Source organism: Thioalkalivibrio sp. ALE9 (assembly GCF_000377445.1).
In the GTDB taxonomy this organism is placed as follows: Bacteria; Pseudomonadota; Gammaproteobacteria; order Ectothiorhodospirales; family Ectothiorhodospiraceae; genus Thioalkalivibrio.
This window is the reverse complement of sequence record NZ_KB898136.1, coordinates 1-46,660: the sequence shown is the minus strand read 5'-3', so window position 1 is coordinate 46,660 and position 46,660 is coordinate 1. Positions and strand designations below refer to the sequence as shown.

The window sequence follows — 46,660 nt, the reverse complement described above, 5'->3', positions numbered from 1 at the left end:
CGTACCAGACAATGCCCAACCTCGGAGAGGTGGCAGAGCGGTTGATTGCACCGGTCTTGAAAACCGGCAGGGGTGAAAGCCCCTCGAGGGTTCGAATCCCTCCCTCTCCGCCAGATTCCAGCAAGAAATCCAAATGCTATCCAACGCATGGGCCAACCCCGCCAATCCGGGATTCGAACCCTCGAGATCCAACGCTCGGGTTCGACCGGCGACGCACAGCGACGCCGGAACGCCGCCGCGAGGTGGCGGCCCGGAGGGCGGCGCCCGCGGCACCGTAATCCCTCCCTCTCCGCCATTCCCCCACCCCACTCGCCGCACCCTCCCCGCACCCCACACATAGCCCATCTAACATGTTTCACATAGAACAAGTTAGATAGAAGAAAATGACTGAAGGCACTATAATCGGCGCCGTTTTCCCGCTTGCGCCCGCGAACCTCCAGCGGGCCCAGCTCCGGCTGCCAGTTCTGTGACGACGGCCCTGGCACGCCCTGGCCCGGAATGCCTTCCGGCGCCCCAGCCCTGGTTTCGGCCGTCGTCGTTTCTCACGAACTGGCCAAGCGAGTGACCCGATGAATCCGATCCTGCTGCGAGTGTTTCCCTTTCTCGGCTGGCGCCCGACCAAGCAAACCCTCAACGCGGATCTCATCGCCGGGATCTCGGTCGCCCTGGTCCTGATCCCGCAATCCATGGCCTATGCCCAACTGGCGGGGCTCCCGCCGGTCTACGGGCTGTACGCTTCTCTGCTTCCTGTCATGGTGGCGGCCCTGTGGGGCTCTTCGAATCAGCTGGCGACCGGCCCGGTGGCGGTAGTTTCCCTGCTGACAGCCTCGGCACTGATACCGCTGGCGGCCGAAGGCTCTTCCGAATTCATCATGCTCGCCATCGCCCTGGCGTTCATCGTTGGCGTGATCCAGTTGATGCTGGGGCTGTTCAAGCTGGGTGCGCTGGTCAGCTTCATCTCGCACCCGGTGATCGTCGGATTCACGAATGCGGCCGCGATCATCATCGCCCTGTCCCAGGTAAACAAGATTCTGGGCGTGCCGATCGATACCAGCGGCCATTTCATGCTCGGTCTCTGGGGCGTGCTCATGGAACTGGGCAGCGTGCACTGGCCAACCCTTGCGTTCGGGATAGGCGCGATCGCCCTGATGGTCGCGATGAAGCGTTTCACGCCCAAGATCCCCGGCGTGCTGGTCGCGGTGGTCGTGGCGATCGTCGCCAGCTGGGCGATCGGCTACGAACAAAAGGCCGAGACCTCCATCGAGCAGATCGCCCCGGCCGAGGTCCTGACCCTTGCCCAGAACATCGAGCGCGAAAGCGCCCGCCTGGCCGAACTCGACGACCAGATCCGACGCCTGGAGGCCGAACTGCAACAACAGGAAGGCGCCGAGGCCGTCCGCCTGCGCCACGAGGCCGACCAGCTGCGCCTGGAGCGCGAGGAACTGCGCCCAGAACTGGCGACCATGCGCGACGAGATCCGCGACCTCACCCTGCGACGGGTGCCCGGCACCGATGACGAACCCGCCCGCTTCATTGCCGACGAACACCTGACCGACGCTGAGCGCGAGCGCGCCGACCGGGCTGCCTGGCGCATCGAGCGGGTGGGCGACGACACCGTGCACCTGAACGGGGGCGGAGCCGTAGTCGGGAATGTGCCTCAGGGCCTTCCCGGCTTCTCGATTCCGGAGATCAGCTTCGGCACGTTCACGACACTCCTGACCACCGCCTTCGTCATTGCCCTGGTGGGCTTTACCGAGGCCATCGCGATTGCCAAGGCCATGGCGGCCCGGACCGGCCAGCGGCTGGACCCCAGCAAGGAACTGATGGGCCAGGGCCTGGCGAATATCGCGGGTGGCTTCACCCAGGGGTACCCGGTCAGCGGCTCGTTCTCCCGCTCGGCCGTGAACCTTAATTCCGGCGCGAAGACCGGACTCTCGTCGGTCTTCACCGCCGTGATCATTGGCCTGGCGCTGCTATTCCTGACTCCGTTGATCTATCACCTGCCGCAGGCGGTCCTCGCAGCCATCATCATGATGGCGGTGGCCGGCCTGGTGAACTTCAAGGCGATCAAGCACGCGTGGGTGGCCAACAAGCACGACGGCGCCGCCGCGATCGTGACCTTCATCGCCACGCTCGCCATGGCCCCGAATCTGGACTACGGCATCCTGACCGGTGCCGGCCTGGCCATCGTGCTCTACCTGTACCGCACCATGCAGCCGCGTGTATCGGAGCTGGCCCGTTACGAGGACGGCACCCTGCGCGAGGCCCAGCGCTATGGTCTGGAGACCAATGAGAAGGTCGGCATGATGCGCTTCGACGGCTCGCTCTACTTCGCCAACGTGCCGTACTTTGAAGACGCAGTGCTCGACCTGGTCGCACGGCACCCGCAGGCCAAGTACCTGATCGTGGTCGGCAAGGGCATCAACGAGATCGATGCCTCCGGCGAAGAGGTCATCCATCAGCTGGTGCATCGCCTCAAGGCGCGCGGGATCACGCTGGTGTTCGCCGGGGTGAAGGCGCAGGTCATGGAGGTGATGCAGCGCACCGGGCTGGACGAGATCATCGGCGAGGACAACATCTTCAAGTCCACCGATCACGCCGTGAAGACGATCTCCGAAAAGGTCGGCGAACCCATCAAGTAGGGGACGCCAGCGCCCGTTGCCCCACGGCCGGCCGGATCTCCCGGACCGGCTGTGGAAACACTGCAACCGGGCGCGCTTATCGCTACACTGTGGCTTATTCGAATGCATTGAGGAGTTGACCCGTGTCCCGAGACCAGATCGTCCGCTCGAGTCGCAACCCGTCCAGCACTGGCTCCATCAGCGAGACCATCTCCACCAACAAGGTGATCCGGCAGACCTACATGCTGCTGTCGCTCACCCTGGCGTTCAGCGCGGTTACCGCGTTCATCGCCATGGCGGTCAATGCGCCGCCGGTACACTGGATCATCATGCTGGGCGTGCTGATCGGCGGCCCGTTCGCCATCCACGCCGCGCGCAATTCGGCACTGGGCATCGTCCTGACCTTCGCCTTCACCGGCGTGCTGGGCTTCTTCCTCGGCCCGATCCTGAGCATGTATCTGGGCCTGCCCAACGGCCCGCAGATCGTCGGCAACGCCTTCGCCGCCACGGCCATCGCATTCGTCACGCTCTCCGGCTACGCCCTCGCCACCAAGAAGGACTTCAGCTTCCTCGGCGGCTTCCTGGTCGTCGGCCTGATCGTGGCCCTGCTGGCCATCGTCGCCAACCTGTTCCTGGCGATCCCGGCGCTCTCGCTGGCCATCTCGGCCGCGGTCGTCCTGCTGCTGTCCGCGGCCATCCTGTTCGACACCAGTCGGATGATTCACGACCCCGAGGCCAACTACATCGTGATGACCGTCTCGCTGTACGCGAACCTCTACGTGATGTTCCTGCACCTGCTGAACCTGTTCCACGCCTTTATGGGTGACAACTAAGGGTCCAGCACCAACCGCAGGAACTCGTTCAAGGGCCCCGCCGCGCGGGGCCCTTTTCGTTGGACACCGCTTACACAGACTCTCGGGGACTTCGGCCCATGACCCAGCTCCAGCGCGGTGTCTTTCTCGACCTGAACACGGTTGACCGGGACGACCTCGACCTCACCGAGCTCCGCGCCTGCCTGCCCGAGTGGGCCTTCCACGACCGCACGCGACCCGACCAGTGCGCCGAACGGATCGCGGACGCCGATGTCGTGATCACGAACAAGGTCGAACTGGATGCCGATCTGCTGGCCGTAGCGCCCCGCCTGCGACTGATCTGCGCCGCCGCGACCGGCTTCAACAATATCGACGTGGCCGCCGCCCGCCGACAAGGCATCGTCGTCAGCAACGCGCGCGACTACGCCACAGACTCCGTGGTGCAGCATGTCTTCGCCCTGCTCCTGACGCTGGTCACGCGGCTGGATGACTACCGAGCCGACATCCGCGCCGGACGCTGGAGCGCCTCGGATCAGTTCTGCCTCCTCGACCACCCGATCGGCACCCTGGCCGGGATGCGCATCGGGATCATCGGGTGGGGGGTGCTGGGCCGGGCCACCGCCCGTGTTGCCGAGGCCTTCGGCATGGAGGTTCGGGTTGCGCAGAGTCACGATCCCGCGCAGCGGACGCACGCGGATCGCCTGCCCCTGGAGCGCCTGCTTGCGGAGTGCGACGTGATCAGCCTGCATTGCCCGCTCACGCCCGCCACGCGCCACCTCATCGACGACGACGCACTGCGCCGTATGCGGCCGGGAAGCATTCTGCTGAACACGGCCCGCGGCGGTCTCGTTGACCCCGAGGCCCTGGCGCGTCACCTGCGCAGCGGTCATCTCGGCGGCGCGGGCATCGATGTCCTGGAACCGGAACCCCCGCCACCGGGTCATCCGCTGCTGGCCGACGACATCCCGCGCCTCGTGCTGACCCCGCATACCGCCTGGGCGGCGCGCGGCGCCCGTCAGCGGGTGATCGACGAAGTCACGCACAACATCCGCAGCTTTGCATGCGGTTCACCGCGCAACGTGGTGGAATGACGCGCATGGACACCGACCCCCTGCAAGAGCGAATCGAGGACCTGGAGATCCGCCTGGCCCACCAGGAATACACCCAGGAGGAGCAGGCCCGCATCCAGATGGAACTGCAGCAGGCCAATGCCGACCTGCGCCAGCAGGTCCAGTGGCTGCGCGACCGCCTGCGTGAGCTTGAGGAACGCGGGGGCGGGCGCGAAGACGCCGAACCACCCCCGCCGCACTACTGACCCCATGGCGCTGACCGTACGCGCGGCTCCGGGCTGCGACAGCGCTGCCGACGCACTGCGCAAGGCCCTCGAGGCGCGCGGCTACCGGCACGGCGGCGCGGCTCGGCTGGTCCTGGAAACGGGCGATCACGGCCTGCAGCTCATCCGCGAGGACGTCCAGCCGGCGCTGCGACTGCACCTCGACTTCGCGGCCGGACGCCAGGGCTATCGACTGGCCCATGCCGGCCATCAGCGCGAAGGCCTGATCCGCGCCTTCGGGAAGCTCCCGCGCGACGGCCACGTACTGGATGCCTCCGCCGGTCTCGGGCGCGACACCCTGCTGCTGGCCGCGCACGGCTTTCGCGTGACCGCCTGGGAACGTCACCCCGTGGTATACCGTCTGCTCGCCGATGCCCTGGCGCGCGCTGCAACTCACCCGGATCTGGCCCCGGTTATCCAGCGCATTACCCTGCTCGAGGGCGTCGCCGACCCCACGGCCGTGAGCCCGCCCGCGATGGCCGCGGTCTTCGACCCCATGTTCCCGGAGCGCGCCAAACGCGCCGCGGTCAAGAAGGACATGCAACTGATCCAGGCGCTGATGGCGGATACGGCCGACCCCGACGGCGAACAGACCCTGGCCGCCCTGCGCGGCCACGTGGAACGCCGGGTGATCGTAAAACGCCCGCTGCACGCCCCGGCTCTCGGACCGGACGCCCCGCAGGCCAGCGTCAAGGGCAAGAGCGTGCGCTTCGACCTCTATTCGGCCACGGGGCCCGCCGAAGCGACCGCGGCGTCCGGCTGATATCGCTCCTCGCCCGTTTCAGGGGCTGCCCAGGATCAGCCGGTCCTCCCCCGCGAACCGGTAGTCCGGGATGGGCAGGTTCCGGCGGGCGTTCTGATCCGCGTAGACCCGCCCCGCCCCGTCATAGCGTCCGCCCCGGCAACGATCGACGAACCCGCCACTCCAGCCATCGGCTTCGTCCGGGTGCACCAGATCCAGCTCGCAGCCCAGGTCCGTCCCCTCACCGATCACCACCAGCCATTCGGGGCGAAAGCTGCGCAGCGGCAGGTCCAGCCCGTCCGGCTGCTGACCGCGGCGCGCAGCGGGATCGACCAGTTCCTCGTCGCTCGCCAGCGCACCCTGCCAGGCCGCATCCCGGTGGACCACCAGGACATGCCGGTTCCCGTGGACAAAGCGTCCCGCCTCGCCCGGCGCGATCTCCGCAAGGTCCACCCGAAGGGTGTCGCCACGGGTGTCCACCGATCCGGAAAATGCGTACCGCAGCATAACCCCCACCAGCAGCAATGCGGCCCCCAGCACCATCAGCTTCATGAGCGCGCGGATCCGCACCCGCGTCAGTGAATCGTTCCCGGTTTGCACCCTGATCTCCGTTTTTCTCGCCCACCGGCGAAAACGCTTTGCCTGAGCCCTAGTCGCCCCTACACTATGCGGCATGAAAGGACCCAACCGTTCCAACCGCACCTACGTCGGCCTGTACAACGACATGTACGGCGGCATGACCCCCATCGGCAATTTCATCCGTGATGCCTGGGTGTTCGGCATCCTCCCGGAGACCGAAACCTGCGACGGCTGGGATGTCTCGCGCATCCAGATGCTGCACGACCAGGTCAATGCCGAATGGGACAAGTACGACCTGCGTATCAGCAATCTCCCGCCGGAACTTCGTGAACGTCATGAACGCATCCATCAGGAAGCGATCGAGCGCGCTCGGGAACACGGCTGGGTCGCCGGACAGGACATCGATAGCGAGATGGGCGACGACGCCTGATGGTCGCCGGCGAGCCCCTGATTCGCCCCCTGATCGTCATCGCCAGTCTGCTGGGCGGGATCGCGGTCGTGCTCGGCGCCTTCGGCGCCCACGCCCTCCAGGAACGCCTTTCGGAACACGCCCTGACGACCTGGCACACCGGCGTTCAGTACCACTTCATCCACGCCCTGGCCCTGCTGCTGGTCGCCGCCCTGTGGGCGCAGCTGGCCAACGGCTGGGCCGCCGCCAGCGCGGTGGCCTTCGTGATCGGCATCCTCCTGTTCTCGGGCAGCCTGTACGCCCTCGCACTCGGGGCGCCCCGCATCCTCGGGGCGATCGCGCCACTCGGCGGGACGGCCTTTATCCTCGGCTGGGCGGGGTTGGCCATTGCCGCCTGGCGCGGCTGACCTATAATCGCGCCCTGCCTGACCCCAACCTTCACCACCGGACCGAGCGCCCCATGAGCCAGACCTCCTTCGCCGTATTCGCCGAGAAAGCCCTGGACGACATCCAGACCCGCCTGAGCGACCAGAGCGCGCTGGACGACCTGGATATCGACCTGATCGACGGCGTGATGACCATCGAGTTCGACGATGGCGCCCAGCTCATCCTGAACCGTCAGGAGGCCGCCGAACAGATCTGGCTGTCCTCCCCCGAGGGTCCGGCCCACTTCGGCTATTCCGAGGAGGAAGGTGCCTGGATCGATGACCGCAACGGCGAAGACCTGCACGCGACCCTGGTGCGCGTGATCGAGCAGAAACTGGGCGTGCCGGTCGAACTCTGAGGCGCCGCCGCCGGGCGCCCGAACTCGACAGCTCCTAGTCGCCCTTGCCCGACCCCTTGTCCGTATCGTCCTGCCCGGCTGTGGCCCGATCCGCGGGCCGATCAGCGGCGGCGGGCGGCTCATCTTCCAGTGCGCGCAGATGCGCCTCGACCTCGGCCAGCACCGGGTGCGGCTTGTCCTGTTCCAACGCCACGTCGATCGCCCGCAGCGCCTCCACCGCCTGCGGATCGCCCCGCAGCGGCATGCGTGCCACCCCCAGCGCCAGCATCCGGAACTGGCGGAATACCAGATAACTGACGGTCGCCACCACCAGGGCACCCCACATGTTGTCCTGGAACCACAGCCACACCGCTACACCGTAGCCCCCGAAGGTCAGCACGAAGATCCCCAGCGCAACGCGGTGGGAACGGGCCACGATGCCTTCCAGCACCTCGCGGTTGCGGATCACGAAATCACGTTCGAAATGCAAGGGGCAGTTTCCTCGGTTCGGGGTGTCATCAGGGACGCGCCGGCTGCTGCGCCCGCCAGCGTTCGAAGGTCGCGTATTCCTCGTAGCCCCGGGTCAGCACGTAGTCCATCACGTTGCGCAGTCGATTCAGGTGCACCACGGAGTCGATGCGGATGATCTCCTCACCCTGTTCGTCGAAGAAGATCAGGGTCGGCGCCCAGTGTATATCCAGCGCCGCTGCCCACTCCTTCGGGTTCGTGCGTTCCCCGCCGGGGGTCAGCACCGGGGTATCGGCATCGTCGGCATCCAGCTGCACCGCATCCATCAGCGCGATGCGTTCCAGCACCTCATCCTGTTGCAGTGGCTCGGAATGCAGGATATCGCAGGCATGGCAAGCCTCGCGCTCGAAGAACACCACCAGCGGCCGATCCGCAGGGATCCGGCTGCGATCCAGCGCATACGGCGGGTTCGCGAAAAAGTCGCGCTGGTTCATGTCGTCCAGGTCAAATTTCGGCGGCGGGTCGGCCCGGTCCAGGTAGTCGCGGAAGCTCCCCTCCCGGTCGTGGCGGTCAATCACGTACTCCAGCAGCGCGCGAAAACGATACGGCGGGTAGTAGCCACGCATCTGGTGGATGCGCTCGCCCTCCTCGTCGTAGAAGGCAATCGAAGGGGTGAAGTTGAGCCGCTGTTCGGCCGCGTAGCGCCGCTCGATCCAGGTCTCGCCATCGAGATCGGTAACTTCCCGCGTCCCCAGGGCATCAATCGCGACGACATTGAAATGCGCCGACAGATACTCGCGGATGTCGTCCTGCGCGAAATTCTTGTCGAACAGCGCCTCGCAGTAGGGACAGTCGTCCATGCCGAAGTAGACCGCCAGCCCCATCTTGCCCTGCTCGACCGCATCGTCCAGGTCCTCGCGCAGGTCCAGGAAACTCAGTTCGAACCAGTCCGGCGTATGCAGGCCGATCGGCCGCGGCGTGTCGTCGAAGACCAGTCCTTCGTCCGCACCGGCCCCGTCGTCCGCCGACACGGGCGACGCCACAAGCGCCCACGCCAACATCATCAGCGCGAGACCGGCCAGCAGGCCGGGATGGCAAATTCGGCAAGACGGGCGTTTCACGTGGGCGGTTTTCCGAAAGGGCCTGCTACTCGGACGGCGGCTCCAGCACCGAGGTTCCCCCGAGATACGGACGCAGCTTTTCCGGGATCCGGATGGAGCCATCCGCCTGCTGATGATTCTCCAGCAACGCGACCAGTGCGCGCCCCACCGCGACCCCCGAGCCATTGATGGTGTGAACCAGCTCGGGACGCTCGCCGGCCTTCGGCCGGAAGCGCGCCTGCATACGCCGGGCCTGGAAGGCCTCGAAGTTCGAGCACGACGAGATCTCGCGGTACGCATCCTGCGCCGGCAACCAGACCTCGAGGTCATAGGTGCGCGCCGCGGCGAAGCCCATGTCACCAGTGCTCAAGAGCATGACGCGATAGGGCAGTTCCAGTGCCTGCAGCACGGCCTCGGCGTGCCCCAGCAGGCTCTCGAGCGCCGCATCGGAGTCTTCGGGCCGAACGATCTGCACCAGCTCCACCTTCTCGAACTGGTGCTGCCGGATCAGGCCGCGCACGTCACGGCCGTAGCTGCCCGCCTCGGAGCGGAAGCACGGGGTATGGGCCACCATCCGCAACGGCAGCTCGTCGGCCTCCAGGATCTGGTCCCGCACCAGGTTGGTCAGCGTGACCTCGGCCGTGGGGATCAGGCGGTAGCGCTGATCACAGTCCACCGAGAACAGATCCGCGTCGAATTTCGGCAACTGGCCGGTGCCCTCCAGCGACTCGGGATTCGCCAGGTAGGGCACATAGGTCTCCTGGTAGCTGTGCGAGCCGGTGTGCAGGTCCAGCATGAACTGGGTCAGCGCCCGGTGCAGCCGGGCCATCTCCCCGCGCATGACCACAAACCGCGACCCGGCAACACGAACGGCCGCCTCGAAATCCAGCCAGCCGCCCGGCAGACCCAGATCCACGTGATCCCGCGGCGTGAAGTCGAAATCCGCCGGCGTACCCTCGCGCCGGATTTCCACGTTGGACTTCTCGTCCAGGCCGTCCGGCACATCCGCCTGCGGCAGGTTGGGGATCCCCATCAACAGCGCGTCCAGTTCCTCCTGCACCCCGTGCAGGTCGGTCTCGCACTGCTTGAGCTCGTCGCCCAGGCGCCCGACCTCGGCCTTCAGCGGTTCGATGTCCTCGCCCCGGGCCTTGGCCTGGCCAATGCCCTTGGAGCGGGTATTGCGCTCGGCCTGCAGCTCCTGGGTGCGCACCTGCAAGGCCTTGCGCCGCGCCTCCAGGGCCTCGAAACGTTCGCGGTCCAGGGTGTACCCCCGACGCTCGAGCGCGGTGGCGGTCGCATCCAGATCCTGACGCAGGCTGCGGATATCAAGCATGACGGCTTTCCAGTACGGGATTGCGGGAACGACGGGGAAGTCTACGGTCGCGGCCCCGTGGCGTCCACGGGCACCGAGCCCGGAGACGCCCACCCCGCACAGCCCGGCGGCCGCGGCCAGACCGGAAACCCGACCTGTCCACACCACATGCCCGGTTCGCGGAAAAGGCCTACAGTTTATGCGATCACATCGCGTGTACCCAGCAGGTCCCTACCATCGAAGCCATGAGTGCACATCCGTCCATCGACCCGACCGAGACCGCCACGCAGGCACTGGCCACGGTCATCGAGACCCTGGCGAACGCGTTGCCCGCCGACGCCCTGGTCACCGAGACCGCGGAACGCCGCGCCTACGAGTGCGACGGTCTCTCTGCCTACCGCCAGATCCCCGGGGCGGTCGCCCTTCCGCGCACGCGGGAAGAACTCCTGACCTGCCTGCGGGTCTGCCGCGAACACGGGGTGCCGATCATCCCGCGCGGCGCGGGCACGGGGCTGTCCGGCGGCGCACTCCCGAGCGAGACCGGACTGCTGCTCTCCATGGCCCGCTTCAACCGCATTCTCGAGATCGACGCGGACAATCGCTGTGCCGTGGTGCAGCCGGGGGTGCGCAACCTGGCGATCTCCGAAGCCGCCGCACCCCAGGGCCTATACTACGCCCCCGACCCTTCCTCGCAGATCGCCTGCTCCATCGGCGGCAACGTCGCCGAGAACGCGGGGGGCGTGCATTGCCTCAAGTACGGGCTGACCGTGCACAATGTCATCGGGCTGGAGATCGTCACCCTCGACGGCGAGACCATCCGGCTAGGCGGCAAGACCCTGGATACCGCCGGCCTGGACCTCCTCGCCTTCATGGTCGGTTCCGAGGGCATGCTGGGCGTTGTCACCGAGGTCACCGTCCGCCTGCTGCCACGCCCGGAACGCACCCAGGTCCTGCTCGCCAGCTTTGCCGACGTGGAACCGGCCGGGCGTGCCGTGGCCGGGATCATTGCTGCCGGGCTGGTCCCGGCCGGGCTCGAGATGATGGACAACGCCGCCATCCGCGCGGCGGAGGACTTCGTCCATGCCGACTATCCGACCGACGCGGCGGCCATCCTGCTGTGCGAACTCGACGGGACCAATGCCGAGGTCTCGGAGGACATCATGGTCGTGCGCAAGAAACTGCTGGACCTGGGCGCCACCGAGGTGCGCACCGCCCGCGACGATGCCGAGCGTGCGCGCTTCTGGGCCGGGCGCAAGGCGGCGTTCCCCGCCGCCGGCCGCATCTCGCCGGACTACTACTGCATGGACGGCACCATCCCGCGCCACCAGCTCGGTACCGTGCTGGAACGCATCAACGGGCTGTCACAAGAGCACGGCCTGGGGGTGTGCAACGTGTTCCACGCCGGCGACGGCAACCTGCACCCGCTGATCCTGTACGACGCCAATCAGCCCGGACAACTGGAGACCGCGGAGACCTTCGGTCAGCAGATCCTCGAGCTGTGCGTGGAGGTCGGCGGCACCGTCACCGGGGAACACGGCGTCGGTGTGGAAAAGCTGGACGGGATGTGCGTGCAGTTCGCCGCCCCGGAGCTCGAACAGTTTCACCACCTGCGCCGTGCGTTCGACCCGCTGGGCCTGCTCAATCCCGGCAAGGCCGTCCCCACCCTGGCACGCTGTGCCGAGTTCGGGCGCCAGCATGTACACGGCGGCCAGGTGTCGCATCCCGATCTGCCGCGTCTGTAGGATGCCAGCCCCGAACCCACCGCACGCGACCGCTACCATGTCCGACACGACGCTGGCCACCCCGCTGGCCGACGAGTTCTCCGGTGCCGTCGATGCCACCCTGAACGCGCTGCAGGCCCTGGTCCCACTGGACATCTGGATGCTGACGCGAGTCGAGGCCGACGACTGGATCGTCCTGCACACACGCGGGCGGGCCCCACGCTTCCGTCCGGGTGCCGCGTTCAGCTGGCAGCACTCCTACTGTGTCCACATGCACGCCGGCGAGGGGCCGAACGTGGCCGCCGATGCGCGCAGCGTGCCCGCCTACGCCAGTGCCCCCATCAATGACATCGCGGCCATCGGCTGCTACGTGGGATTCCCCCTGCACGACGCCGAAGGCCAGCTGTTCGGCACCCTGTGCGGTCTGCACCCCGAGCCCGTGGATCCCGCCATCGAACGCCACGAACCGGTCATCCGCGCCCTGGCCGAATCCCTGAGCCACGTGCTGCGCCTGAGCCAGCGCGCCGAGGTCCTGGACCGCCTGCGCCAGCACACAGCCCTGTCCGTGCACAGCGACCCGCTGACCGGGGTCCTCAATCGGCACGGATGGGAGCTCGCGCTGGAGGCCGAAGAGACCCGATGCCAGCGGCTCGGACAACCCGCCGGGATCATCGCGCTGGATTTCTTTCCGGAGGGCTTGTCCTCCGACGGGGCCGAAGGCCACGACGACACCGAACTGGTGCGGGCGATCCTCGCCCTGCAGGAGCGGGCACACCCCACCGACCGGATCGGACGCCTGGGTGGCGGCCGCTTCGCCCTGCTCGCGAGCGAGATGAAGAACCCGTCGCTCGCGGAACGCGCCCGATCACTGCAACAATATCTGGCGGATCAGGGCATCCCGGCCAGTGTCGGGTACGCAGCACGCGAACCGGGCACCGGCAGCCTCGCAAGCGCCCTGCAAAACGCCGCACGCGGGAAACGCAACGCGCCACAACCCACGTCTCCCTGAACCACCCGTCCCGCCCCAGCGCTCGCTCGACAGGACACACCATGGCCCGGACCTTCGACCCAGCCGACCCTTCGCACACCCCGTTCAATCTCGGGGTCGATCACACCCTGAAGCTGCTCCACCGCCTCGCGCCGCTGGATGTCTGGATGCTGACCCGCATCGAGGACAACGAGCAGATCGTGGTGCGCGCCGACGATCACGGCTACGGGATTGAACCGGGCACCGCCTTTGACTGGGGCAACTCCTTCTGCATCCGCATGCTGGCCGAGCGCGGCCCGCGAATCGCTCCGGACGTGACACAGGTGCCCGCCTACCAGGAAGCACTCGCCGCGCAGACGGATCCACCCGCCATTGGCAGCTACATCGGCTTTCCGGTACACGACCGCGAGTACGGCATGTACGGCGTGCTGTGTGCAATGCATCCCGAGCCCGTCTCCCAGGCGATCGAATCGCGCGCGGGGGAGATCGAGTCCGCAGTCCAGGTGATCGAGGCACTGCTGCGACAACGCCGCCACATCGACGAACTCGAACGCGAACGCGAAGCGCTGATCCTGGAGGCCTACAACGACAGCCTGACCGGTACCCGCAACCGCCGCGGCTGGCAGATCGCGCTCGATGCCGAGGAACAGCGCTGCCAGGACCATAGCCTTCCGGCGGGCATCATCGCCCTGGATCTCGACCACCTGAAGGCGGTCAACGACCATGAGGGCCACGACGCCGGTGACCGGATGATCCAGGCGGCGGGCCAGGCGCTGCGGAGTGCCAGCCGCGAGAACGATGTGGTCGCGCGCCTGGGCGGCGACGAGTTCGGCGTGCTCCTGCCGGAGACCCCGGCGGACTACCTGCCCGAGATCGCCGACCGGCTGCGCGCGGCGCTCCTGGCGGCAGGTGTCGAGGCCTCCATTGGCTACGCCTGCCGCACCGTCAGCGGCTCGCTGGCCGCCGCCCAGAGCAACGCCGACGCCGCCATGTACGCCGACAAGCGCCAGCGCCGCGGCCCGTCGGCCCACTGATCGCCGCCAGGGAAGCACTGACTCATGGTTACGCGCGTTGCGGCCCGCCTGCGCCCCGAAGTCGCGCAGGTGCCGAGCGGCGGGTATCCAGAACCGGCGGCCCGTCTCGCTCCGCCCCGCCCGAAACCCGCTGCCGCAGGCCCGCCTTTGGTTTACCATTGAGGCCTTCGCATCCGGGCGACCCCAATTCTACGAGGCCGTTTCATGAGCAAAACCGTCACGCTGACCGACAACACCACGGGCAAGAGCATCGAGCTGCCGATCCAGGAGGGCTCGCACGGCCCCAACTGCCTCGATATCCGCGCCCTGTACAAGGAGCTTGGCTACTTCACCTACGACCCGGGCTTCATGTCCACGGCCAGCTGTCGTTCGGACGTCACCTTCATCGACGGCGACGAAGGCACCCTGCTCTATCGCGGCTACCCCATCGAGCAACTCGCCTCCGAGAGCACCTACCTCGAGGTCTGCTACCTGCTGCTGAACGGCGAACTTCCCTCCTCCGACGATCTCCACGACTTCTCGCGCATCATCAAGGAACACTCGATGCTGCACGAGGCGGTGCGCCGCTTCTTCGACGGCTTCCGCCACGATGCGCACCCGATGGCGATCATGGTCGGCGTAGTCGGCGCCCTGTCGGCCTTCTATCACGACAACGTCGACGTGCATAACCCGGAGCACCGCCGCATCGCCGCGCACCGGCTGATCTCCAAGATGCCGACCATCGCCGCCTGGTCGTACAAATACGCCCACGGCCAGCCGTTCATGTACCCGGATAACAACCTGTCCTACACGGCCAACTTCCTGTCGATGATGTTCGGGGTCCCCAGCGAGCCCTACCAGCCAAACCCGGTGTTCGTGCGCGCCCTGGACCTGATCCTGATCCTGCACGCCGATCACGAACAGAACGCCTCGACCTCCACCGTGCGCCTCTCCGGTTCCTCCGAGGCCAACCCGTTCGCGGCCATCTCCGCCGGCATCGCCTCGCTGTGGGGCCCGCTCCACGGCGGCGCGAACGAGAAGGTCATCCGCATGCTCGAGGACATCGTGCACTCCGACAAGAGCGTCGAGGACTTCGTTGCCCGGGCCAAGGACAAGAACGACCCCTTCCGCCTGATGGGCTTTGGCCATCGCGTCTACAAGAACTACGACCCGCGCGCCAAGATCATCCGCAAGATGTGCCACGAGCTACTGGAAGAGATGGGCGACATGGGCGCCGATAACCAGCCGCTGTTCGACGTGGCCATGGAGCTCGAACGCATCGCGATGGAGGACGACTACTTCATCGAGCGCAAGCTCTACCCGAATGTCGACTTCTACTCCGGCATCATCCTGCGCGCGATGGGCATCCCGCTGAACATGTTCACCGTGATCTTTGCGCTGGCGCGCACGGTCGGCTGGATCTCGCACTGGAACGAGATGATGATGGACCCCGAATCCCGCATCGGCCGTCCACGCCAGCTCTACACCGGCTACCCCTCCCGCGAATACGTCGCCATCGAGCAGCGCTGACCGGGACAGCAAAAGCACCGGCCCACGCGGCCGTACCGGCCCACGAAGAACCGCACCCTAGCGCCGGGCGCGAAAGAATCGGCGCAGCTGCTCGGCGGCTTCCTCCCCGAGGATCCCGCCGGTCACCTCGACACGATGGTTGTGCGCCGGATGCTCGATCAGATCCAGCGCGCTCCCTGCGGCGCCGGTTCGCGGGTCGTTCGCGCCGTATACCAGGCGGGCCACGCGGGCGTGGATCATGGCGCCGGCACACATGCTGCATGGCTCCAGGGTCACGTAGAGGGTGGTGCCCGGCAGCCGATAGTTCTGCAAGCGCTCGCCGGCTTCGCGCAGCGCCCGGATCTCGGCGTGCGCCGTCGGGTCGTGGAGCGCGATCGGTGCGTTGTGGCAGGCGGCCAGGCAGGTGCCATCGGCGTCTACCAGGACCGCGCCGACCGGGACCTCGCCGACTGCGGCCGCCCGATCCGCCAGGGACAGGGCGCGCTCCATCCAGTAGTCCGCCGCTCCCGGCGCGTCGGGCGCCGGGCCGGTCTCGCCCGGCGCCACGCTACGCGCCACTGGGGGGGCCTGGGGGCGGCTCGTCCAGCGCCACCTCGATCGCCTGGACCAGCTCCGACGGCTTCTTCTGCGGCGCGAACCGCCGGATCACCCGGCCATCGCGCCCGACCAGGAACTTGGTAAAGTTCCACTTGATGCCCTGTGTGCCCAGGGCCCCCGGCGCCTGTTCCTTGAGGTGTCGAAACAGCGGATGGGCCCCGGCACCGTTCACCTCGACCTTGGCGAACACCGGGAACGACACCCCGAATCGCGTGCCGCAGGCGCGGATCTGCCCGGCATCCCCCGGCTCCTGACCTCCGAACTGGTTGCACGGAAAGCCCAGCACGCGGAACCCCCGTTCGCCGTAGCGTTCCGCCAGGGCCTGCAGACCCTCATACTGCGGCGTGAAACCGCACTCGCTGGCCACGTTCACGATCAGCAGGACATCCCCACGCCAGGCGGCCAGCGGCTGCTCGCCGCCGGCGAGCAGCGGGGCGGAAAAATCGAACACATCGGTCATTCGTCCATCCCGTGCCCGGTCTCGCGCAGCGCTTCGTCTTCCAGTTCCGCCAGCACGTCGGCGGCGGCTTGCGACAGTGCGGCCACCAGGCGTGAGGCCGACCGCCGGTCGAGCGTGTGGGCCGCCTCCAGGTGTACCAGGCGCGCATGCGTGTCCGTGCGCAGCTGGGCCCGCAGTCCGACTCGGCCCGTGCCCTGTACGGCCTCACCGGTGTCCACAGCGCTCAGTGCCTCCAGATGGGCGGCATCCAGATCGCCGTACAACGCCGTAACGAGGATGTGCAACTGCACCGCCGGTCGCCCTTCGGCCCAGGCGTCCGCCGCGTTATCCACCAGCTCGATGGCGGTACCGTTGCGGGTCCAGCGTTCGCGCAGCAGCTGCTCGAACTGCTCGGCCGGCCGCAGGAACCACTCGTTGTAGTAGTCCGACTCGTAGCGATGGTCCCCCAGGCGGTAGACCAGTCCCTTGCCAGAATAGGCCGGCGCCACGCGCACCGATCCCAGTTCGACCGCCAGGGGCTCGGCGTCTCCGGCCATGCGCGGCGCCGGCTCGGCGGGCAACTCCAGCAGGAACCACGAGCGGTCAACGGCCTCGCGTTCGGGGATCAGCGTGCAGCCGCCCAGTGTCCAGGCGATCAGCAGCAGTGCGGCAACGCTCCATCGGGTCATCCATCTACTCCTTGTCCATGGTGCTGCGGGGCGGCGGGGCACCGAACAGCGCGCCCCCCGGGTTGCGGCGTACGTCATCGGACAGGCTGCGCAGTCCGGCGATCGCGGCCTGCAATTCGTCCAGGGTTTCCAGCAGCTTGGCCTCGCTCACATCCATGCCCCGATCGAGGCGTTCGACCATCGAATCCATCCGGTCGACCAGCCGTCCGACATCCGCCGCTTCGGCCGTCTCGCGCAGTTCCCGCAGCGCGGCCCGCGTCTCGCTGGGCAATGCCTGGGTATCCGGGTGCTCGATCAGGCGCTCGACCGACTCCATCACCCGGGTGGCCGTGCGGGTTGTTGTCTGCAGCTCCTCGATCATTTGATCCGCCTGGTCCGCCAGGCGGGCGGTATCCAGGTCCCGGATCGTGGTCTCCACCGTGACCAGCAGGCTCGTCAGGTTGTCCACCACACCCTCGATGTCCAGCTCGTCGATACGCTTGAGGAGGTTCTCGGCATACTCCAGAAACTGCATGGCGGTACTTGGTGCGGACGGGATGTAGATACCCTCCGGGTCCCAGTCATGTGCCAGTGGCGGATGGGCCTCGGGGTCCGAGAAGTCCGCCTCGAGATAGTTCATACCAGTGATTCCCTGAGCGGCCATGCGGACCCGAAGCCCGGCATCGATCAGGTTTTCGAAGACCTCCACGCGGAACTCGCCCTCCTGCGCACTGGCCGCAAAACGATCCGGGTACAGCCGCGCCCGCACCATCACGTAGCGTTTGCGATCGCGCGGCGGGATATCCGCCTCGTACACCACCGAGGTAAACGTCATGTCGGTCACCTCGCCAATGGTCACCCCGCGGAACTTCACGGGCGCCCCCACCTCCAGGCCCTGGATCGACGCGTCCATGTACGTCTCGATCTGGATCGACGGGCGCAGGAGATTGCCCGCCGTCAGGATCAGCAGCGCCGCGACCAGCGCGGCCAGCCCCCCGAGGATGAACAGCCCCAGCCGGAAATGATGTCGGGCACTCATGCGGGCCTCTCCTCGTCGGAATCCGTCCGCCGCAGGAAACGCTGTACCCACGGGTGGTTCGATGTATCGCGCAGGGTGGCCGGGTCGCCCTCGGCCGCAATCCCCTGACTCTCCTTGTCGAGCATAATCACCCGGTCGGCGATCGCAAAAATGCTGGCCAGTTCGTGACTGACGATCACGATCGTCATGTCCAGGGTGCGGGCCAGACGCTGGATCAGCCGGTCCAGACCGGCCGAGGTAATCGGATCGAGCCCGGCCGAGGGCTCGTCCAGAAACAGCACTTCCGGGTCCAGCACCATGGCCCGCGCGATCGCTGCCCGCTTCTGCATCCCCCCGCTGATCTCGGAGGGCATGAAATCGGCAAACGCGCCCAGCCCCACCAGTTGCAGACGCGCCCGCGCGATCGCGTCCATCGCCTCGCGCGGCAGATCGGTATGGACCTCCAGCGGCAGGCGCACATTCTCCAGCAAGGTCATCGAGCCGAACAGCGCGCCCATCTGGTACATCACGCCCACGCGCCGCAGGATCGCCTCCCGCTGCGCCTCGTCGGCCTCGGCGATATCCGCGCCGGCCACCCAGATATGCCCGGCCAGCGGCTGGTAGAGCCCGATCATGTGCTTGAGCAGCGTGCTCTTGCCACTTCCGGAGCCGCCCAGGATCACGAAAATCTCGCCCCGACGCACGTCGAAATTGAGATCACGCATCAGCACCAGATCGTCAAAGCCCATGGTCAGACCACGGACGCGGATCACCACGTCGCGCTCGTCAGGATCCGCCATGTGCATGTGCGTCTGGTTCATGCGTCAGACCCCGAGATGGTAGAACAGCACGGCAAACACGCCGTCCAGCACCACGATCAGGATGATCGACGTCACCACCGCGCTGGTGGTGGACAGCCCCACCGAGGCCGCCCCGCTCCCGGTCTGCAGCCCGCGCAGGCACCCCACGCCGGCCACCACCAGGCCGAATACCACGGCCTTGACCAGCCCGGAAAACAGATCCGACGGGCTCAATGCGGATGTCACCTGGTTGAAGTACGCCACCCAGGGGATGCCGAAGCCCTGCATCACCACCGCGCCTCCAATCAGCCCGATCATGTTGGCGTACAGCGCCAGCAGTGGCGCCACCAGCAAACCGGCCAGCACCTTCGGCAAGACGAGAAAGTGCACCGGATCCAGCCCCATCGTCTTCAGGGCATTGACCTCCTCGTTCACCTTCATGGTCCCGATCTCGGCCGCGAATGCCGCCCCGGAACGGCCGGCGAGCAGGATGGCCATCATCAACGGCCCCAGTTCGCGGAACAGCGAAACCGCCACCAGGTTCGCCACAAAGATCTCGCCGCCGAACTGGCGCATGGCGATCGCCGACTGAAACGCCAGGATCACCCCCAGCAGGAATGCAATCAGCGAGACAATGGGCAATGCCTGAAAGCCCGCGGCCTCCGCCACGCGCAGGGTGTCGCCCCAGCGCACCTGGCGCGGGCGCCGCAGAGAGCTGCCGATGGCCCGGGCCAGCTCGCCCACGAAGGTGAACTGCGAGTGGGCGGCGCGCCCCACGCGGTCGATCCCGTCCAGCAACCCCGGCCACCAGCCACGGCCCCGGGCGGCCCGCGCCGGCTCGACCGTCTCCAGCTCGCGGTATGGCGCCAGCTGGTCCCGGACCATCGACCCCATCCCTTCGAACCGGACCTCGGCCCCTGCCCTCCCGAGGTCCTGCTCCAGCGCATGCAGCAGTGCGGCCCCCGCGCCATCGCAGTACTCGACGCCCTCCATGTCGACGACCACATCCTGCGCCCCCGCCTGCTCCGCCAGATCGCGCACACGCCGCCGCAGTGTGCCCCAGTGACGTTCCACCGCATGCACATCCAGCCGCCCGGTCAGGCGCAGGCGGGGCGCCGGGTCGGCTGTGGCATCATATTCAAACGACTGTCGCCCACCGGCGGCCGTGGAATCCATCGCGCAACTCGCGTAGAACGTGCGGCCATGGTAGCCGCAACACGGCCCCGGGAACCATTCGCCCACCCGGAACATTCCAAGGCCTGTCCGCCATCACCAATCACGAGGCTCGCATGCCATCGGCTCAGGAAGCCCTGCAACAGATTGAACACGCACTCAACGAAGTGCTCCTCGGCAAACCCGAGCCGGTGCGACTGGCCCTGGCCTGTCTGCTGGCCAACGGGCACCTGCTGATCGAGGATCAGCCCGGTGTCGGCAAGACCACTCTGGCCCACGCCCTTGCCCGGGCGATGGCCCTCGACTACCAGCGGGTACAGTTCACCAGCGACCTGCTGCCCGGCGACGTACTGGGCGTCTCCATCTTCGAGCAGGGGAGCGGCGAGTTTCGCTTCCATCCCGGCCCCGTCTTCACCCAGGTGCTCCTGGCGGACGAGATCAACCGTGCGCCCCCCAAGACGCAAAGCGCATTGCTGGAGGCCATGGAGGAGCGCCAGGCCAGTGTCGAGGGCGCGACCCGCGCCTTGCCGGTACCGTTCTTCGTGATCGCCACCCAGAATCCGGAGGAGCAGGTCGGCACACACCCGCTGCCGGAGTCCCAGCTCGACCGCTTCCTGATGCGCATCCAGCTGGGCTACCCGGATGCCGGAGCCGAACGGGCCCTGCTCGAGCGCAGCGGTCCGGCCCCGACGGCCGCGCCGGCCGCGGAGACCCACCCGACACCCCCGAGCCTGGCGGCCCCGCACCAGCTGCGCGAATGGCAGGACCAGGTGGCCGGCGTCCACGCGGATGCCGCAGTCCTCGATTACCTGCAGGGCCTGTTGAGTGCGAGCCGCGACCGGGCGCGCTTCGCCCACGGGCTGTCGCCCCGCGCCGGGCTGGGCCTCCTGCGCGCGGCCCGGGCCCATGCCTTTCTCGACGGCCGGGACTACACCACGCCCGACGACGTCGCCCGTGTACTGCCCTCGGTCGCCGGCCACCGCCTGCGGTCACGCGAGCCGGAGAGCCCCGAACGCACGGTCGCACGCCTGATGGAATGCGTCCCGACTCCATGACCCGTTCCCCCCGCGCGCGAGGCCGCATGGCGCAACTGCGGGACGACGCGATCCGCTGGATCACCCGCCGCCACGCGCACGACGGCCAGGCGGCCCGCCTGGGCCGTGACCGCATCTACATCCTGCCTACGCGGGCCGGCTACACCCTGCTCGGGATCCTCCTGGTCATGCTCCTGGGTTCGATCAACTACTCCAACAACATGGCGTTCCTGCTGACCTTCCTGCTGGTCGGCATCGGCCACAACGCCATGTGGTACACCCACCGCAACCTGCTCGGCCTGCAGGTGGCCACCCTGCCCGTGCCGCCGGTCTTTGCCGGCCAGCCACTCGGTATCACGCTGCGCCTGAGCGAGACAGACGGGCGCGCCCGCGAGGCTCTGGCGCTGCGTGTCGGCAACCGGGCGACGGGCCCGTTTCCGGTACCGGCCCGGGGCGCCGAAACCGCCCGCCTGGAACTGTCCGGTCAGCCGCGGGGGCTCTACCGTCTGCCGCGCCAGCGGCTCGACACCCGCTACCCGCTGGGCATCCTCGAGGCCTGGACCTGGCTGACGCTGACCCCGGAGATCGTGGTCTATCCGGCCCCCATCGACCCGGGCGCCACACTCGGCGGGACCGGAGAAGACGAGGCGCCCGCCTCCACCGGCCACGCGGGGGATGCCCCGGACCAGATTCGCCCCTACCGACCCGGGGACCCGCCCGGACGCATTATCTGGAAGGCGTTTGCCCGCAGCGGCAAACTCCACGTGCGCGAGGCCGCCAGTGGTCAGGGCGATCGCCTGTGGCTGGAGTGGGACGCGATGCCCGCCCCGGATACCGAGACACGCCTGTCCATGCTGTGCCATCAGGTGCTGGCGGCCCATGCCGAGGGTCGTTTCTTCGGCCTGCGCCTGCCCGACCAGACCCTGGAACCAGGCCAGGGTGTCAGCCACCGGGATTCCTGCCTCCGGGCGCTTGCCGGGTTTCGGGCCAAGCCCATCGAACTCGACCCGGAGCCCCGCTCATGACACCCGCGCCCACCCCGGCGGACCCGCGGGCCGAGCTGCGCGGCCTGGACCTGGCCCTGGTCGCGTTGCCGGCGGCCGCCCTGCCGCACGTCTGGCATCAGCCCCCGTGGATCACCGCGCTGGTGGTGCTCGCCATCGCCACCCGGGCGTGGCTACTGGCCACCGGACGCGCTGCCCCCTCGCTGGCCGTCATGAGCGTGCTGGCCGTGATCGCCGGCGGGCTGACCTTTGCCCAATTCGGCACCGTGTTCGGCCAGGAGGCCGGCACCGCCCTGCTGCTCGTCATGATCGCCTTCAAGCTGCTGGAGACCCGCAACCGACGCGACATCGTGATCGCCCTGTTCCTCGGCTATTTTGTGGTCGTCACCTCCTATTTCTTCGATCAGTCCATCCTGATCGCCGGCTACTCGCTCCTGGCGACCGCCCTGCTCACCGCCGCGCTGATCCAGGTCCATGCCGGGCGTCCGCTCCCGCGCCGGCAACTGGCGCGACAGGCCGGGACCATGCTGCTGCATGCCCTGCCCTTCATGCTGATCCTGTTCTTCGTCTTCCCTCGCGTGGAAGGTCCGCTGTGGGGAGACCCGCAGCACGAGGAGAGCGCCCGCACCGGGTTGTCCGGCGAGCTCAATCCCGGTGACATCGCCAGTCTGCTGCAGGACGACTCCACCGCCCTGCGGGTCGAATTCGCCGACGCGGTGCCCCCTCCGCGCGCGCAGTACTGGCGCGCCCTGGTGATGACCGATTTCGACGGTCGGCGCTGGTCCGCCGACGAAAACCGGTCCGTGATCGAGGCCCCCGCACCGGGTGATGACGAGCGTGTTACCCGCTACACCGCCACCCTCGAGCCGACCCGCGCCCGCTATCTACCCGTGCTGGACTACCCCGTCGCCCTGCCGGAGGACGCGGAGCTACGCGCGAACCACCAGGTCCTGCGCGATCGCCGCATCACCAGCCGCATCCAGTACAGCGCCGGGGCGGATCTTGTCACCCCGCCCGGCGCCGGCGAGCCATCACTGGACCCACAGGAACGTGCCCGCGCCCTGCACCTGCCCCCCACCGCCGCGCCCCGCTCGCGTACCGAAGTCGCGTTGTGGCGCGCGACCCACGGCGACGACGACCGCGCGATCATCCAGGAGGCGCTACGCCGTTTCGCCGGCGAACCCTATCGCTACACCCTCCAGCCCCCGCGCCTGCAGGACGACACCACCGACCAGTTCCTGTTCGAGACCCAGGCCGGCTACTGCGAGCACTACGCCTCCGCATTCGCCGTGCTGATGCGGGCGGCCGGCATCCCCACCCGCGTCGTCACGGGGTATCAGGGGGGTGCCTGGCAAACGCGCGGGGAATACCTGCGCCTGCGCAATGCCGACGCCCATGCCTGGAACGAGGTGTGGCTGGATGGCGAGGGCTGGGTGCGTGTGGACCCCACCGCCGCCATCGCGCCCGAGCGGATCGAGCAGGGGCTCACCGGCCTCGCCCGCGACACCGGGGAGGACATACCGGGCTTTCTCCTGCGCGGAGAGGGACTGTCGTGGCTGCAGCGGGCGCGCTTCGGTCTCGAGGACTGGGGCGATTTCGTGCGCTTTCGCTGGGAGAGCTGGGTGCTGGCGTTCGACCCCGAGCGCCAGCGCGAGCTCTTCGCCCGCCTCGGGCTGGATCCACGGGACTGGCGCTCGGTCCTGATGGCACTGGGCGTCAGCTTTGGCAGCCTGGCGCTGATCGCCATCATCTGGGTCTGGCTGCGCCGTCCGCGCCAGCGGCGCTCCCCGGCCGATCGCCTGCTGCAAAGGCTATCCGAGCGTATCGCACGGCATGACCGCAGCCTGGCGCGCCAGGCTCACGAGCCGGTGGATGCGTGGACCCGGCGCGTCGGCCGGGCGCGCCCGGACCTCGCGCAACCACTGACAACCTTCGCCCGCGTCTACAACCGCCAGCGCTTCGCGCCGCTGACCCCGGAGCAGCGCAAGGACCAACTTGATCACCTGCGCGACCTGCTGCGACAGGTTCCACGCGGAAAGCCCGCCGCGCCGCCAGCCCGGGAGCACGCATAACCGTCGCGCTCACTCCCAAGGGGGGCGCCAAAAAAACGGGGCCGACCGGTGCAGTTGGACCGGTCAGCCCCGTTGGCCGTTCGCGACCCGTTTCACCGGGTCGCTCCGCGTGGCGCGTTATGCCGCGTCGTTGCGGAAGATGAAGTGGTGCCGGGCACCGCGGCGCTCGTCCTGGCGACGTGCCACCTTCTGCACCTCCGGACGATTGGCGAACTGCGCCAGGGTAATCCCGTCCAGGAAATCGTACAGTTGCTGGCTCAGATCATCCCACAGCTCGTGGGTCAGGCAGCGGTCGCCGTCCTGGCAGTCCTTGTGACCCTTGCAGCGGGTGACATCCACTGATTCGTCCACCGCGGTAATGATATTCGCGATGCTGATCTGGTCGGCACGCTTGGCCAGGCGATACCCACCGCCCGGGCCACGCACACCTTCCACCAGGTCGGCCTTGCGCAGCTTGGCGAACAGCTGTTCCAGATAGGACAGCGAAATGCCCTGGCACTGCGAGATGTCGGCAAGCGTCACGGGCCCGATCCGGTCGTGAATCGCCAGATCCATCATGGCCGTCACCGCGTAGCGGCCCTTGGTTGAGAGTTTCATGATTTCTGCCTCCGAATAACCTTGAGTATGTGTCCTGCTCGACATCCGTTCGCAGGCGTGCATCCGTTCTTAATTCCTGACCATGTTCGTCAAGAATAATTCCCTTCTTACCTGACAGCAACAGTCGGGAATAATTCCCTTATTCTAGCAGGCGAATGAACAAAGATCACGGAATGCTAACGTAGGTATTCAGAACCCCCCGGGGCGCGGGAGTTCCCGGGGAGGATGCCGGGGACGAACATACACGGGTTAACCCGACGCGGCGGGGTTGCGCAGAGGGGTGCCGCAGGCCATTACAGGACAGACCTGCACGGGGACGCACCGGCGCGCCGCTAAGGTTCTACCCGAGGCGAGGAACCTCGGGGCCGTCCAGGATCATGACCAGCGTCCCCGTGGGCAGGCGAGGAAACAATTCGATGACCTCATCGTTGCGCATGCGCACGCAGCCTTCCGAGGCCGGCTCGCCAATGCGCCCTTCCTCGTCGGTGCCATGGATGTAGATATATCGGCGCAGCGAATCGACATTGCCGCCCCGGTTGATCCCCGGCTCCAGGCCCTCCAGCCACAGGATGCGCGAAGTGATGTTGTCGCGCGGGCTGCGGGCACCCGGCTCGGTCAGGATGTCGGCGATCTGGCCGGTGTTGCCCCGGGCCCGGAAGATGGTCCCGCGCGGCGCGCCCTCGCCAAAGCGCTCGGCGATCCGATGCAGCCCCAGCGGTGTGGTGTAGGTTCCCTCCTCGAACCCCACCCCGCGCGCGGACGTGGACACGTCGAAGATGTCGGTGACCCGGTCGCCCTCCCAGACGTAGAGGCGTTGCTGGTCCACCCGCACCACCACGACGGGCACATCGCCGGCATCCGGGGCCCGTTCCCGGGCATCCCGTACCACGGGTTCGATCCAGCGGAGACTCGGCACAAGCACCTCGCGTCTACTTCTTGTTGGCGAGATCCAGCACCTCGCCCGCCACCGGCGTGTTCACCAGCCCGTCGCCGCGCAGGGCCGCCAGGTGCTCCAGATAGTCCGGGGGCAACCCGGTCACGTACTCCCCGGTAAACACCGAACAATCGAACGCCTCGATATTCCGGTTGCCCCGGCGTACGGCCTTTTGCAGATCTTCCAGGTCCTGGTAGATCAGGCGGTCGGCCGCGATCGCCTCGCACACCTGCTCTTCGTCGCGGCCGTGGGCGATCAGTTCCTCGGCCGCCGGCATGTCGATCCCGTACACATTGGGATAGCGCACCGGTGGCGCGGCCGAGGCGAAATAGACCTTCTTCGCACCCGCCTCGCGGGCCATCATCACAATCTCGCGCGACGTGGTGCCACGCACGATCGAGTCGTCCACCAGCATCACGTTCTTGCCCCGGAACTCCAGCGAGATCGCGTTCAGCTTCTGGCGCACGGATTTCCGCCGCTTGGTCTGGCCCGGCATGATGAACGTGCGTCCGATATAGCGATTCTTGATGAAGCCCTCGCGGTACTTGATGTTCAGCTCGTGCGCCATCTCCAGCGCAACAGTGCGGCCCGTGTCCGGAATCGGCACGATCACGTCAATGTCATGGTCCGGCCAGATGCGCCGGATCTTCTCGCCGAGAGCGGTGCCCATGCGCATGCGCGCGCGGTGCACGAACACATTGTCGATCACCGAGTCCGGGCGGGCGAAGTACACATGCTCGAAGATGCAGGGATTCAGACGGGTCTCGGCGGCGCATACCCGCGTGCTGACCTCGCCCTCCGGCGTGATGAACACCGCCTCGCCCGGCGCCAGGTCGCGCTCCAGATCGAAGCCCTGGGACTCCAGTGCCGCGCTTTCCGAGGCGACCATCCATTCGCGTCCGCCCTCCTCGGACTCGCGCGAGCCGTACACAATGGGCCGGATGCCGTGCGGATCGCGAAACGCCAGCAGGCCACGCCCGGCGATCATCGCGACCACCGCATAGGCCCCTTCCGCGCGCTGGTGCACCCGCTCCACCGCATCGAACACCGCATCCGGGGTCAGCCCGTTGTCGAGGAAGCGCAGCAGTTCCTGGGCAAAGACATTCAGCAGAATCTCGGAGTCCGAATCGGTATTGATGTGCCGACGATCGGTCGCGAACAGTGCCTGCTTCAGCTCGCGCGCGTTGGTCAGGTTGCCGTTGTGCCCCAGCGTGATCCCGAACGGCGAGTTCACATAAAACGGCTGCGCCTCGGCCGAACTGGACGAGCCCGCGGTCGGATACCGCACATGCCCGATGCCCATGTTCCCGGTCAGGCTCTGCATGTGCTGGTTGTTGAAGACGTCGCGGACCAGTCCGTTGTCCTTGCGCAGGTGCAGGCGGCCGTCCTCATCACAGGTCACGATGCCTGCGGCGTCCTGCCCGCGGTGCTGCAGCACCAAAAGGGCATCATAAAGGGGCTGGTTCACCGGGCTGCGCCCGACGATTCCGACAACTCCACACATACGGCTACAGGCTCCAGGTCTACGGCGAGAGAAACACTGAGTAATGGACACGCTCGCGCTCGAGTCGCTTTTGCGTGCGTTTAATGCGCGGTGACTGCCGTGCAGTCATTCTGCACAAGGGAACCGCAACGCCGTGCGCGCGCCCGTTGTGATCGAAAACGGTCTGTCGAGCCCCTGCTTTCAATCGTTTGCGGGGTTGGTACCCCAGGTTCCCCGATCCTGCGTTGCGGCCCGAATCCGTCAAAAACGGGCCGGTAGAACCACGACCGGCTGCGCACCGCGCCTGGTCTCGGAAAACCTGGGGTGCCAACGCGAGTGTGTCCATTACTCAGTGTTTCCCTGCTCGCCGTCGGGGATCACTTCGTCGACAGGTTCGTCGCTCGCCAGCAGGTCATGGATCTGCTCCTGCCAGCCTTCCGGCAACTGGGCGATCAGCCAGTCCACCACGCGTTCGAACTCGGGGATCAGGCGGCTGTTCTCCCACCAGGGTTCGTCCGGCATCAGCGTCAACGAGGCCAGGAAGACGAGAACCGCCACCAGCAGCACCCCGCGCAGCAGGCCAAAGATCACGCCCAGCGAGCGGTCGGTACCGGTCAGGCCGCTTCCCTTGACCAGCCGATTCGCCAGCACACCGAGGATGCCGCCCACGATCAGGACGGCGATAAAGATCAGTGCGAAACCAATGCCCAGGCGCAGCGTCGCGTCGGAGACCGCCTGCGGCAATTGCTCCGCGACCTCCGCCGCATAGCGGATGCCCAGCCACACCCCGATGATCCACGTGGCGAGTGAGAACGACTCGCGCACGAAGCCGCGAAAAAGGCTGATCAGCCCGGATACGACGATCAGGGCGATGATGACGAGGTCGATCCAGTTCACGGGGCCGGCGTCACGTGCTGAAAGGGCGCGTAGTTTACCGCAGCCATCCGTTCCTCGCAGGGGCGTCCTGGACTGGCCATCAGGGGTGGGCCACCACGATGCCGGAGAGCTCCAGCTCGTCCTGCAGGCGTTCCCCCAGGGTGACCGCATCCTCGCGCTGCGCCAGCGGCCCAACCTTCACGCGGTAAATCGGACGCCCATCCGCGGTGGAGTCATCGATAAACGCCGGCCAGCCGGCCTCGCGCAGGCGGGCGGACTGTTCGCGTGCGTTGTCCTCGTCGCGGAAACTCCCGACCTGGACCGCCCAGCCCGCCTGCACCGGCTCGTCCGCTTCCGCCAGGCGGCGCGCGTCTGACGGTTGTGGCTCCGCAACATCCTCGCGGGCTTCTCCGCCGTTCTCCAGGCTGTGCAGTTCCGCCACCGGTCCCTCGCGTTCCCCCGTCGGCGCGGCCGGGGCCACCTCCCGACGCGGCGTCGGCCGCTCCGACGGCAGGGCGATATCCGGTTCGGCAAACGTCGGGGCCGGCGGCACCGGGTCCTCGATCCCGCTCATGTACTCGTAACCGGCCCCGTCGAAAAGCCAGGGCAGAAAGATCACCGCCAGCACGATCAGGATGACCGCGCCCACCAGGCGAAAACGAATGGGATTGTCGCGGGTCATGCGCTCATCCGACGGCGGGGGCTGGAAGACACGGGGATCCGGGAAGCATCACGTTGCAATGACAGTACGCCCGCTGGCGCTGCCGTCGCAAGCCGATGCCAGATGGCGACATGGCCTTCAGACCGCATGCACGGCCTCGCCATCCGGCCAGTCAGGCTCCACCCGACCGGACAACGCCGCCGGGGCCAGCGCCGGCGCGTGTTCCAGGACGGCCGCAACGGTGTGGAAGGATCCGAACACCACCACCCTGCCCCGTGGCCCGGCGCGGCGCGCGGCCTCGCTGAGGGCACCATCGACGCCGTCCACGCGACATACCGGCCCCTGCCCGGCCGCTTCCAGCTCGTCGGCCAGTGACCCGGCCGGCAATGCTCGTGCCAAATCCAGCGGGACCGGGATCCAGGCATCGACAAGGCCTTCCAGCAGGGGCCACATGGCCGTCCGCTCCTTGTCCGCCATCACCGCCACGAGCGCGACCACCGGGCCATCGACCGGGTGTGCCTCCAGCCAACGCGCCAGTTCCCCAACCGCATGGAGGTTGTGGGCCACGTCCAGCAGCCATTCCGGCGTGCCCCGTAGCCGTTGCAGGCGGCCCGGCGCCGAGATCTCCAGCGCCTGGCGGACCACGGCTTCGGTCAGGCCCGCGCCTCGCCCCAGGCTCTCGACCACCGCCAGCGCGGTGGCCGTGTTCAGCAATGCCGCCCCGTCGATCCGGGCGCCCACGCCCGCGAGCCGCCATTCGCGAGACTGCCCCTGCCAGACCCACTGCAGCGCCGCCCCGGACCGCGTCAGGGTGAAGTCACGCCCGCTGCGAACGGCCCGCGCCTCCAGGTGGTCGGCATGCGCCAGCACGCTGGCGGGCGGCTCCGGTTCGCCCAGCACCACCGGCCGTCCGGCGCGCATCACGCCGGCCTTCTCGCGCCCGATCGCCTCGCGGCTGTCACCCAGCCAGGTCTGATGATCCAGGTCCACCGCAGTGATCGCGGCGACATCGGCATCCCAGATATTGACCGCATCCAGGCGCCCGCCCAGTCCGACCTCCAGTACCTGCACGGCGACCCCGGCATCACGGAACAGCCAGGCCGCCGCCAGCGCGCCAAACTCGAAATAGGTCAGGGAATCATCGCCACGGGCCTGGTCGACGGCCTCGAACGCCCGGCACAGGGCGCTGTCGGAGAGGGGGTCACCGTCGATGCGGATGCGTTCGTTGTAGCGCAGCAGGTGCGGAGAGGTGAACAGGCCGACCTTCAGGCCCTGGGCCTGCAGCAGGGCCGCGGTACGCGTGGCGACCGTGCCCTTGCCATTGGTGCCGGCCACGATCACCGTGCGCGGCCCATCGGTATCCCGCAGGCCGAGGCGGTCAGCCACCAGCGCAATGCGCTCGAGTGTCAGGTCCATACCCACGGGGTGGAGCTGTTCCTGGAAGGAGAGCCACTCCGCCAGGGTCGCGAAACGCATCGGCCGCCTCAGGAGGAACGCGGCGGGTCGACGCGTTCCACATCCGCCCCGTCCTCGGGGCTGATCACCTCGACGGCCCCCTCGGCATCCTCCTCACCCGCATCGGACCCGGGCGCCGGCCCGTGCGTCAGCATGCCCAGCACCGTCGCCAGACGGCTGCGCATGTCGCGGCGGTCCACGATCATGTCGATCGCACCGTGCTCCAGCAGGAACTCCGATCGCTGAAAACCTTCCGGCAGGGTCTCGCGCACGGTCTGCTGGATCACGCGCGGTCCGGCAAAGCCGATCAGCGCGTTCGGCTCGGCCACGTTGAGATCGCCCAGCATCGCCAGGCTGGCCGAGACGCCGCCCATGGTCGGATCCGTCATCACCGAGATGAACGGGATGCGCTCTTCCTGCAGGCGCGCCAGCACCGCACTGGTCTTGGCCATCTGCAGCAACGAGAACAGCGCCTCCTGCATACGCGCCCCACCAGAGGCGCTGAAGCACACCAGCGGGATGCCCTGCTCCAGGGAGCGATTGGCCCCGCGCACGAAGCGCTCGCCCACCGCGGAGCCCATGGAGCCCCCCATGAAGCGGAAATCGAAGGCGGAGGCCACCAGCGGGCGGCCCAGCAACTGCCCCTGCATGACCACCAGGGCGTCACGCTCGCCGGTGGCCTTCTGGGCGGCCACCAGGCGATCCTTGTACTTCTTGGAATCGCGGAATTTCAGCACATCCGAGGATTCGATATCGGCCGCGATCTCCTCGCGGCCCTCGGCATCCAGGAAGGTCTCGAGCCGCCGACGGGCGCTCATCCGGCGGTGATGGCCGCACTTCGGGCAGACGTCGAGATTGCGCTCCACCTCGGGGCGGTACAGCGTCGCGTCACAGCCCTCGCAGCGGACCCACAGGCCCTCCGGGACCCCGCGCTTGGTCGCGTTGTCGGTGCGGATGCGCGAAGGCATCAACTTCTCGAACCAGCTCATGCCGTCTCCCCGTCGTCCGAATCGGCGCCGCGCATTCTACACCGTGGCCGCCGCGCCCGGGGAGCGCGCCGCATCCATGGCACTGCGCATCTCCCGGACCACGGCCGCCGCGGCCCGGGCGAAACCGTCGCCGTCCCCGTCGTGCTCCTCGGCCAGGCGCACGATCGCGCTGCCCACCACCACGGCATCGGCGACCCGCGCCACCTGTGCAGCGGTCTCGGCATCGCGGATGCCGAAGCCCACCCCCAGCGGCAGCCCGGTGTGCCGTCGCAGACCGTCCAGACGCGCGGACAGGGCCGAGACATCCAGGCTCTGCGAGCCGGTCACGCCCTTCAGGGACACGTAGTACACGAAGCCGCGGGCGGCCCGCGCCACATGGTCGATACGCGTCTCCGAGGTGGTCGGCGCGATCAGGAAGATCGGATCGATCCCGGACTGTTCCAGCAACCCGACCACGTCCTCGCTTTCCTCCGGCGGCAGGTCCACCGTCAGAAGCCCGTCGAGCCCGGCCGCCTGTGCGGTCTCGGCAAAGGCGTCGTAACCCATGCGTTCCACCGGGTTCAGATAGCCCATCAGCACCACGGGCGTGGTGGTGTCGGACTTGCGAAACTCGGCCACCATCGCCAGCACGTCGCGCAAGCCGGTGCCGAAGCGCAGCGCGCGTTCGCAGGCCTTCTGGATCACCGGACCATCGGCCATCGGATCCGAGAACGGCACCCCCAGCTCGATCAGGTCGGCCCCGGCCTCCACCAGCGCGTGCATCAGGGGCACGGTCGCGCCCGGCTCCGGGTCGCCGGCCGTCACATAGGGAATCAACGCGGCGCGATTCTGTTCGCGCAGTTCCGCAAAGCGCTGCTCGATTCGGCTCATAGCGTAATCCCCTCGCGTTCGGCCACGGTGTTCAGGTCCTTGTCGCCGCGCCCGGACAGATTGATGATGATGCTCTGGTCAGCGCGCATCTCGGGGGCCAGGTCCAGCACATGGGCAATCGCGTGACTGGTCTCCAGCGCCGGGATGATCCCCTCGGTGCGGGTCAGGCGGTGGAACCCGGCCAGGGCCTGATCATCGGTCACCGACACGTAATCGACCCGGCCGATGTCCTTGAGCCACGCATGCTCCGGCCCCACGCCCGGGTAGTCGAGCCCCGCCGAGACCGAGTGCGTGCCGATGATCTGGCCGTTCTCGTCCTCCATCAGATAGGTCCGGTTGCCATGCAGCACGCCCGGCTGGCCCGCGCACAATGGCGCGGAATGCCGGCCCGTCTCGACCCCGTCCCCGCCGGCCTCGACCCCGATCATCGCCACCGACTCATCGCCCAGGAACGGATGGAACAGCCCGATCGCATTGGATCCCCCGCCCACGCAGGCCACCAGGGTATCCGGCAGCTTGCCGGTCATTGCCAGATGCTGCTCGCGCGCCTCGCGGCCGATCACCGCCTGAAAGTCGCGCACCATCGCCGGGTAGGGGTGTGGACCGGCCACCGTACCGATGATGTAGAAGGTGTCGTCGACGTTGGTCACCCAGTCCCGCATCGCCTCGTTCAGGGCATCCTTCAGCGTGCGCGTGCCGGATTTGACCCCCACCACCTCGGCGCCCAGCAGGCGCATGCGATAGACGTTCTGGGACTGCCGCCGGGTGTCCTCTTCGCCCATGTAGATCACGCATTCCAGCCCCAGACGCGCGGCCACGGTCGCGGTCGCCACCCCGTGCTGACCGGCGCCGGTCTCGGCAATGATCCGCTTCTTGCCCAGCTTCTTCGCCAGCAGCGCCTGCCCGATGGTGTTGTTCACCTTGTGCGCACCGGTGTGGTTCAGGTCCTCGCGCTTCAGGTAGATCTGCGCCCCGCCGAGCTCCCGCGACAGGCGCTCGGCGTGATACAGCGGGTTCGGCCGTCCGACGAACTGCTTCAGGTCGTGGTCCAGTTCCGCCATGAACTCGGGATCCCCGATGTAGCGCTCATACACCTGCTGCAGTTCATCGAGCGCGCCCATCAGCGTCTCCGACACGAAGCGCCCGCCATACGGACCGAAATGCCCGCGGGCATCCGGGAATGCCGCCCAGTCAATCTTGTTCATCAGTCTCCACCTCGCATTGGCGCACGGCCCGCACGAAGGCCCGCATGCGCCGTGCATCCTTGACCCCGGGCGCGGATTCCACCCCGGAACTCACATCGACCCCGTACGGGCGCAGGTGTTCCAGCGCCTCCCGCACCGAGTCTGCATCCAGTCCCCCGGCCAGCAACCACGGCCGTTCCAGGGCATCGGGCACACGCTGCCAGTCGAAGCGATGCCCCGAGCCGCCGCTGCGCCCGCCACCGTGGCTGTCCAGGAGAAACCCCTGGGCATCGGGATGCGCGTCCATTGCCGAGCGCGGATCGTCCCCGTCCCCCATCGCGATCGCCTTCAGGTAGGGCCGCCCGAAACGCGCGCAGGCCGTCGCGCTCTCGTGCCCGTGAAACTGCAGGCAGTCCAGTCCTGCCGTCCGCAGGACCTGTTCCACACGCGCAGGCTCGGGGTCCACGAACAACCCCACCGTGGTCACGAACGGCGGCAGCGCGGCCGCAATCGCCGCCGCCTGCGCCGGTTCCACGGCCCGCCGGCTCGGGGCGTGAAACACAAGCCCGATCGCATCCGCCCCGGCCCGAGCCGCGGAAAGCGCCTGCTCCACCGTGGTGATTCCGCAGATCTTGACCCTGTAGCGCATGCCCGCCATCTCGAAAAACGCAGCCGCAAGCCTACCAGAACCCGAGCGCAGGCCCGGCTTTCCCGTAATCACCCCGCCCCATTCCCCGGAACGCCATCGACGACCGGTCCGGCGGCCAGCGGCAGCGCAAACTCCGAAGGGTAGTCGACATGCACGAAATAAAGCCCGCCCGCCGGGGCCGTGATACCAGAAGCCCGTCGATCCCGCGCCCCCAGCACCTCCCGGGGCCAGTCCGGATCGGCCCGGCCGTCCCCGACCGCCAGCAGCACACCCGCGATGTTCCGCACCATGTGGTGCAGAAAGGCATTCGCATGAACATCAAGGACCACGTAATGCCCCTGGCGGCGTACCGACAGCGAATGCACGCAACGCACCGGCGATTTCGCCTGGCACGCCGCCGCCCGAAGGCTGCTGAAGTCCTGCTCGCCAACGAAGGCCTGGCCGGCCTGATGCATCCGTTCGGCGTCCAGTGGTCGGCGCCACCAGGACACCCGCCCCGCCTCCAGCGCCGGTCGAATCTCGCGGTTCGCGATCACATAGCGATAGCGCCGCCCGAACGCGCTGAACCGCGCATGGAAGGTCGCGGGCACCGCCTGCGCCCAGGTCACCGCAATCGCGTCCGGGAGGCGGCTGTTGGCCCCCAGAATCCACGCATGGGGCTCGCGCCGGGCCGGCGTATCGAAATGCACCACCTGTGCCGTGGCATGCACCCCCGCATCCGTGCGCCCGGCACAGACCAGTTCCACCGAATGATTCGCCACGAACCCCAGCGCTGCCTCCAGATGCCCCTGGACACTGGGGCCATCCTTCTGGCGCTGCCAGCCCAGCAGCCCGCGTCCGTCGTATTCCACGCCAAGCGCCCAGCGCTGGGGTGCCATCGCGTCCGCATCGGCCCCGGGCGTCGCGACTCCGCCATGCACGCGTTCTCGCTCGCTATTCAATCCAGCCCCCCAACAAAGCCGCCCAGACCAACATCACGCCCCCCCAGAGCCAGGCCAGGCCCCACCAGGGCACGCCTCCCTCCGCATTTCCCGCGTCTGCCTTCCAGGCCTCCGGTTGCAGCTCCGCCCCCCCCGCCAGCGCCTGGTCCAGCCGCTCAACCAGCCACTCCCGGACCGCCAGCAGCCGCGCGCCGCGGGATCCACGCAGGCCTGCGCGACGCTGCTCGACGGCGGCCTTCTCGTCCTCGAACAAGGCCAGTGCCAGGAACAGCCGCCGAGCGAAACGCTCGCCCCAGCCCCCCAGTACCTGGCACGGCCCGCCCAGGAGCGCACCAAGCGCGCCCACCAGCGCCGATCGCGAGAACCGCCCCGTCAACCACACGACCAGCACGACCACGAGCATCAGCGCGACAATCCGCCAGCCCGCCTCCTGCAGCCCCTGGAACGCGCCTCCCGCTTGTGCCGGCCACAGCCCGTAAAACACGGCAAGCGACAGATAAAACCACTTGAGCCGCAGCATCAGTCGACCCGCGCGCCGCCACTCCACGCCACCCGTCAGCCCCAGCCCGGCGCACAGGCCGGCCACCAGGACGACCACCAGCGGATCCGCCGGCACCAGAGCGGCCGAGGCGGCCACAACACCCAGGATCGCCAACCCGGCGGCTGAAACCTCCCGGGAAGCAGATCGCACGATGTTGGATCGTTCGGCAGGGGTCACACGCCAGCCTCCTCGAAACCAAAAGGCCCCGCCCGGAGCGCCTCCGAGCGGGGCCGTACACTGCAAGCCGGTAGATGCAATCCGTTGCTGGAGGGCCGGCTCTACCCCGAGGATCAGGAGCCCTGGATCTGGCTCCGGATCGCCTCGGCCTCCTGCTTCTGCTCGTCCGTGCCGGAGGCGAGGACCTCGTCGATCAGCTCCTGCGCCCCTTCCGCATCGCCCATATCGGCATAGGCCTGCGCCAGGCTCAGGCGGGTCACGTTTTCGTCGTCTCCGGTCCCTGCCTCATCCCCGGCCGCCGCCGACGGTTCACCCGGAACCTGCAGATCCTCGTCCATCGACAAACCGCTGTCCTCGGTTTCGCCGCTGTCCCCGCCGCTGGCCGGCGCATCCAGATCCGGCAGTTCACTGTCGTCCAGGTCGAACGACAGGTTATTCAGGTCGTCTCCGGACGCGGCTTCATCGCGATCGGCCTCTGCCGCCGAGGCCAGGTCGTCCTCAAGGTTCTCGTCAATGTCGAACGACAGGCCCTCATCGTCGCCCGCCGGGGTGCCTTCGGTAGCCTCCGAAGTGTCCGACGTCTCGACGTCCGGGAGGTCCAGGCCTGAAAAGTCGATCTCGTTGCTGTCCGCGTCGGCATCGGCGGAGCCCGAGTCGTCGCCCGCAACCGCGTCGTCCAGCGAATCGGCCGCAGCATCTCCCGCCGAACCCGCGGAACTCCCGAGACGGGATTCCAGCTCCGAAAGACGATCGCGCATCTGGTCGTCGTCCGGCCCCAGACGCTCGCGCAGGGCATTCGCGGCCTCGCGCGCACCCGCCTCGTCTTCCAGCGCGACAAGTGCCTCGACCAGCTTCAGCCGGTACTGCTTGTTGTCCGGACTGGTTTCGAGCGCCGCGTTCAGCGTCTCGACGGCCTGATCATTCATGCCGTAGGCCAGGCATACATCCACCTCGGCCAGGACGTCGTCCATGCCCGCCGCACCCTCGCTGGTGCTGGCAACCACGACTTCCCCGACCTCTTCCTCCGGTTCGGCCGGCGGATGCGCGGATTCCTCCTGCGTGGTTTCGGTCTCGTCGTCGGATCGGGCCGCGGCAGCCCCCATGATGGTCCCGGCCGCGGCGCCGGTCGCCGCACCGGCCATCGCCGAATGCGAACCTTCGGTGTGGTCGACTTCCTTCGCCTCATAGCCGGCCGATTCGACGCCGGACGCCTGAACCTTGCTGTTGTCGGCGCGCGGCTTCAAGCCGGCACCCCGTTCGTCCACCATCACCTCGCGGCGGCCGCCGCGTGCAAAGGCCAGCAGTACCAGCAGCAGCAGGACCACCAGTGCGATCGCCATCATCAGCAACAGCGGGTCATTCATAATGCGCTCGTGCAGCGGTGCGTTCCGCTCCGCATCGGCGCGATCCAGGCGGGTACGCAGCTGTTCGCGCTCGGCGCGCAGCTGGCTCAGCTGCTCCTCGAGTTCGGCCATGTTCTCGCTGGAGATCTCGGCCAGACGACCGCGTTCCCCGAGTTCTTCGCGCAGTTCGGAGAGCTCCTCGCGCATCCCCTCCATCTCGGCGCGCTGGGACAACAGCGCCTCCTGGAGCAGTTCCTCGGAACCTCCCTGCGCCACACCGGCTTCAGCGTCTTCCGGCAGCAGATCGGCCACGATCTCCAGGCGGTCTTCCACCCCTTCGTCGGCGACGGACTCCTCGGCAACCGCGGGATCATCCTCGGCCACCGCCGTATCGGTGTCCGCGACCGCAGCGGCGTCATCCTCCGCCGCTGGCTCGGACTCTTCGGCCGCGACCGTCTCTTCGTCCTCGACGGCGGCCGCGTCGTCCTCCACCGCCGCGTCCTCTTCGGCGGCGGCCACGGCGTCATCGGCCGGTGCCGGCTCGGGCTCTTCCTGCGCGGCGCGCGCAGACTCCTGCCACGAGCGGGTCTGGTCGGCCACCTCGGCGCGCGCCGCAGCGGCGCTGCGGGCCTCCAGTTGTTCGCGCGACGGCGTGCGCAGCTCGGCGTCCGCCCGGAGTGCGTTGATATTGTTCCCGATAAAGGCCTGGGGATTGGCATCCAGGAAGGCGAGCATGGCCTGCTCGTCGCTGTAACCGGAGATCCCGCTGCGGCGCACGATCGCGTAGAGCGTATCGCCACTGCGAACCTGGAGGGTTTCACCGGCGCGGGGCGTGCGTGGCGCCGCGGCGTCGGCCTGGCTCACAGAAGGTGCCGAGGCCCCGGACGGCATGGTCCCGGGCGGGTCCAGCAGCAGGGAGACCTCTCGCATGGCACGCCCGCCATCCCAGCGCGCCTCCAGCAGAATCCCGACGTACGGTTCGCGCACCGGCCGGCGGGTGGTCAGGATCACGCGATCGCCATCCAGCTGGATGTTCAGGTCACCCGGAACACTCCCTCGGTTGAGACCGGCACGGCGGTACGCATCCTCGGACGCCTGGCGAATGCGGAGGGAGTCCGCGACCCCCGAGGCGCCGCGCAAGGGAATCTCCGCCCGCAAGGGCTGGTTCAGGAAGGATTGCAGGTTGACTTCACCAAAGCCCACGGAGCTTGACGACGCCGGGGCCACCAGCAGCAAGAACAAAAACCCAACCAGAAACTTGCGCACGAATTCCCCCTGAAAGTGCCGCGTGGCCTAAACGCCCCCGCCAGTACGGCTGGCGACCCCCTGGCCACGAATGTGCCGGGCCGATGCCCGGCGTTTTCCCGGATTAAATCACAGGTAATCGCGGATCAAAACCTCCGCGATCTGGATTGTGTTCAGCGCAGCCCCCTTGCGCACGTTGTCCGAGACTACCCACAGGTCCAGCCCGCGCGGGTGCGAGATGTCCTCGCGGATACGCCCGACGAACACGGCGTCCTTGCCGGAACCCTCGGTCACGGCGGTCGGATAGCCCCCGTCCTCGTGCTTGTCGAGCACCGTGATCCCCGGCGCGGCGGACAGGATCTCGCGGGCCTTTTCCGCACTGATCTTCTCGCGGGTCTCGATATGCAGGGCCTCGGAATGGCCGTAGAACACCGGGATGCGCACCGCGGTCGGGTTCACCAGGATGGACTCGTCGCCCATGATCTTGCGGGTCTCCCAGACCATCTTCATCTCTTCCTTGGTGTAGCCGTTGTCCTGGAAGACATCGATGTGCGGCAGCGCGTTGAACGCGATCTGCTTGGGATAGACGTTGCACTCCACCGGGCGGCCGTTCAGCAGTGCCGCCGTCTGGTGGGCCAGTTCCTCGATCGCATCCTTGCCGGTGCCGGAGACGGCCTGGTACGTCGCGACGTTGATGCGCTCGATACCGACCGCGTCGTGCAGCGGCTTCAGCGCCACCAGCATCTGGATGGTGGAGCAGTTCGGGTTCGCGATGATCCCGTGGCGGGTGTAGTCCCCCACCGCATCCGGGTTGACCTCCGGCACGACCAGCGGGATCTCCGGGTCGTAGCGAAACTGCGAGGTGTTGTCGATCACCACGCAGCCGGCCGCGGCCGCCTTCGGCGCGTACTCCGCGGACACCGAGGCCCCCGGCGAGAACAGCCCGATCTGCACGGTGGAGAAATCGAAGGTGGCCAGGTCCTCCACCTCCAGCTCGCGGCGGCCGAAGGCGACCGTTTTGCCGACCGAGCGCGCACTGGCCAGCGCATGCACCCGGCCCAGCGGCAGGTCGCGCTCGGCCAGGATGGAGAGCAGGGTCTCGCCGACGGCGCCGGTTGCGCCCACCACGGCCACGTCAAACTTGCGGTCACTCATCGTTCATTCCCGGTTTAATTTTAATCTTCAAGCTACTGATATTTCGTTAGTCATCCAGCGCGGACACCAGGGCATCACCCATCCCCTGGGTGCCGACCAGCGTCATGCCCTCGCCGAAGATGTCCGGCGTGCGCAGGCCCTGATCCAGCACCCGACCCACGGCCTGTTCGATGCGCTCGGCCAGGTCATTGCGGTTCAGGCTGTGGCGCAGCAGCATCGCGACCGACAGCACGGTTGCCATCGGATTGGCCTTGCCCTGCCCGGCGATATCCGGCGCGGAGCCGTGGATCGGCTCGTACAGACCGACCCCCTCGCTGTTCAGCGAGGCCGAGGGCAGCATGCCGATGGACCCGGTCAGCATGGCGGCGGCGTCGGACAGGATGTCGCCGAACATGTTGCCGGTGACCATCACGTCGAACTGCTTGGGATCACGCACCAGCTGCATGGCCGCGTTGTCCACATACATGTGAGACAGCTCGACCTCGGGGAATTCCTTCCCGACGCGCTCGACCACCTCGCGCCAGAGCTCCGAGACCTCCAGCACATTGGCCTTGTCCACCGAGCACAGGCGCTTGCCCCGCTTCATCGCGGCCTCGAAGCCGACCCGCGCGATGCGTTCGATCTCCGATTCGCTGTAGGCGGCCGTGTTGAAGCCGTAGCGCTCGCCGTTACGCTCCTCGATCCCGCGTGGCTGGCCGAAGTAGATCCCGCCAGTCAGTTCGCGCACGATCAGGATATCCAGCCCGCTGACCACCTCCGGCTTCAGCGTGGAGGCCGAGGCCAGCTGCGGATACAGGATCGCCGGGCGCAGGTTCGCGAACAGCCCCAGATCCGAACGGATTCCCAGCAGGCCACGCTCGGGGCGCAGGTCGCGCTCCAGCGATTCGTACTGCGGGCCGCCGACCGCACCCAGCAGGATCGCATCCGCGCGTCGCGCGGCCTCGCGGGTAGCGTCCGGATACGGATGACCTGCCGCATCGTGCGCCGCGCCCCCGATCAGGCCCTGCTCGACCTCCAGATCCAGCCCGCCGATCTCGCCTACACGCTCCAGCACCTTCAGCGCCTCGGCCACGATCTCGGGCCCGATCCCGTCCCCGGGCAATACCAGAATTCGGCTCACAAACCTCTCCTAACCATCAGATCAATCGAATTTCTTCTCTACCTGTAGGAGGCCAGCCCTCTGGCCGATGGGGCGCCAGGACAGGCCCAATCGGCCAGGGGGCTGGCCTCCTACAAGGGGCACCATTCAGCCCTGCGAGTGCTCCGCCATCCAGGGCCACTCGCGGCGCTGGCGCTCCTCATAGGCGCGAATGTCATCGGCGTACTGCAGCGTCAGGGCAATATCGTCCAGGCCGTTCAGCAGGCGATGGCGCCGGTCTTCGTCGAGCGTGAAACGAAACACCGTACCGTCCGGCGCCGTTACGGTCATCTCTTCCAGGTTCACCTCGACCTGCGCGCCCGGGTTCGCCTCGACCTGCTCGAACAGTGCCTGCACCTCGTCTTCGGCCAGCACCACCGGCAGCAGTCCGTTCTTGCAGCTGTTGGAGAAGAAGATGTCCGCAAACGATGGCGCGATCACCGCGCGAAAGCCGAAGTCGGTCAGCGCCCACACCGCGTGCTCGCGCGAGGAGCCGCAGCCGAAGTTCTTGCGCGCCAGCAGGATGCTTGCCTGGTCGAATGGCGCCTGGTTGAGCACGAAATCCGGGTTGATGCGGCGCTGCGAGCTGTCCATGCCGGGCTCGCCCGGGTCCAGGTAGCGCCAGTCATCGAAGGCATTGGGGCCAAAGCCGGTGCGCTTGACCGATTTCAGGTACTGCTTCGGGATGATCGCGTCGGTGTCGACATTGGAGCGGTCCAGCGGCGCGACAATCCCCTTGTGTACGGTAAAGGCCTGCATCGCTTACGCCTCCTTCAGTGCCGACGGTTCGACGAAGTGCCCGGCCACAGCGGCCGCGGCGGCCAGCGCCGGGCTGACCAGATGGGTACGCCCACCCTGCCCCTGGCGGCCCTCGAAGTTTCGGTTCGAGGTCGAGGCGCAGCGCTCGCCCGGCTCCAGCCGGTCCGCGTTCATCGCCAGGCACATGGAACACCCCGGCTCGCGCCACTCGAAGCCGGCGTCCAGAAAGATCCGGTCCAGCCCTTCCTGCTCCGCCTGCTGCTTCACCAGCCCGGAGCCCGGCACCACCATCGCCAGCTTGATGTTGTCGGCCTTCCTGCGGCCCTTGACCACCTCGGCGGCCGCGCGCAGGTCCTCGATCCGCGAGTTCGTGCAGGAGCCGATGAACACCTTGTCGGGACGAATCTCGGTCATCGGTGTGTTCGGCTGCAGATCCATGTACTCCAGCGCACGCTTCATGCCCTCGGCGCGCACCGGATCGGACTCGGCCGCCGGGTCCGGCACGCGGCCGTCGATCGGCGCGACCATCTCCGGCGAGGTGCCCCAGCTCACCTGCGGGGCGATCTCGGCGGCATCCATCTCCACCACCGCGTCGAATTCGGCATCGGGATCGGAGACCAGCGTGCGCCAGTATTCGGCGGCCTGTTCGAACATCTCGCCGCTCGGCGCCTGTGGCTTGCTGCGTACATACTCGATGGTCTTCTCGTCCACCGCGACCATGCCCGCGCGGGCCCCGGCCTCGATGGACATGTTGCAGATGCTCATACGGCCCTCGATCGACAGGCTGCGGATCGCCGAGCCGGCGAACTCGATCGCATAGCCGGTACCGCCGGCGGTGCCGATACGGCCGATGATCGCCAGCACCACATCCTTGGCGGTCACGCCCGGGCGCAGCTCGCCCTCCACGCGGATCTGCATGGCCCTGGTCTTCTTCTGCCACAGGCACTGCGTGGCCAGCACATGCTCGACCTCGGAGGTGCCGATGCCGAAGGCCAGCGCGCCCAGCGCGCCGTGGGTGGAGGTATGCGAGTCGCCGCAGACGACCGTCATGCCCGGCAGGGTCGCGCCCTGCTCGGGGCCGATCACATGCACGATGCCCTGGCGCACATCGGCCATCGGGAAGAACTTCAGCCCCAGGCTCGTGACGTTGGTCTCCAGCGTCTCCACCTGGGTGCGCGAGACCGGATCCGCGATGCCCTTGTCCCGATCAGCGGTGGGCACATTGTGATCCGGCACCGCCAGCACGGAATCCCCGCGCCAGGGCGTGCGCCCGGCCAGACGCAGACCCTCGAAGGCCTGCGGGCTGGTCACCTCGTGCACCAGGTGCCGGTCGATGTAGAGCAGCGTCGAGCCATCCGGCTCCTCGCGCACCACATGCGCCTCCCACAGCTTGTCGTACAGTGTCTTGCCTGCCATTACCTGCTCCCGCGGCCGCGCCGCGATGTTCCAGCCATGTTTTCGATGCGCGGCCGCCAAAGCCCCCTGTAGGAGGCCAGCCCACTGGCCGATCCGACGTCGGGACCAATCGGCCAGAGGGCTGGCCTCCTACAGACGAGCGGCACCACCGCATTGCCAGTCTGCGGCCGCTATTCCATTCTTTCAAATCCGATTTATTATCTTTATCATTCCATATGGTTATGGATTGGCGATGCGGAGTCGCACCAGTCAGCCGTTCATTATCCCACGGAGGCGGAGGATGCGCCCGGAACAGCTCAGCATCGAGTCCCTGCAGGCCTTCGTGGCGGTGGTCGATACCGGCGCTTTCTCCGCCGCGGCCGAGCGGCTGCACCTGACCCAGCCGGCGATCAGCAAGCGCATCCAGTCACTGGAGGCCACGCTAGAACGCCCCCTGTTCGAGCGTCAGGGGCGCCGCGTGCGCCCCAACGAGGTCGCCGCGCGCCTGCTGCCCGAGGCCCGCGAGATCCTGGCCCGCCTGCACGCGATCGAGCAGCAGGTGGCCGACCTCGACCATGTCGTGCGTGGCCGCATCCGCCTCGCCACCTCGCACCACATCGCCCTGCACCGCCTGCCCGCCCCGCTGGCCGCCCTGCGCACCCGCTACCCCGAGCTGGAGCTGGAACTCGCGTTCATGGACTCCGAGGCCGGCATCGAGGCGGTCATGCACGGCGACGCCGATCTGGCCCTGGCCACCCTGCCCGACGACCTGCCGAAGGGCTCGGAGGCCCAGCCCGTCTGGACCGACGATCTGGTCCCAATGATCGCCCGCGGCCGCGCCCAGGAGGCCCCGCTGGAGACACTGCAACGGCTGCATGACTGGCCGGCGATCCTGCCGCCATTGGGCTCCACCACCCGCCGCCAGATCGACCAGGCCCTGGCCGCACAGGCTCTGCACCCCGCCGCCGCCCAGGAGAGCCCGTACCTGGAGGTCATCCGCATGATGATCGCCGCCGGCCTCGGCATCGGCTTCCTCCCCCGCACCATGGCCACCGACGACCTGGCCATCCTCGAATGGCCCGCCCCACCCATCACCCGCCAGCTCGGCTGGGTCCGCCACGCCGAGCGCTACCGCTCCCAGTCAATGCAGGCAATGATTCTGACCCTACAAGGTCATTAATCCCGCCAAGGTGACTGCTTCATCGAGGCGTAGCCCCGGGCTTGCAGGCATCTTGATCCAGAACGAACTCTTCGCCATCCCAGACAAACATCGCGCCCACGGCGGCCATGTCGTCCCGCAGGGGTCGAAGGCTGTACTGGGCACAGTCGCGCTCGTCGAAACCGTGAAAGACGAACGCGGCCACCGGGTGGCCCTCCGCATCGTACTGGTAGCCGTGGATATCGGCGTCGTTGTTCATATCCGCTCCGGCACAGGCCGCCAGGGGGAGAATGAGGGCGGCCGCGAGGGCCGCCCGGTTGCAGGTGAGTGTGCGCATCATCATGGCTTAGAACCGCTTCGAGAAGGTGGCAACACCGGCCACATCGGAACCGTCCTGATGGTCCGGGTTATTGGAGTACAGCAGGTTCACGTTCAGCCGGCTGTCTTGGCTCGGTGCGTAGGCATACCCCAGCTCAACGTCTTGCTGACGACCGGCCGCGGCCAGACTGGCGCTGCGTTCCTCGCGGATCACGTTGCCGTCCAGGTCACGCCCCACCGGCACGTTCAGGTTGGCGGTGCCGCCGGTGACGCGCAGCGGCTGACTGACCATAAAGATCGCCTCGTGCTGATCCCGCTCGAAGGTGACACCCAATGCCGACTGCTCGGTGGTCAGACCCTCGATGGAGCGGATCATCCCCGGGCCGCCAGCCACATCCGCATGCCCGCGCTCATACCGGGCCATCAGGCCGAAGTGGTCGCCCATCGAGTAGTTCGCACCCACCGACACGATGCCCGTGGTGGAGCTGTCTCCGAGCGACAGGGCGCCATTGCCCCGCGAGCCCAGCAGGCCGCCGTCTTCATGGCGCTGGCCGTATCCGGCTTCCAGTTCCAGCGCGTCGGTTGCGGCGAAGCGCATAGCCACATCGGTACGGGCCTGCCGATACCCGGCGTACAGATTGTCGTCACCCCGGTTCGCCGAGCCGGCATAGTGCCCGACATCCAGCGCCATGCGATCGGACATCGGCAGTGTCACCCCGAAGCCCGCGCCCCGGTCCAGCAGGTGCGACAGACCGCCCGAACCGTCGGACAGCATCGCCATCCCGCTCTCCGGCGCCCACGGATCCATGATCCCGGTTTCGCCCTGGTGGAACCCAAAGGCCGACAGTTCGACCACACCGGTATCCAACCGCATCTCGCTGGCGCCGACTGCACCCCCCGCGACGTGGTGGCTGGTCAGGGACAGCCCCGGTGCGATCTCGTTTTGGACCGGCCGCGGATTCAGGACTGCCGTTGCCATCTGGTTGACCCGGTCACCCAGGCGCTGGCCGTAGGGCAGTACCGAGTAGCTGTGGCTCGACAGGTCCAGTTCATAGTCCCGGCCCAATTCGTCGAAACCGACCACACCTGCCAGGGCGTTGGTATCGAAACCACCGCCGAAGCTCGACGACCAGGCCGCATGCGTTCCGGCGATCGAGTGGGTTTCACCCTCGACCGCTTCGCCGGCCGCGATCGCCACTTCACCGTCCGGCTCCATCGCGGCTTCCAGATCCAGATGCCCTTGCCCCAGGTAGTAATAGCCGCAGTTCAGGTTCTCTTCGGGACCGCAGTCATTCTGCTCGTACAGCTCGGAACCTTGATCGGCCGTCTCCAGCAGACGGTTCGTGACTTCAGCGGCCGTCAGGTGCGGCCACTTCGAAATGATCGTCGCGGCAGAGGCGGAAATCAGGGGCGTCGCAAAGGACGTACCGCTGACAAATCCGGTCGCTTCGTCATCGTCGCCCAGCGCCGTTTCATGGGTCCCTTGCGCCACCATGAAGCGATCCTGGATTTCCTCCATTTCCCCCGCGTAGTTGCTATAGGACGCCTTCTGATATCCCGACGCCGCGCCCGCGATGATCAGGTTCTCCCAAATCTTCTGGGTTTCGGTCAGGTTCTCGTAGTCAATGAAGTCATGCTGGTCATCCCCGTCTTCCGGATCCGAAAGATTTCGGTTGCTGTTCCCCGCACCCATCACAACGACAGCGCCCACCGCCGCCTCATCCGGCCCTTCGACCGACTGGATCGCGCTGACCGTATCGGCGCGATCCAGGGTTCGCCAAATTGGCGTCAGGGAAAAGTTGATCACGCGCGCATTGACGCTCGATGCATGCTCTACACCATCTCGGATGCGTGTGGAGAGGAGGGAGCTTCCGGCGCTGATCATCTCCAGCTCTGCGTTACCCGCAATGCCAAAGGTGTTTCCCGCGATCAGGGCCGATACCGGGGTCCCGTGGTCGAATACGTCCTCTTCCGAGGCCACATCTTCCGGGTCCGTCGAGTCGGTGACGACGTCATAGGTTCCGGCGATTCGACCTTCGAACTCCTCATGACTCGGGCGGAAACCGTTATCGATCACCGCGATTTTCACGGTATCACCGCCCTGAACGGTGGTTTGGGCCACCTCCGGCGGGGTCGGGCGCACCTGGTTGGTGCTGCTACTTCCGCCACCCCCGCCGCCACCGCCGCCACCGCCGCCGCAGCCGGTTAGCACCAACCCCGCAGCTGCCACCCCAGAAACGAACACACTTCTCCCTGAAAGAGTCATTGATCCCCCAACGTGAAAAACAGAACCTGATTAGCGACGAGAGTCAGCCAGGCTCACAGGGTGAGCCACCCCCGGGCGTACGCTGAGGCTACACAGCGAGCGGAGGGTGCCACCATGGCGCAGAATCGGATTCAGTTTCAGCCGGGGATGTCGTTGCCGGCATTCATCGCCCAGTACGGCACCGAGGCCCAGTGCGAGGCGGCGCTGGAGCGGGCCCGATGGCCGGACGGCTTCCGCTGCCCGCGTTGCGGGTGCCAAGCCCACTGCGTCCTGCACGGCAGCCCGCGCAAGATGTTTCAGTGCAGCGCCTGTCGGCATCAGGCCTCGCT

General features: G+C 67.5%; 46 protein-coding genes and 1 tRNA gene. 18 read left to right on the top strand and 29 right to left on the bottom strand.

Features of this window, described 5'->3' with window-relative positions; genetic code table 11:
* The first annotated feature begins 23 nt into the window (after positions 1-23).
* The 6 genes from D106_RS0113000 to D106_RS0112975 all read left to right on the top strand — a co-directional run bounded on the left by D106_RS0113000 (position 24) and on the right by D106_RS0112975 (position 5,529).
* Positions 24-113, top strand: a tRNA-Ser gene (locus D106_RS0113000).
* Positions 114-569: 456 nt separating this feature from the next.
* Positions 570-2,642 carry a SulP family inorganic anion transporter gene (locus D106_RS0112995; RefSeq protein ID WP_018867017.1) on the top strand — a complete coding sequence of 691 codons (2,073 nt, stop codon included), beginning with the start codon at positions 570-572 and terminating at the stop codon, positions 2,640-2,642.
* A gap of 122 nt (positions 2,643-2,764) precedes the next feature.
* Complete coding sequence (locus D106_RS0112990) at positions 2,765-3,454, top strand: Bax inhibitor-1/YccA family protein (protein ID WP_017941768.1); 690 nt, start codon at positions 2,765-2,767, stop codon at positions 3,452-3,454.
* Between the two features lie 98 nt (positions 3,455-3,552).
* A complete protein-coding gene (locus D106_RS0112985) occupies positions 3,553-4,524 on the top strand; it encodes a D-2-hydroxyacid dehydrogenase (RefSeq protein WP_018880313.1) in 972 nt (323 codons plus the stop codon).
* Positions 4,525-4,529: 5 nt separating this feature from the next.
* A complete protein-coding gene (locus D106_RS0112980) occupies positions 4,530-4,748 on the top strand; it encodes a SlyX family protein (RefSeq protein WP_018880312.1) in 219 nt (72 codons plus the stop codon).
* Positions 4,749-4,752: 4 nt separating this feature from the next.
* Positions 4,753-5,529 carry a class I SAM-dependent methyltransferase gene (locus D106_RS0112975; protein WP_018880311.1) on the top strand — a complete coding sequence of 259 codons (777 nt, stop codon included), beginning with the start codon at positions 4,753-4,755 and terminating at the stop codon, positions 5,527-5,529.
* An 18-nt stretch (positions 5,530-5,547) separates the two neighbouring features.
* Here the strand turns inward: D106_RS0112975 and D106_RS0112970 are convergent, their stop codons facing one another.
* The gene (locus tag D106_RS0112970; RefSeq protein WP_018880310.1) at positions 5,548-6,108 is read right to left on the bottom strand and encodes a hypothetical protein; all 561 of its coding nucleotides are present in this window, start codon (positions 6,106-6,108) and stop codon (positions 5,548-5,550) included.
* A 73-nt stretch (positions 6,109-6,181) separates the two neighbouring features.
* Between D106_RS0112970 and D106_RS0112965 the strand changes: the two genes are divergently transcribed.
* Genes D106_RS0112965 through cyaY form a run of 3 tightly spaced genes read left to right on the top strand, consistent with a single transcriptional unit; the run spans position 6,182 to position 7,280 of the window.
* Positions 6,182-6,517, top strand: coding sequence for a hypothetical protein (locus D106_RS0112965; protein WP_018875615.1), 336 nt, complete (start codon positions 6,182-6,184; stop codon positions 6,515-6,517).
* Entirely contained in the window at positions 6,517-6,903 is a 387-nt protein-coding gene (locus D106_RS0112960) for a DUF423 domain-containing protein (RefSeq protein WP_018867023.1), read from the top strand. Before D106_RS0112965 ends, D106_RS0112960 begins: the two co-directional genes overlap by 1 nt.
* Positions 6,904-6,956: 53 nt before the next feature.
* Positions 6,957-7,280, top strand: a complete 324-nt coding sequence (gene cyaY, locus D106_RS0112955) for an iron donor protein CyaY (protein WP_018867024.1) — start codon at positions 6,957-6,959, stop codon at positions 7,278-7,280.
* A 34-nt stretch (positions 7,281-7,314) separates the two neighbouring features.
* Here cyaY and D106_RS0112950 read toward each other — a convergent pair whose 3' ends face one another.
* From D106_RS0112950 to serS, 3 genes are all read right to left on the bottom strand, one after another.
* Positions 7,315-7,749 (bottom strand): hypothetical protein, encoded by a 435-nt coding sequence (locus D106_RS0112950; protein WP_018880309.1) that lies wholly within the window; start codon positions 7,747-7,749, stop codon positions 7,315-7,317.
* 28 nt (positions 7,750-7,777) lie between these two features.
* Complete coding sequence (locus tag D106_RS0112945; protein ID WP_026280681.1) at positions 7,778-8,791, bottom strand: thioredoxin fold domain-containing protein; 1,014 nt, start codon at positions 8,789-8,791, stop codon at positions 7,778-7,780.
* Between the two features lie 82 nt (positions 8,792-8,873).
* Complete coding sequence (gene serS / locus D106_RS0112940; protein ID WP_018880307.1) at positions 8,874-10,160, bottom strand: serine--tRNA ligase; 1,287 nt, start codon at positions 10,158-10,160, stop codon at positions 8,874-8,876.
* Positions 10,161-10,384: 224 nt separating this feature from the next.
* Here serS and D106_RS0112935 point away from each other — a divergent pair, with 224 nt between their 5' ends.
* The 4 genes from D106_RS0112935 to D106_RS0112920 all read left to right on the top strand — a co-directional run bounded on the left by D106_RS0112935 (position 10,385) and on the right by D106_RS0112920 (position 15,391).
* Positions 10,385-11,881 carry an FAD-linked oxidase C-terminal domain-containing protein gene (locus D106_RS0112935; protein ID WP_018880306.1) on the top strand — a complete coding sequence of 499 codons (1,497 nt, stop codon included), beginning with the start codon at positions 10,385-10,387 and terminating at the stop codon, positions 11,879-11,881.
* Between the two features lie 37 nt (positions 11,882-11,918).
* On the top strand, positions 11,919-12,869 hold the full coding sequence (locus D106_RS0112930; protein ID WP_018880305.1) for a diguanylate cyclase domain-containing protein: 951 nt from the start codon (positions 11,919-11,921) through the stop codon (positions 12,867-12,869).
* 41 nt (positions 12,870-12,910) lie between these two features.
* Entirely contained in the window at positions 12,911-13,882 is a 972-nt protein-coding gene (locus D106_RS0112925; RefSeq protein WP_018880304.1) for a sensor domain-containing diguanylate cyclase, read from the top strand.
* Positions 13,883-14,086: 204 nt separating this feature from the next.
* Positions 14,087-15,391: a citrate synthase gene (locus D106_RS0112920; protein WP_018880303.1), complete on the top strand. Its 1,305-nt coding sequence runs from the start codon at positions 14,087-14,089 to the stop codon at positions 15,389-15,391.
* A gap of 57 nt (positions 15,392-15,448) precedes the next feature.
* On the opposite strand, the gene tadA is transcribed toward D106_RS0112920, so the two are convergent.
* Genes tadA through D106_RS0112890 form a run of 6 tightly spaced genes read right to left on the bottom strand, consistent with a single transcriptional unit; the run spans position 15,449 to position 20,089 of the window.
* On the bottom strand, positions 15,449-15,949 hold the full coding sequence (tadA, locus tag D106_RS0112915; RefSeq protein WP_018880302.1) for a tRNA adenosine(34) deaminase TadA: 501 nt from the start codon (positions 15,947-15,949) through the stop codon (positions 15,449-15,451).
* Complete coding sequence (locus D106_RS0112910) at positions 15,939-16,448, bottom strand: glutathione peroxidase (RefSeq protein WP_018880301.1); 510 nt, start codon at positions 16,446-16,448, stop codon at positions 15,939-15,941. The genes tadA and D106_RS0112910 overlap by 11 nt, the downstream gene beginning before the upstream one ends.
* Positions 16,445-17,116: a membrane integrity-associated transporter subunit PqiC gene (locus D106_RS0112905; RefSeq protein WP_018880300.1), complete on the bottom strand. Its 672-nt coding sequence runs from the start codon at positions 17,114-17,116 to the stop codon at positions 16,445-16,447. The genes D106_RS0112910 and D106_RS0112905 overlap by 4 nt, the downstream gene beginning before the upstream one ends.
* Positions 17,117-17,120: 4 nt before the next feature.
* Positions 17,121-18,134, bottom strand: coding sequence for an MlaD family protein (locus D106_RS0112900; RefSeq protein ID WP_018875626.1), 1,014 nt, complete (start codon positions 18,132-18,134; stop codon positions 17,121-17,123).
* Positions 18,131-18,919, bottom strand: a complete 789-nt coding sequence (locus tag D106_RS0112895) for an ABC transporter ATP-binding protein (RefSeq protein ID WP_018880299.1) — start codon at positions 18,917-18,919, stop codon at positions 18,131-18,133. The genes D106_RS0112900 and D106_RS0112895 overlap by 4 nt, the downstream gene beginning before the upstream one ends.
* Positions 18,920-18,937: 18 nt before the next feature.
* On the bottom strand, positions 18,938-20,089 hold the full coding sequence (locus tag D106_RS0112890) for an MlaE family lipid ABC transporter permease subunit (protein WP_018880298.1): 1,152 nt from the start codon (positions 20,087-20,089) through the stop codon (positions 18,938-18,940).
* A 113-nt stretch (positions 20,090-20,202) separates the two neighbouring features.
* Here D106_RS0112890 and D106_RS0112885 point away from each other — a divergent pair, with 113 nt between their 5' ends.
* Genes D106_RS0112885 through D106_RS0112875 form a run of 3 tightly spaced genes read left to right on the top strand, consistent with a single transcriptional unit; the run spans position 20,203 to position 24,196 of the window.
* Complete coding sequence (locus D106_RS0112885; protein ID WP_018880297.1) at positions 20,203-21,141, top strand: MoxR family ATPase; 939 nt, start codon at positions 20,203-20,205, stop codon at positions 21,139-21,141.
* Positions 21,142-21,167: 26 nt separating this feature from the next.
* Positions 21,168-22,145 (top strand): DUF58 domain-containing protein, encoded by a 978-nt coding sequence (locus D106_RS0112880; RefSeq protein ID WP_018880296.1) that lies wholly within the window; start codon positions 21,168-21,170, stop codon positions 22,143-22,145.
* Complete coding sequence (locus D106_RS0112875) at positions 22,142-24,196, top strand: DUF3488 and transglutaminase-like domain-containing protein (protein WP_018880295.1); 2,055 nt, start codon at positions 22,142-22,144, stop codon at positions 24,194-24,196. Before D106_RS0112880 ends, D106_RS0112875 begins: the two co-directional genes overlap by 4 nt.
* 117 nt (positions 24,197-24,313) lie before the next feature.
* Here the strand turns inward: D106_RS0112875 and iscR are convergent, their stop codons facing one another.
* The 17 genes from iscR to leuC all read right to left on the bottom strand — a co-directional run bounded on the left by iscR (position 24,314) and on the right by leuC (position 42,609).
* Positions 24,314-24,793: a Fe-S cluster assembly transcriptional regulator IscR gene (gene iscR / locus D106_RS0112870; protein WP_018145846.1), complete on the bottom strand. Its 480-nt coding sequence runs from the start codon at positions 24,791-24,793 to the stop codon at positions 24,314-24,316.
* Positions 24,794-25,133: 340 nt separating this feature from the next.
* Positions 25,134-25,709 (bottom strand): L,D-transpeptidase, encoded by a 576-nt coding sequence (locus D106_RS0112865; protein WP_018880294.1) that lies wholly within the window; start codon positions 25,707-25,709, stop codon positions 25,134-25,136.
* Positions 25,710-25,722: 13 nt separating this feature from the next.
* A complete protein-coding gene (gene purF / locus D106_RS0112860) occupies positions 25,723-27,231 on the bottom strand; it encodes an amidophosphoribosyltransferase (protein WP_026280678.1) in 1,509 nt (502 codons plus the stop codon).
* 324 nt (positions 27,232-27,555) lie between these two features.
* Positions 27,556-28,107, bottom strand: a complete 552-nt coding sequence (locus tag D106_RS0112855; protein ID WP_018880292.1) for a CvpA family protein — start codon at positions 28,105-28,107, stop codon at positions 27,556-27,558.
* A gap of 79 nt (positions 28,108-28,186) precedes the next feature.
* A complete protein-coding gene (locus D106_RS0112850) occupies positions 28,187-28,768 on the bottom strand; it encodes an SPOR domain-containing protein (RefSeq protein ID WP_018880291.1) in 582 nt (193 codons plus the stop codon).
* A 117-nt stretch (positions 28,769-28,885) separates the two neighbouring features.
* Complete coding sequence (gene folC, locus D106_RS0112845; RefSeq protein ID WP_018880290.1) at positions 28,886-30,223, bottom strand: bifunctional tetrahydrofolate synthase/dihydrofolate synthase; 1,338 nt, start codon at positions 30,221-30,223, stop codon at positions 28,886-28,888.
* An 8-nt stretch (positions 30,224-30,231) separates the two neighbouring features.
* Entirely contained in the window at positions 30,232-31,191 is a 960-nt protein-coding gene (gene accD / locus D106_RS0112840) for an acetyl-CoA carboxylase, carboxyltransferase subunit beta (protein ID WP_018880289.1), read from the bottom strand.
* Positions 31,192-31,227: 36 nt separating this feature from the next.
* The gene (gene trpA / locus D106_RS0112835) at positions 31,228-32,061 is read right to left on the bottom strand and encodes a tryptophan synthase subunit alpha (RefSeq protein ID WP_018880288.1); all 834 of its coding nucleotides are present in this window, start codon (positions 32,059-32,061) and stop codon (positions 31,228-31,230) included.
* Positions 32,058-33,266 (bottom strand): tryptophan synthase subunit beta, encoded by a 1,209-nt coding sequence (trpB, locus tag D106_RS0112830; protein WP_018867057.1) that lies wholly within the window; start codon positions 33,264-33,266, stop codon positions 32,058-32,060. The genes trpA and trpB overlap by 4 nt, the downstream gene beginning before the upstream one ends.
* Positions 33,253-33,894, bottom strand: a complete 642-nt coding sequence (locus tag D106_RS0112825) for a phosphoribosylanthranilate isomerase (RefSeq protein WP_018880287.1) — start codon at positions 33,892-33,894, stop codon at positions 33,253-33,255. Before D106_RS0112825 ends, trpB begins: the two co-directional genes overlap by 14 nt.
* 68 nt (positions 33,895-33,962) lie before the next feature.
* Positions 33,963-34,772: a tRNA pseudouridine(38-40) synthase TruA gene (gene truA / locus D106_RS0112820; RefSeq protein WP_018880286.1), complete on the bottom strand. Its 810-nt coding sequence runs from the start codon at positions 34,770-34,772 to the stop codon at positions 33,963-33,965.
* Positions 34,773-34,827: 55 nt separating this feature from the next.
* Positions 34,828-35,490, bottom strand: coding sequence for a hypothetical protein (locus tag D106_RS0112815; protein ID WP_018880285.1), 663 nt, complete (start codon positions 35,488-35,490; stop codon positions 34,828-34,830).
* Between the two features lie 176 nt (positions 35,491-35,666).
* Positions 35,667-38,162 (bottom strand): FimV/HubP family polar landmark protein, encoded by a 2,496-nt coding sequence (locus tag D106_RS0112810; RefSeq protein ID WP_018880284.1) that lies wholly within the window; start codon positions 38,160-38,162, stop codon positions 35,667-35,669.
* A 108-nt stretch (positions 38,163-38,270) separates the two neighbouring features.
* Positions 38,271-39,296 (bottom strand): aspartate-semialdehyde dehydrogenase, encoded by a 1,026-nt coding sequence (locus D106_RS0112805; RefSeq protein ID WP_018867062.1) that lies wholly within the window; start codon positions 39,294-39,296, stop codon positions 38,271-38,273.
* Positions 39,297-39,342: 46 nt separating this feature from the next.
* The gene (leuB, locus tag D106_RS0112800) at positions 39,343-40,416 is read right to left on the bottom strand and encodes a 3-isopropylmalate dehydrogenase (RefSeq protein WP_196994418.1); all 1,074 of its coding nucleotides are present in this window, start codon (positions 40,414-40,416) and stop codon (positions 39,343-39,345) included.
* Positions 40,417-40,542: 126 nt separating this feature from the next.
* A complete protein-coding gene (gene leuD, locus D106_RS0112795; protein WP_018880282.1) occupies positions 40,543-41,193 on the bottom strand; it encodes a 3-isopropylmalate dehydratase small subunit in 651 nt (216 codons plus the stop codon).
* 3 nt (positions 41,194-41,196) lie between these two features.
* Positions 41,197-42,609 (bottom strand): 3-isopropylmalate dehydratase large subunit, encoded by a 1,413-nt coding sequence (leuC, locus tag D106_RS0112790; RefSeq protein WP_018880281.1) that lies wholly within the window; start codon positions 42,607-42,609, stop codon positions 41,197-41,199.
* A 280-nt stretch (positions 42,610-42,889) separates the two neighbouring features.
* Here leuC and D106_RS0112785 point away from each other — a divergent pair, with 280 nt between their 5' ends.
* Positions 42,890-43,768, top strand: coding sequence for a LysR family transcriptional regulator (locus D106_RS0112785; RefSeq protein ID WP_018880280.1), 879 nt, complete (start codon positions 42,890-42,892; stop codon positions 43,766-43,768).
* A 19-nt stretch (positions 43,769-43,787) separates the two neighbouring features.
* Here the strand turns inward: D106_RS0112785 and D106_RS0112780 are convergent, their stop codons facing one another.
* A complete protein-coding gene (locus D106_RS0112780) occupies positions 43,788-44,006 on the bottom strand; it encodes a hypothetical protein (RefSeq protein ID WP_051077465.1) in 219 nt (72 codons plus the stop codon).
* Positions 44,007-44,093: 87 nt separating this feature from the next.
* The gene (locus tag D106_RS0112775) at positions 44,094-46,331 is read right to left on the bottom strand and encodes a S8 family serine peptidase (RefSeq protein WP_369773056.1); all 2,238 of its coding nucleotides are present in this window, start codon (positions 46,329-46,331) and stop codon (positions 44,094-44,096) included.
* Positions 46,332-46,445: 114 nt separating this feature from the next.
* Between D106_RS0112775 and D106_RS14350 the strand changes: the two genes are divergently transcribed.
* Positions 46,446-46,660, top strand: a 215-nt coding sequence (locus D106_RS14350) for a transposase (RefSeq protein ID WP_038045970.1), incomplete at its 3' end; no start/stop codon positions are given.

What these genes read in the sequence shown, in the direction of transcription:
- D106_RS0112985 (WP_018880313.1), top strand. Translation starts at nt 3,553, where the DNA reads ATGACCCAGCTCCAGCGCGGTGTCTTTCTCGACCTGAACACGGTTGAC.
- D106_RS0112920 (WP_018880303.1), top strand. Translation starts at nt 14,087, where the DNA reads ATGAGCAAAACCGTCACGCTGACCGACAACACCACGGGCAAGAGCATC.
- D106_RS0112895 (WP_018880299.1), bottom strand. Translation starts at nt 18,919, where the DNA reads ATGCACATGGCGGATCCTGACGAGCGCGACGTGGTGATCCGCGTCCGT.
- serS (WP_018880307.1), bottom strand. Translation starts at nt 10,160, where the DNA reads ATGCTTGATATCCGCAGCCTGCGTCAGGATCTGGATGCGACCGCCACC.
- leuC (WP_018880281.1), bottom strand. Translation starts at nt 42,609, where the DNA reads ATGGCAGGCAAGACACTGTACGACAAGCTGTGGGAGGCGCATGTGGTG.
- D106_RS0112945 (WP_026280681.1), bottom strand. Translation starts at nt 8,791, where the DNA reads ATGATGTTGGCGTGGGCGCTTGTGGCGTCGCCCGTGTCGGCGGACGAC.
- D106_RS0112925 (WP_018880304.1), top strand. Translation starts at nt 12,911, where the DNA reads ATGGCCCGGACCTTCGACCCAGCCGACCCTTCGCACACCCCGTTCAAT.
- D106_RS0112960 (WP_018867023.1), top strand. Translation starts at nt 6,517, where the DNA reads ATGGTCGCCGGCGAGCCCCTGATTCGCCCCCTGATCGTCATCGCCAGT.
- D106_RS0112975 (WP_018880311.1), top strand. Translation starts at nt 4,753, where the DNA reads ATGGCGCTGACCGTACGCGCGGCTCCGGGCTGCGACAGCGCTGCCGAC.
- D106_RS0112935 (WP_018880306.1), top strand. Translation starts at nt 10,385, where the DNA reads ATGAGTGCACATCCGTCCATCGACCCGACCGAGACCGCCACGCAGGCA.
- trpB (WP_018867057.1), bottom strand. Translation starts at nt 33,266, where the DNA reads ATGAACAAGATTGACTGGGCGGCATTCCCGGATGCCCGCGGGCATTTC.
- cyaY (WP_018867024.1), top strand. Translation starts at nt 6,957, where the DNA reads ATGAGCCAGACCTCCTTCGCCGTATTCGCCGAGAAAGCCCTGGACGAC.
- D106_RS0112995 (WP_018867017.1), top strand. Translation starts at nt 570, where the DNA reads ATGAATCCGATCCTGCTGCGAGTGTTTCCCTTTCTCGGCTGGCGCCCG.
- D106_RS0112780 (WP_051077465.1), bottom strand. Translation starts at nt 44,006, where the DNA reads ATGAACAACGACGCCGATATCCACGGCTACCAGTACGATGCGGAGGGC.
- accD (WP_018880289.1), bottom strand. Translation starts at nt 31,191, where the DNA reads ATGAGCTGGTTCGAGAAGTTGATGCCTTCGCGCATCCGCACCGACAAC.
- folC (WP_018880290.1), bottom strand. Translation starts at nt 30,223, where the DNA reads ATGCGTTTCGCGACCCTGGCGGAGTGGCTCTCCTTCCAGGAACAGCTC.
- iscR (WP_018145846.1), bottom strand. Translation starts at nt 24,793, where the DNA reads ATGAAACTCTCAACCAAGGGCCGCTACGCGGTGACGGCCATGATGGAT.
- D106_RS0112880 (WP_018880296.1), top strand. Translation starts at nt 21,168, where the DNA reads ATGGCGCAACTGCGGGACGACGCGATCCGCTGGATCACCCGCCGCCAC.
- D106_RS0112965 (WP_018875615.1), top strand. Translation starts at nt 6,182, where the DNA reads ATGAAAGGACCCAACCGTTCCAACCGCACCTACGTCGGCCTGTACAAC.
- D106_RS0112875 (WP_018880295.1), top strand. Translation starts at nt 22,142, where the DNA reads ATGACACCCGCGCCCACCCCGGCGGACCCGCGGGCCGAGCTGCGCGGC.
- D106_RS0112775 (WP_369773056.1), bottom strand. Translation starts at nt 46,331, where the DNA reads ATGACTCTTTCAGGGAGAAGTGTGTTCGTTTCTGGGGTGGCAGCTGCG.
- purF (WP_026280678.1), bottom strand. Translation starts at nt 27,231, where the DNA reads ATGTGTGGAGTTGTCGGAATCGTCGGGCGCAGCCCGGTGAACCAGCCC.
- D106_RS0112825 (WP_018880287.1), bottom strand. Translation starts at nt 33,894, where the DNA reads ATGCGCTACAGGGTCAAGATCTGCGGAATCACCACGGTGGAGCAGGCG.
- trpA (WP_018880288.1), bottom strand. Translation starts at nt 32,061, where the DNA reads ATGAGCCGAATCGAGCAGCGCTTTGCGGAACTGCGCGAACAGAATCGC.
- D106_RS0112910 (WP_018880301.1), bottom strand. Translation starts at nt 16,448, where the DNA reads ATGACCGATGTGTTCGATTTTTCCGCCCCGCTGCTCGCCGGCGGCGAG.
- D106_RS0112890 (WP_018880298.1), bottom strand. Translation starts at nt 20,089, where the DNA reads ATGGATTCCACGGCCGCCGGTGGGCGACAGTCGTTTGAATATGATGCC.
- D106_RS0112785 (WP_018880280.1), top strand. Translation starts at nt 42,890, where the DNA reads ATGCGCCCGGAACAGCTCAGCATCGAGTCCCTGCAGGCCTTCGTGGCG.
- D106_RS0112905 (WP_018880300.1), bottom strand. Translation starts at nt 17,116, where the DNA reads ATGACCCGATGGAGCGTTGCCGCACTGCTGCTGATCGCCTGGACACTG.
- D106_RS0112850 (WP_018880291.1), bottom strand. Translation starts at nt 28,768, where the DNA reads ATGACCCGCGACAATCCCATTCGTTTTCGCCTGGTGGGCGCGGTCATC.
- leuD (WP_018880282.1), bottom strand. Translation starts at nt 41,193, where the DNA reads ATGCAGGCCTTTACCGTACACAAGGGGATTGTCGCGCCGCTGGACCGC.
- D106_RS0112900 (WP_018875626.1), bottom strand. Translation starts at nt 18,134, where the DNA reads ATGAGTGCCCGACATCATTTCCGGCTGGGGCTGTTCATCCTCGGGGGG.
- D106_RS0112805 (WP_018867062.1), bottom strand. Translation starts at nt 39,296, where the DNA reads ATGAGTGACCGCAAGTTTGACGTGGCCGTGGTGGGCGCAACCGGCGCC.
- D106_RS0112980 (WP_018880312.1), top strand. Translation starts at nt 4,530, where the DNA reads ATGGACACCGACCCCCTGCAAGAGCGAATCGAGGACCTGGAGATCCGC.
- D106_RS0112930 (WP_018880305.1), top strand. Translation starts at nt 11,919, where the DNA reads ATGTCCGACACGACGCTGGCCACCCCGCTGGCCGACGAGTTCTCCGGT.
- D106_RS0112885 (WP_018880297.1), top strand. Translation starts at nt 20,203, where the DNA reads ATGCCATCGGCTCAGGAAGCCCTGCAACAGATTGAACACGCACTCAAC.
- truA (WP_018880286.1), bottom strand. Translation starts at nt 34,772, where the DNA reads ATGGCACCCCAGCGCTGGGCGCTTGGCGTGGAATACGACGGACGCGGG.